Genomic DNA, 55744 nt, shown 5'->3' with positions numbered 1-55744 from the left:
CAGCGGTGAAATTCAGACCCCGACCCGGCGCTAGAATGGCTGGCGCGGCTTACTTGCCCAGCACGCGCGGTTGCGGCAATTCCGTGTGGCCAAAATCCATCATGGTCCAGCGCCCGCCCCAGCGCAGGCCCACCGATTCGGCCGTCACGCCATATAAACGGTAGCCGCGCATGGCCCAGGCATTTTTTTCAGAAATGATGAGCTTTCCTTCATGCATGAATGCGCAATCGGCCGCCAGGCCATACTGGTGATAGCTTTGAAACGCCCTCGCGTTCGTCACGTTCGGGCCGGCCGCCGCCAGTTGATCCTGGCGCGCGGGGCTGCGATAGCCTTCCAGCAAGACCATGTCATAGCCATGCACGTCTTTCATGATCTTGAACACCAGCAGCAAACGCTGCGCGAAATCGTGGTCGAGCAATTGCCAGTTGCGGCTGGCGCCGCCCAGCAGCGGACGCAGCTGCGTTACTTCCGCCGTGGAAAACAGCAGCGGCGGCAGAGTTGGCGGCGGCACCAGCTGCTCGCCTTTCAGCAAGTCGCTGACCTGGTCGTTGATGACGTGTTGCTGATCGGCATAGCCGCGCAGGGCAATACGGTCGCTGGACAGCCAGGCCAGCAGCGGCGGCACGATGACCAGCACGCTGCCGGCCAGACTCAACCAGCGATGCCGCCACAGCAGCTGCCAGGCGCGCGCCATGCCCGAGCCCGTGTGCCGTTGCACGCGCTGCCACTGCGCGCCGCTGCCGCCCTTCAAATGCTGCGCGCGCCGCTGCACGCGCCAGCCCAGGTTGACGAGCGTGTGCAGCACGATGGCGCGGCCGCCGGGAAACAGCAGCAGCCAGCAGGCAAAACAGGCCAACAGGAAATACATCAGGACCAGGGCGACGAACATGGGGCGCTCCGTGACGGGAATCGGCGGGACCGGGCAATCCATTGCTCGGCGGTATCGCTAGATCGTAGGCGTCCGCGGCCCGCATGAGCGCGGTTTACATCAAGGTCAGTCGAATTTGATCCACTGCGGAGGTGATATTTTGTCTTTACTGAAAACCGGGGATGGCCAGGCGCGCGGTCCCAACCTGCTGAGCAAAGCCGGCGCCGCTGGTGCGCGCATCGAAGGCAAGGGCATCCTGTCGCAGCTCGAACATGGCATCGCCGCGCCCGCATCCATGCCGGCCCTGCGCTGGCGCCCCGGCTGGCGGCACTGGGCCGCTGGCGCGCTGTGCCTGGCGGTGCTGGTCTCGGCCGTACTCGCCTACGATACGGAGGTTCAGCCCCTGCCCCGGCCCCGGCCGCCGGCACCCGCCATCGCCATGGCTGCGCCCGCAATGCCGGCGCCAACGGTGCTGCAACACCCGGCACAGGCGGCCACCATCGTCAATACGGCGGCACCGTCCTTGCCCGAGGTGGCAGCCGCGAGCGCGCCGCGCAAGGCGCCGCCGCCCGTGCGCCCGGCAAACGTGCGGCCACAGGGGACAAGGCCGGCTGCCGCACCCGGCGACAGCGACGTCACCCTGCTGACGGCGATGGTGGCCCATGCGCACCGGCAAGAAGGCACGACGACGCCCGTGCGCGACGTGGTGCTGCGCAGGCAGGAAGAAGAAACGGCAGAACTATTGCAACGCTGTCAGCAGCTGGGCCTGATCGAAGGCATGCTGTGCCGCTCGCGCATCTGCTCGGGCCGCTGGGACAGCGATCCCGCCTGCCATTGATGAGCATTGACGAACCTCAGGCGCGCTCGGACACTTCGATCAGGTTGCGGTCCGGGTCGCGCAGATAGACAGAGCGGATGGGCCAATTGGCGCCCGTGCGGGCCACCGGTCCTTCCTCGATGGCAATGCCCAGCGCCGCCAGGTGGGCGATGAACACGTCGAGCGGCACGGCGGCGATGAAGCACATATCCAGCGAGCCGGGCGTGGGCACGTCCGCCTTGGGCAGGAATTCCTTGCCGGCTTCATGCAGATTGATTTTTTGCGCACCAAACTTGAAGGCATGACGGCCGGCGCCAAACGTTTCCAGCTGCATGCCCAGCACGCGCGTATAGAAATCGATGCAGGCCGGCTTGTCGCGGGTGGTCAATACGAGGTGATCGAGGTGGTCTAGCATATATTTCTCGGGTGAGTGGCCGCGTCCATGCGGCCTTGCAAAAAGCCTTCCATCAGCGCCAGCAATGCCTGCGGCTGCTCCTGGTGCGGCGTATGGCCGCATTGCTCGACCATGGCGGGCACGGCGTTGAGCGCCTGCGCCACGATCGTGTCGACCTGGGCCGCGCTGCCGTACTGGTCCTCGCTTCCCTGCAGCACCAGCGCCGGGCATTCGACGGAGGGCAGCAGATACTCGATATTCCAGAACTGGAAGCCATAGCTGAGCCATGTATCCGACCAGGCCTTGAAGATGGTTTCCGTCTTGTCGCCATGGTATTTCGCCAGCGCGCGCAACTTGCCCGCGCCAAACGCCGCGTCCGCCACGCGGATGCCGTCAAGCGTGATATCCTCGACAAACACGTGCGCCGCTTCGGTGATGATGCCGCGCAAACGCGGCGGCTGCTGCGCCGCATAAATCAGGGCGATGCTGCCGCCGTCCGAGTGGCCGACGAGAAAATGATCCTGTCCCGGCAACAGTGCGGCCAGCACCTGCGGCAGCTCGCACAGCGCATAGTCGTGCAAGTAGTGGAGCTGGCGCCGCGCCGCCAGCGGCGACGACTGCCCATAGCCATGACGGTCATACAGCAAGCCGCGGCACCCTGTCGCCTGGCATAGCAGCGCGGGGAAATCTTTCCACATCGCACAGCAACCGAGTCCCTCGTGCAGGAATACCAGGCAGGGCTTGGCGGGGTCGCCTTCGATCAATTCGTAATAGATATCGGTTTCGGCACTCAGGTTCAGTATCGGCATGGGCTAGGCTCGCAACGGGTTCCGCATCGACAGGTCGGCTGGGCCTATTGTGCCATTGTCCTGCGCGGCATGCGTGGCGCCCCATAAAAATAGCCTGCGAGAAAAGATCCTGCCGCCTGCCTGCAAGGTGTTTGCGCCAGCACAAGCAAGCGCCGTTTTTCCGGTGGCGCCGCGCGCATTCGTCCCCTGTGTACGCCTAGAATGAATTACTCCAACAGCATGGAGCAGGCGGCTACCTTATCAGCCAGGACGTGACACTGGCCGTCACGGCAACAGATAGGGCGTCTTGCCGCACGACGACAGGCGCGGCGTCCAAACTATCGATCAGGAGTACATCATGGAAATGAAAGTAGAACATCGCACCGGCAGCAACCTGGCGCCGGAAACCACCGATCTGCCTCTGGAGCAGGACGGCCAAGCCGCGAAAGGCGCGGCCGCACAGGACCTGAACCTGAGCGCCGCCGCCTTCACCACCTACTACACGTGGACGGCCAATGGCGTGAATCCTTCGGTCAACTTCGCCAACGCCAACGTGAAAGCCAACTCGCGCGTGCTGCTCAACATCAGCGAGTATGCCGCGACGCCCCAGGACCGTTTCATCGGCGCCGCCCGCATGGCCGTGTACAACATCGCGCCCTATAACGGCGGCTTCCGTGCCTGGGTGGATATCTCGTGGGGCAGTCCGCTCAAGGTGCGTTTCGACGTGTTTGTCGATCCCTGATCCGGGAAACACCGCGCACGTCGCTGACGCACTGAAGCGATGACTGGCGTGAATGAGAAACCGTGCGCGCATGACAAAAGGGCCACGTGTTGCCACGTGGCCCTTTGCTGCTGCTTGTTCTGGCTCCCCGACCTGGACTCGAACCAGGGACCTGCGGATTAACAGTCCGTCGCTCTACCAACTGAGCTATCAGGGAAAGGAGGCCGAATTATATACGTCAAAATTTCTCGTGTCCAGTTGTTGCTGCATGGTTGCTGCATGGTTGCTGCATGGTTGCTGCATGGTTGCTGCATGGCCAGCAAAACAGGCCGCCAGCGGGCGAGCCTCGCAATGTGGCAGGGGCCGTCTGCGCGGCGCCACGCAAGATAGTAGAATAGCCAGGCCTTGCTGATATGCAAGGCGCATAACGGCATGCCGGCAGCGAGGCGTCAACCACGCCGCCGCGCGGACATGCGCTTGCAAGGTCACCTTGCCCCTGGCTTACTGCTCTCACCCGACATGACAGAATCAAGCGCAACCTTGGTGGACAAAGCCGGCAGCGGCGATAGCTCGGCGGAAATTGCCGAGCATATGGCGGCCGCCATCGTGGCGCGCCAATTGCCGCCTGGCACGCGGCTGCGCGAAGAGGCGCTGTGCCGGCTGTACGGCGTCAGCCGCACCAAGATCCGCGCCGCCCTGCTCATACTCTCGAAGGACAAACTCATACGCATGGTGCCCGACAAGGGCGCCTTCGTCAGCCAGCCAACCGAGGCAGAGGCGCGCGACATCTTTGCCGCGCGGCGCATCATCGAAGCGGCCCTGGCACGCGAATTCGTCGCGCGGGCCAAAGCTGCAGACTACAGGATGCTGGAGCGCCACCTGAAAGCGGAACGCCTGGCGCTGGCGCAAGCGACGCCGCTGCGCTCGCAACTGCTGGGCGACTTCCACGTCTTGCTGGCCGATATCGCCGGCAACGCCGTGCTGCGCGACATCGTGCGCGAACTGGTGGGCCGCAGCTCGCTCATCACCATGCTGTACCAGTCGGGCGACGCCGCCGCCTGCTCGTGCGACGAGCACGGGCGCTTTCTCGAGGCGGCGCGCAGCGGCGACGCGGATCTTGCCGCGCGCCTGATGGTCGAACATCTGTCGCATGTAGAAGCGGCCTTGCGCTTCGACGGCAGCGCCGGCGACGCCAAGAAAGACCTGGTGGCGGCGCTGCTGATGTAGGCGGCGCCTTCAAAAAAGGCCGCCCCTGCTGATGCACGGGCGGCCTTGTCGCATGCGGCGGCAAACGCGCTATTCGCCCACGCTACTCACCCAGGTAAATAAACTTGAACAGGAAGATGGCGGCGATGATGTAAGCCACCACGGATACCTGCTTGCCCTTGCCCGTCAACAGTTTCAAGACAGCATAGGTGATGAAGCCGAAGGCGACGCCGCTGGCCACGGAATAGGTAAACGGCATCATCAGGGCCGTGATGGCGGCGGGAATGCTTTCCGTACTGTCATCCCAGTCGATGAAGGTCAGTTCGCGCAGCATCAGGCAGGCCACGTACAGCAGCGCGGGCGCCGTCGCGTACGGCGGCACCGTGTGTGCCAGCGGGGCGAAGAACAGGCTGCCCAGGAACAGCAGCGCGACGGCCACAGCCGTCAAGCCCGTGCGGCCACCCGCTTGCACGCCGGCCGCGCTTTCCACGAAGGCCGTGGTGCTCGACGTGCCCAGGCAGGCGCCGGCGGCAATCGCCGTGCTGTCGGCCAGCAAGGCCTTGTTCATGCGCTCCATCTTGCCGTCTTTCAGCAAGCCGGCACGGTTGGCCACGCCCATCAGGGTGCCCGTCGCATCGAACAATTCCACCAGGAAAAATACCAGCACGACGTTGACGATGCCGATCGACAGCGCGCCCATGATGTCGAGCTTGAACAGGGTCGGCTCGATGGCGGGCGGCGCCGAGACGATGCCGTTGAACTGGTTGCCTCCAAAGAAGAAGCTGGCAATCGTGATAGTGAGAATGCCGATCAGGATGGCGCCCGGCACTTTCAGGCGATCCAGCGCGACGATGATGAAAAAGCCGAGAATGGCCAGGATGGGCGCCGCCTGGTGCAAGTCGCCCAGCGCGATGATGGTGGCGGGGTTCGATACCACGATACCGGCACTTTTCAGGGAAATAATGGCCAGGAACAGGCCGATACCGACCGTGATGGCCGTGCGCAGCGCGGGCGGAATGCTGTTGATGATCATCTCGCGCACCTTGAACAGGCTCACCAGGATGAACAGGCAGCCGGAAATGAAGACGGCGCCCAGCGCCACTTCCCAACTCATGCCCATGCCCTTGACCACCGTGTACGAAAAGTACGCATTCAAGCCCATCCCCGGCGCCAGCGCGATCGGGTAGTTCGCGTACAGGCCCATGATCAGGGTGCCGATGGCGGCCGCCAGGCAAGTGGCGACAAAAACGGAGTCTTTCGGCATGCCCGCGTCGCCAAGGATGGACGGGTTGACGAAGATGATGTAGGCCATCGTCAGGAACGTGGTCAGGCCGGCCAGCAGCTCCGTGCGCACATTGGTCCCGTTGTCCTTCAGTTTGAAATAGCGTTCCAGGAACTGCATGATTAACCCCTTGTATTGGTAAAACCGCGCGCCTGGTCTTGGCCAAGACGCATCTTTTTTTCTTGCAATAACCAGTTATTTGGTCGGTGCCCCGGCCGGCTTGAAGGCCCACCAGCGGCTGCCCGCGAAATTCCAGACCAGCCCGATGCCCGTCGCCAACACCTGCGCCAGCCAGTAATACCAGCCCAACTGGTGTACCAGCAGCCACATCAGGCCTGTATTGATGCACCAGCCGATGCCCAGCAAGGTGAAATATTTACTTGCCGCCTCGCCATGGCCCTTGTCGCTTTTAAACGTGAAAAAGTAATTGAGGAGGTAGTTGACGACGGAGCCGAGGATGTAGCCGATGCCGGACGCGGCGGCGGCGCTGATGCCGGCCCATTCCACGCCGCCCCACAGCACGCTGTATTGCACGGCCGTGCCGGAAGCGCCGACGGCGGCGAAACGTAAAAATTGGTGATGCAGGGAATGGGACATTGTCAATTTTAAAATAAGGCGAACACACTCGCCAGGATAGTGCCAGAATAAAAAATGGCTACGATTGCTCGTAACCATTTTTCAGCCTGCATTTTACTGCAAGTTGCGCCCAACGTTCATATTCGCCGCCGTTTCAGCGTTCATCCTCTGCGCTGACGGCGCCGGCGCAACCACACAAACAGCGCGATCAGTAGCAAGATGCCCACGATGCCGCCCGGCAGCATGAACGGCTGAGCACGTGCCAGCACGGGTTTCTCGCCGCCGCTGCGCGCCTGCGCCACATATGCGGGCGTGACAGACACATCCGGGTTGCCATACTGTTTCAGCACATAATTGGCAATCGAAGCGATCTGCTCGTCCGTCAAGGGTTGCACGTAGGAACGCTGGTCGAAACGGGGCATGAACGCTTCGTGCTCCTCCCCTTCGATCTTGCGCTCAACGCCAAACAGGATGGCCGACACCAGGTTGGCCGGCGTGCTGCCGCCCGTCGCCGTGTTGTTGAACAAGGCTGGATACGCCTGGCCCGTGCTGCCGGCGCCGCTGGCCGAATGGCAGCTGGCGCAATAGCCGGAAAACAGCACGGCACCGCTGTTCAGTGAATGATGCTCGGTGGAACTGGCCATGCCCCGCAGCAGCGGTTCTTCGCTGGCGGCGCTGCCATGGCTGAAGGCAGCCTTCGTCTGGCCCGGCGCGCGCACGGGCGGCACCGTACGCAGCCAGGCAACGACGGCGGCCACGTCATCGTCGCGCAGAAATTGCAGGCTGTTCTGGATGGCTTCGGCCATGCCGCCCGCCGCCTGCCCCTTGCCTTCCACGTGGCCCGTCTTCAGGTAAGCCGTGAGTTCCGCGTCCGTCCACGCGCCGATGCCGCTGACCTTGTCGGACGTGATGTTGGGCGCATGCCAGGAACCGAGCGACGCGCCCGCCAGGGTCTGGCTGCCGATTTCCGCCATCAGCGCGTTGCGCGGCGTGTGGCAGGCGCTGCAGTGCGCCAGGCCTTCGGCCAGGTAGGCGCCACGGTTGATCTGCGCGCTCTTCGTTGGATCAGGCACAAAGCGTTTATTGTCGAGGAACAAGGTATTCCAGCCCAGCATGGACAGGCGCACATTGAACGGGAACGGCAACGCTGTCTGGCGCGCCGGCGCATCGACGGGCTTGACGGCCTGCATGAAGTAGTAATACAGGTCGCCCACGTCCGCATCCGTCAGCTGCGCATAGCTGGTGTAGGGCATGGCTGGATACAGATGGCTGCCATCGGCGCGCACGCCTTCGCGCAGGGCGCGCGCAAAATCCACTTCGCTGTAGTGCCCGATGCCGCCTGTTTTCGATGGCGTGATGTTCGTCGCGTAGATCGTGCCCAGCGGCGAATCGATGGCGTAGCCGCCCGCATACGGCTTGCCGCCCGCAGCCGTATGACACGCCATGCAGTCGGCCGCGATGGCCAGGTAGCGGCCGCGTTCGAGGCGCGCATCGGGCTTGGCGGCCACGGGCGCGGCCGGGCGGTCCGGCGTCAGGGTGACGGGCGGAACAGGTGGCACAGCGTGCGCGGCCAGCGGCAAGCTAGCTGCCAAAACCAGGCTCAGGAATAAACGGCGTATCATGCTGCCTCCCTTGCCAGGGTGCGGGCGATGTCGTCTGCCGCGCGCAAACCGAGCGCGGCCATGCTGAGGGTGGTGTTGACCACGCTGGCTGACGGCATGGCGCCGCCACCCGGCAGCCACAAATTGGCATGGTCGTGGGCACGGCAATTGCCGTCGACCACGGAGTCAAGACGATTCGAACCCATGATGACGCCGCCCATGATGTGGTTATTCGCGTTCAGGCTGTCGGTGATATGGAATTCCACGGCGCCAAACAGCTTGCCAATGTGTTCCAGTTGCGCATGCGCGGCCTTCGCGCCATCGCGCACGTAATCGCCCACGTCGTAGTAAATGTCGGGACAGGCCAGGCCCAGCGGATCCTTGCGCGTCTTGCTCAAGGTCAAACGGTTGTGCGCCTCGGGCAGCGGTTCCAGGCTGATCGACAAGTCCACACCGAACGCGGCGCGGCGGCGGATCTCGTCGTCGAGATCCTTGCCTACCAGCCCCAGCTTCAACGACTGCTGGGTAGCAGGCCCCACCCGAGTGATATTGTTCAGAATCATCTTGTTGGCCGAATACTGCGCGCGGAAGGCGCCGTCGCGCGGTCCCACCAGGCAGCTGCTCTGCGCCGGGCCACGGCCCGTCCAGATCGGCTCATTGGCGAGGAAGGTACAGTGGAAACCCGAGTGGTCCATCATGTTGCGGCCCACCTGGTCCGAACTGTTGGCGATGCCGTTCGGATTGTTCTGGTTCGCCGCCAGCAACAACAGGCGCGGCGTCTCGATGCCGTTGCAGGCGATCACGAAAGCCTTGCCGGTCGCCATGTGCGACTGCTTCTTGGCGTCGTACCAGTGCACGGCGGTGACGCGGTTGTTCTGGTCCGTATCGATGCGGTAGACGACGGCCTCGGCCAGCACACTAGCGCCTTTCAGCTCGGCCCGCTCCACGTGGTGGATGCCGTTGTACATGGCGCCGATGGGGCAGATCGGCTGGCAATTGTTGTTGCCGCAGCAAGTCGGACGGCCCTGCCACGGGCGCGTCGAGCGGCCTTGCGGGATCGGCACGGAGCGGTAGCCGTGCGGGTTGACCACTTCGGCGAAACGCTTGTCGCCATAGCCCCAGGGCACCATGTCCATCGGATACGGCGCGCTGCGCTCGCTCGGCGATTGCAGCGCCGGATCGTTGGGGCCGGCGACGCCCATTTCCTGCTCGGCGCGGCAATAGTACGGTTCCAGCTCGTCATAGGAAATGGCCCAGTCGCGCCCTACCCCGTAATCGCTCTTCATGCGCATGTCGGATGGCAAGTGGCGCCAGCACGACGCGGCCCAGTGCCAGGTCGTGCCGCCCACCGTGCGCAGATAGCCTTGCTGGAAACTGCTGCCGTTGGGGCCGGATACTTCCACGTAGTTATTCTTCGGGAAATACAGGGGTGCGGGCGCGTTTTCCGCCTGCGGATACAGGCCCTGGAAGTCGGAGCCGGCGCGGTTTTCGAACGGCATGTTGCGCCAGTTTTCCACGGCCTGGCCGCGCTCGATGCGCAGGCCCGCTTCCAGCATGATCACGGAGTGACCCTGCGCGGCCAGCTGGTCGGCCATCATGGCGCCGACGACACCGGTGCCAACGATAACGACATCGGCGACGACGTCGCCATTACTCTTGAATTGGGGTGATTTCATTTTGCTTGCTTGCCTTTAGTTTCGGGAGTGCCCGTGGTAGCCGGAGCCGGTACAGGTTTTGGCGCCACGGGCGCGGAGACGCGCACGGCCGGCGGCGCCTTCAACCACCACAAGGGGCCGTAATTGCAATACGTGGGCACGACCTGGCCATCGGCCACCGTGCGGTACATCAAAGCCTCGGCGTAGGCGACGACGATGGATTTCGTGCCCTGCGCCGCGTTGCCGGCGACAGTGCCCGTGTACCAGGCGGCGACGATGGCCAGCGCCAGCTCGCGCAAGCCGGCATCCGCGGCGGTGGCGGCCGCCAGCAGGGCCTTGGCTTCCTGGCCCGTGACGAGCAGCGCGCCCAGTTGCGGCAAGCGCTCGGCGAAGCCGGGCATGTTGCTGCGCATGGCTTGTTCCATGCGCGCCGCCGTCGCGGTGGACAGGTCGCGGTGGCCCGTGATGGTTTGCGACAAGGTATAGAACAGCATGGTGGCGGGCACCACGCCCGTCGCGGGAACGCTGGCCGGCGCCTGCATGGCGGCGGACAGGGGATTGCTCCAGAAACCGGCCTGCGCCAGCAAGGCGGCCAGGCCGATCAGGGCCTGGCGGCGGCTGATACGGGGAAGGGATGAAGCGGATGTTGCAGATGGTTCAGTGCCTGGATGGTTCATGAGACTCCCGCAAGACTTGTTGTTTTATTGACTTCGATGATTGCGCCACATTGCATTTGCGCATAAATGGAACCGGTTCCATATTATCCTACAGAAGTAAATAGTCTGCCAATGTAGTACTACTACTGAGGCACTGGCTGGTGCAATGCCTGCAGGGATGCAGGCGTTTCGCGCAGGCAAAACGCCAGTCCCGGCTGGCCGCCCAGGCGGTAATGGAAGTCGAGCACGCTGCCACCAGGCAGACTTGGCTTGCCCGGCAAGGGCAGTGGAAGGTTCAGGCTGCACTCATGGTCGCCCAGAACGATGTCGCCATGCACGCGGATGCGCGTCAGCAAGCGCGGCGCCTGTTCCAGCACGTCGGGCAGGCGGATGCTGGCGGCCGGCAAACTGTCGCCCGACTCACCCTGCCAGGTGCGCAAGGCGTCCGCATCGAGCGCAAACACGCGGCCCCAGTCGGTGCACGGCTCGCCAGGGCTGCGTCGGTCCAGGCCCAGGTGCACCGTGACGGCCGCCGGCAACAGCGCCGCCGCAGGCGCTTGCGCGTGCAGATTGCGCAGGATGGCTACCTGCGGCTCCTTGCCCAACGCCGTATTCATGGTTTCGCTGACGATCACGTCCGGTGTGGCGCCGGCAGGAATACGATAGGCGGCCGCGTCGGCGCAAAGGTAGTCCGTCACATGGCCGTCCAGGCCCAGGGCTGCAATCAGCTCGCGCGCATACGCCAGCGTCTCCGCGTGCACGTCGAGGATGGCAAACTGCACCTGCGTCGCATCGAGCACGGCCATCACCGGCAAGGCCAGCAGGGCGAACGGGCCGCAACCCGCATACAGCACACGCACGGGCCGCCCGCCGCTCACGTCCAGGCGCTCGCGCACGGCCAGCGCCAGGCCCTGGATGAAGGCAGCGCTGCGGTAGGGCTCGCGCGCGCACAGTCCCGCCTGCACGGGCGAGATAGCCCAGCCGCTGGGAAGAAAACTCTCGCCATCGCGCAAGCCGTCCTGCCGGTCCATGGACAGGCGCGAATGGCGCTCGACGAGCTGGCGCAATTGCACCGTTTCGCCGACCAGGCTGGCCAGGGAACGCCGCGGATCGCACAGCGCGGCCGCGATGGCGGCCAGTTCCGCTCGTGCCGAAGTCACGCGCAACTCCACGCATCACTCCACGGATAAGGCAGGATAAAGACAGAATGCATGGCGGCTTCCTTGAAATGATTGCAAGTACGCGGAAAAATTGGCAGCATAGCAAATAAATACACGCCTGCGCATTTGGCGCCATCGCAACGACCTGCCGGAGCACCGATGCACAACTTGCCGCTTTCCGCCCCCTACCAGTTGCGCGTCCAGCGCGACGACGACGATGGCTTTGCCGCCGCGCTGTACAGCTCCACGCGCGACGACTTGCACCAGATGCCGGCCGAGCCCGCCGTCATCGAACAGCTGATCGCCATGCAGCGCCGCATGCAAAGCCACGGTTACCGACAGGCGTATCCGCACGCCGTGTACCTGGTGCTGCAGCACGGCACTATCCCCATCGGCCGCCTGGTTCTGGAGCGCCAGGATCAGGTGCTGCACCTGGTCGACATCGCCATCCTGCCCGCCGCGCAAGGCCAGGGCGCCGGCAGCGCCGTGCTGCGCGGCCTGCAGGCGCAAGCCAGTGCGGAGCAATTACACCTCCACCTAGCCGTCAACAAAAGCAACACCGCCGCGCGCGCGCTGTACCAGCGGCTGGGCTTTCGCCTGCGCGGGGAAAACGACGTCCAGGAGCAACTGGAATGGAGCGCCCCCTAGTGCCGGCGCAAAATACCCCCAGCACCTGGCTGCAACTGCCGCTGCGCTTCGACGTGGCGCGCATGCAAGGCGACAGCGACCAGTTCTCCACCAGCGAGTGGATCAGCCATTTCAACACGGGCGCCTATGAAAACGGCTGGAGCTGCGTGCCGCTGCGCTCGCCTGACGGAGCAGCCGGCGACATCATGCCCGTCGATGGCGCCGCCTACGCCGCCACGCCGCAGCTGGCGCGCTGTCCCGGCCTGCGCGAAGTGCTCGCCAGCTTCGCCTGCGATATCCGCGCCGCGCGCCTGATGGCCCTGGCGCCGGGCGCCGTCATCCGCGCGCACCGCGACGCCGGCACGTCGCTGGCCGATGGCTTGATCCGCATCCATATCCCCATCCACACTTCGCCACAGGTGTTGTTTACCATCGATGGCGAGAGCGTGCACTTCACGGCCGGCCACGCCTGGTACATGGACGCCAGCTGCCTGCACGCGGTGCACAACCAGGGCACGGCGCCGCGCATCCACCTCGTGCTCGACTGCGTCACCAATGCCTGGATCGAAGCGCTGTTCACCTCGGCCGGCTTCGTGCCGAAAGCGCCCCAAAAATATGGCGACCCCTGCATCAATGATGGCAATGTGCGGGCCGTCATCGCCCAGCTGCGACTGTCGCCCTCGCCTGCCAGCCTGGCCTTGGCAAGCCAACTGTCTGCCTTGGCAGACGGGGCCGCCCCGTGAGCGCCGCGCCGGGCCTTGCGCAGCAGGAACGTCTGCTGGCCAGGGGCGAGACGGTGACGTGGCACGAGGGCATGGATCTGCGCGGCTGGTATCCGCTGTACGTGGAGCGCGGCGAAACATTGGCGGACGCCACCATGTGCTGGCGCCACCTGGGAAAAACACCTTTCAACGACGCCTTTTTTGTCAACACCCTGGCGCGCCAGCCGCACGAGGAGCGCCGCGTCTGCCGCACGCCGCTGGCGGCGCTGGCCATGGTGGCCACGCTGGGCGATGGCCTGGCGCCCGACGCCTTCATCTTCCACGTCTCGCGCTGCGGCTCAACCCTGCTGAGCCAGTTGCTGGCATCCCTGCCGCAATGCATCGTCATGTCCGAGCCGCCCGTGATCGATTCGCTGCTGCGGCTGCATCACGATGGCATGGCGGGCAGCGACAGCATCGCCCTGCTGCGCCAGGCCATCCTGGCCCTGGGCCGGCGCCGCTCGGGCGACGAGACGCATTTCCTCATCAAGTTCGACTGCTGGCACATCCACAGCCTGGACTTGCTGCGGCAAGCGTTTCCCGGCACGCCCTGCCTGTTCGTCTACCGCGAACCGCTGGCCGTGCTGGCCTCGCACCAGCGCCAGCGCGGCCCGCAAATGGTGCCCGGCATGCTGCATCCGGCACAGCTGCCGCTGCCCGCGCACCTGCTGACGCCGGGCGATATCGATGGCTACACGGGCCTCGTGCTGGCCAGCCTGTTCGACGCGGCCCTGCCTCATGCTGCCGCAGGCCAGCTGCAGTTAATTAACTACAAGCAATTGCCAGACATCGTGTTCAGCGATTTGCTGGCCCGTTTCGGCATCACCTCCACGGCGGCGCAATTGCAAGCGATGCACGCGCAAGGCGGTGTGCATGCGAAGTACGGCACGGCTTACCACGGCGATCCGCCCGTGCCAGCAACAGACGGCCTGGCTGCCATCGCCGCGCAGTTACAGCCCGGCTATCTGGCGCTGGAAGCGTTGCGGCTGCCTGCAGGGCAAGGCCAATGATTTCTATGAAACCAACCTCTGACAACCTGAAACTGACCCTCACACCATGATAAAAAAAATGACATTGGCAGTATTCTTTACGGCCCTGCTTCCCTTCTACGCATGCCAGGCGCAAACCATGGCGGAAGCGAAACCCGTTTCCGCGGAAGTCACCACCACCCTGACACCTGACATTGGCGGGATAAAGCAGGTGCTGGAAATCAAGACGGACGACGCGAACAAGCCCGTGCTGCTGTTTTTGTCCGGCGGTCCGGGCAGCTCCATGATCAAGGGAGCGGATGCCTTTACGAATATCCTGAAAAGCAGATTCACGATTGTGCAATGGGACCAGCGGGACGCCGGAAAAACCTTGAAACTGAATCCTTCCCCCACGCAGCCATCCGTCAGGCAGATGGAGAACGACACGTATCAGGTCGTCCAATTTCTGCGCAAGGAATTCAGGCAGGACAAAATATACTTGCTGGGCAGCTCCTGGGGCAACGTCCTGGGCTTTGATATCGTCAAGCATCACCCGGAACTGCTGCATGCCTATTTCGCGTCGAATCCTGTCGTGAGCCAGCTGGAAAGCGAGAAAGAATTGCTGCAAGCCCTGAAAGCGCATTTCAAGGACAATGCCGTCGCCAGCCAGGAACTGAACAGTATCAGTTTCCCGTTTACTAGTGACGAAAGCATGTTTTACTTAAGGAAATGGCTTTTTTACAAGGATGGCAAGGCATTCGCGACGAGCGAGGGATTCAAGACGGGCTTTCTTCAATGGTCAAAAACCTGGTCGCCCGTCTGGAACGAGGTCATGAACATTGATCTGCCCAAGACCTTGAAGAGCGTTGACTGCCCCGTGTACTTCTTCGTCGGTAAAAACGACATCCAGACCTCGACCAGGATCACGCAAGCGTATTTCGACACCTTGAAGGCGCCAAGGAAGGGGCTGTTTTTCTTCGAACATTCCGGGCATCAGATACACCAGGATGAACCGGTGAAATTCCAAGAGGCCATCATCAAGACATTGGATACAGTTCAACCAAGCAAGTAAGAGCGTCTGAAACGCAAAAAGCCCAACCGTGAAGGCTGGGCTTTTCGATACTGCTGATGTTCTGGCTCCCCGACCTGGACTCGAACCAGGGACCTGCGGATTAACAGTCCGTCGCTCTACCAACTGAGCTATCAGGGAAAAGAGGCCGCATTCTATAGGGTAAATTTTACGGTGTCCAGATTTCCCCCAGAAAAATGTATATTTTCCCGGCGTCAGCCTGCCCGGCAGCGGTCAGCCGGGCTGCTCTTGCGGGTAGTAGTCAAATACCAGCACCCGGCCCAGCCATGGCTTGAGCTGCTCGACAAAGGCCAGGTGCGCCGCATGGGCCAGATACACGTCGCGCGCGCCGGCGTCGTCGAAGGTCAGGGTAAAGCAATCGGTAAAGCCATCATCGAGGCCTTCCGGGCTGACGTTCGGCCCCCATTCAAATTGCCGCACGCCGGGAATGCGGTGTTTCAGCTGGGAAAACTCATAGACGAGCTCGGCGTGCTTGGCAGACGTGATGCCATCAAGGAAGTCGCACAGGACGATGTGGCGCAAGGCGGAGGTACAAGTCATGGGAAGGTGCTCCTGAAGTGATGCCTTCAGGATAGCGCAAAACGCGATCACGCACCGGCCGGCCCTGCGGGCGGCGGCGGAAAACAAAAAAGGCCATGTTTTTCAACATGGCCTTCTGAATTCTGGCTCCCCGACCTGGACTCGAACCAGGGACCTGCGGATTAACAGTCCGTCGCTCTACCAACTGAGCTATCAGGGAAAAGAGGCCGTATTATATAGGCCAAACTTGGTGCTGTCCAGATTTCCATAGGGAAAATCTTACCCTGCCCCAAACTACGCGCCGGCGCCGCAAAAACAAAAAAGGCCACGTTTTTCAACGTGGCCTTTCGAATTCTGGCTCCCCGACCTGGACTCGAACCAGGGACCTGCGGATTAACAGTCCGTCGCTCTACCAACTGAGCTATCAGGGAAAAGAGGCAATATTATATGTCGCTTGTTCCATATTTGCAAGACTGATACTGCATCATCACAAACACGGCCATCGCCGACTTTCTACTACCATCAGCGCCGCACTTGCATGCAGCGCCGAAGAAGCAAGATATTAAAGCACTTTGGCGATCGCGTCAATGACGATGTCGATATTGCGCGAATTCAACGCTGCCACGCAGATACGACCCGTGTCCACGGCGTAGATCGACTGCTCGCGCAAGGACGCCACCTGCTCCTTGGTGAGACCCGAGTACGAGAACATGCCGATTTGCTGGCGCACGAATTCGAAATCGTGGGCTGGCGCCTTGGCTTTCAGTTTTTCCACGAAGGCATTGCGCATTTCGCGGATGCGCACGCGCATGCCCGCCAGTTCCTCTTCCCACAGCTGGCGCAGTTCCGGCGTGGCCAGGACGGTGGCGACCACCTTGCCGCCATGCGTAGGCGGGTTCGAGTAGTTGGTGCGCACGACACGTTTCAGCTGCGACAGCAGGCGTGCCGCCTCATCGGCGCTGGCGGCGACGACGCTCAGGGCGCCCACGCGCTCGCCGTACAGCGAGAACGATTTCGAGAACGAGTTCGATACCAGCAGCGGGCCGCCCGCGTCGGCGAAGCGGCGCACCACGGCGCCGTCTTCGGCGATGCCGTTGGCGAAGCCTTGATAGGCCATGTCCAGGAACGGCACCAGGCCGCGCGAGGTCACGACGCTGATGATCTGATCCCACTGGGCCACGCTCAGGTCGGCGCCGGTCGGGTTGTGGCAGCATGCGTGCAGCACGACGATGGAACCGGCTGGCATGGCGTTCAGGCTGGCCAGCATGCCGTCGAAGTTCACGCCATGGGTGGCGGCATCGTAGTACGCGTAGTTATTCACGACAAAACCGGCGTTTTCGAACAGCGCGCGGTGGTTTTCCCAGCTTGGGTCGCTGATGTAGACTTGCGCGCCCGGCGCGAAGCGCTGCAGGAAGTCGGCACCGATCTTCAGTGCGCCCGTGCCGCCGATGGCTTGCACGGTCACGGCGCGGCGCTCTTGAATTACGGCGCTGTCGGCGCCAAATACGAGTTCTTGCACGGCCTTGTCGTAGGCGGCGAGGCCTTCGATCGGCAGATAGGTGCGTGGCGCCGCCTGTTCGATCAGGATGGCTTCCGCCTTGCGTACGCAAGCTAACAGAGGCACTTTACCGTTGTCGTCATAATAGACGCCAACGCCCAGATTGATTTTGGCGGGATTCTGGTCCGCGTTAAATGCTTCGGTGATGCCCAGGATCGGGTCGCGTGGGGCCATCTCGATGGCGCTAAACAGACTGGCAGAAACAGTTGGGTTCGTCATGATAAGATTGGATTCGATTGGAAGCAGGTTCACAGCGGAGTTGTAGACAGCGCCCCAAAATACAACGCCAGGGCCGCCAGCAGAGCACTATTCTAACAAAGGTCTGATTCACATGCCCGAATTATCTACCGCCAGCGAGGCGGAAAGCGCAATTATCTCTTTCCCGGACTCCCCGTTCAAGCTGCACCAGCCCTTCCCTCCGGCCGGCGATCAGCCCACGGCGATCGACCAGTTATCCGAGGGGATCGCCGACGGACTGGCCTTCCAGACCCTGTTGGGCGTGACCGGTTCCGGCAAGACCTACACCATGGCCAACGTCATCGCACGCATGGGCCGGCCCGCCATCGTCTTCGCGCCGAACAAGACCCTGGCGGCGCAGCTGTACAGCGAGTTCCGCGACTTTTTCCCGCAAAACGCGGTCGAATACTTCGTCAGCTACTACGATTACTACCAGCCCGAAGCCTACGTGCCGCAGCGCGACCTGTTTATCGAAAAGGACTCGTCGATCAACGAGCATATCGAGCAGATGCGCCTGTCATGCACCAAGTCGCTGATGGAACGGCGCGACGTCATCATCGTCGCCACCGTCTCGGCCATCTACGGTATCGGCAATCCGAACGAATACCACCAGATGATCCTGACCTTGCGCGTCAAGGACAGGGTTGCCCAGCGCGACGTCATCGCGCGCCTGATCCAGATGCAGTACACGCGCAACGAAGTCGATTTCGGCCGCGGCACCTTCCGCGTGCGCGGCGATACCATCGACATTTTCCCCGCCGAGCATGCGGAGCTGGCCGTGCGCCTGGAAATGTTCGACGACGAGATCGAATCGATCCAGCTGTTCGACCCGCTGACGGGCAGAGTGCGTCAGAAAATCCCCCGCTTCACCGTGTACCCGGGCTCGCACTATGTGACGCCCCGCTCCACCGTGCTGCGCGCCGTGGAAACCATCAAGGACGAGCTGCGTGAACGCCTCGAATTCTTCCGCAAGGAGAATAAGCTGATCGAGGAGCAGCGGCTGGAACAGCGCACGCGCTTCGACCTGGAAATGATGGCGGAAATCGGTTTTACGAAGGGCATCGAGAACTACTCGCGCCATTTGAGCGGCGCGCTGCCGGGCGAACCGCCGCCGACCCTGGTCGATTACCTGCCGCCAGACGCATTGATGTTCCTCGACGAGTCGCACGTGCTGACGGGCCAGCTGAGCGCCATGTACAACGGCGACCGTTCGCGCAAGACGAACCTGGTCGACTATGGTTTCCGCCTGCCGTCGGCACTCGACAACCGGCCCTTGAAATTCGAGGAATTCGAACAGAAGATGCGCCAGACCGTGTTCGTCTCGGCCACGCCGGCCGAATACGAAAAGAGCCATTCCGACCAAGTGGTCGAGCAAGTCGTGCGCCCCACCGGCCTGGTCGACCCGCAGATCATCGTGCGCCCCGCCAGCAGCCAGGTGGACGACCTGATGTCGGAAATCGTCGAGCGCATCAAGAAGGACGAGCGCGTGCTGGTGACGACCTTGACCAAGCGCATGTCGGAGCAATTGACGGAATACCTGGGCGACCATGGCATCAAGGTGCGCTATCTGCACAGCGATATCGAAACGGTGGAACGCGTGGAAATCCTGCGCGACCTGCGCCTGGGCACCTTCGACGTACTGGTGGGGATCAACCTGCTGCGCGAGGGCCTGGACTTGCCGGAAGTGTCGCTGGTCGCCATCCTGGACGCGGACAAGGAAGGTTTCTTGCGTTCCGAGCGCAGCCTGATCCAGACCATCGGCCGCGCCGCGCGTAACCTGAACGGCACGGCGATCCTGTACGGCGACCGCATCACGGACTCCATGCGCCGCGCCATCGACGAGACGGAACGCCGCCGCAACAAGCAGATCGCCTTCAACACAGCCAACAACATCGTGCCGATCGGCGTGAAAAAATCGATCCGCGAAATGATCGATGGCGTCTACAGCCCGCAGGAAGCGCGCGAAACCCTGCAAGTGGCGCAGGAAGCGGCGAAGTTCGAAGCCATGAGCGAGAAACAGGTCAGCAAGGAAATCAAGCGCCTGGAAAAACTGATGGTCGACCACGCAAAGAACCTCGAGTTCGAAAAAGCGGCGCAGGTGCGCGACCAGCTGCACGTCCTCAAGCAGCAGCTGTTCGGCGCGCCCGGCACCGACAATGTGGCGTCGATACTGGGCAAATAGACGGCTATCCGTGCCTTGACCCGCCTACGGCTCCGGCAGCGAATAGTCGATGTCGTAGAAATGCTGGCCATCGACGATGCGGATGGCCAGCGTCCCGCTGATGCCTTTCAGCTGCCCCGTGCCGGAATGCGGCACGATCACGATGGACAGCGTCTGCTGGCCGTCGGCCATGGTGCCCGCATGCTGCGCCACGAAGGTGCCTTGCCGGCCCTGCAGCACGCCCGTGATGGCTTCCATGGCGACATAGCCTGCCGCGCCCCTGGTGTCGGTGACGGCGTTGAGCATCTCGCCCTTTGCCGTGGCGACCAGGTCGCCGGCATAGACTTTGTCGAGCAGCACCCTGCCCAAGGTCGTGCGCCCCGCGCGCTGCGGCGCCGCGGACGGCGTCATGGTGATACTGAAACTTCCCGTGGCGCGTACATGCATGCGATGATCCCCCTCTGCAGACGAGGCGGCGCCGGCTGGCGCCACCAATAGACAACATGCGGCCAGCACCAGGCCAGACAAGCTGTGTGATTTCATGACTCCCTTTCAATCGATGCGAGAGAGCCAGCTTAAAGCCACGCAGGAGACAAATATTGGATAAACCCGACAACCCGCGCAATGTGCTCGCCACACGCGGCCAGGCGCCGAAAGGCATCGTCGACCCGCAGGCAGCGGCGCGCCGCATACGGCTGGCGACCTATCCGCCGGCTGGCGCGCTGGCGCCGTTCGTCGACTACTTCTGGGTGGTCGAATGGGACAGGCGGGACTGCGCGCCGGAGACGCAGCGCGTGCTGCCCTACCCGAACGCCCACCTGGTGTTCGACCTTGGGCGCACGGCCATCCATGGCGTGGTGCGCGGCGCCTTCGACCGGCCATTGAGCGGAACGGGCAAGGTGCTGGGCGTGCGTTTTTCACCGGGCGGCCTGCGCCCGTTCATCAGCCAGCCCTTGTCGTCATTCACCGATACGACCATCGCCGCCGATGCCATGCTGGACATGCCTGCCGCGCAAGCCGAGGCGCTGGTGCTGCGGCAAGCCGACGATACGGCCATGGTGGCGCAGGCACAGGCACTGCTGCTGGCAAGGCTGCCGCAAGTCGACGCCGCCGCCCTGCTGGCAGCCAGGCTGACGGCCGCGGCGGCGGCCCACAACGGCCCGGCAAGCGTGGCGCAGCTGTGCGAAAAAATGGGCATCGGAGAACGCCGGCTGCAGCGCCTGTTCGCCAACTACGTGGGCGTGCCGCCGAAGTGGGTGATCCAGCGCTATCGCCTGCAGGAAGCGATCTGGCGCCTGGCGCAGCCCGATGCGCCCGACCTGGCCAGCCTGGCGCAGGAACTGGGCTTTTTTGACCAGGCCCATTTCAGCCGCAGTTTTGTGGACCTGGTGGGCAGCACGCCGCTCGACTATCGCCGCTCGCAGCTGGAGACAGTCACCTAGCCGGCCGCTTTCATGTCGTCGACATACGCACGGATGATGGCGGCGAAATCTGCATCGGCCGTCAAACCCAGCGCTTCGGCCCGTGCCGTATCCCAGGCGCCGGGCCAGCTCCTGACGATGCGCTCGACGGCGGGATCGGGTGCATAGCTGATGCGGGCCGCCACTTCGCTGCCGGCCACGGCTTCGAGTGCGGCGATCATTTCGCCCACGCTCACGCTCAAGCCCGGCAAGTTCACTGTGCGGCTGGCGCCAAACGCCTCGCCCGCCAATTCATGGCCGGCGATCAGCGAGGCGATGGCGCCGCGCGGCGACAGCAGCCACAGACGCAGGTCGGTGGACACGGGGCAGACGGCGGCCTCGCCATTCAAGGGTTCGCGGATGATGCCACTGGCGAACGATGACGCCGCCTTGTTCGGTTTGCCGGGACGCACGCTGATGGTGGGCAAGCGCAGCACGCGGCCATCGACAAAGCCGCGGCGGCTGTAATCGTTGAGCAACAGTTCGCCGATGGCTTTTTGCGCGCCGTACGACGACTGCGGGTTCAACGCCGTCGTATCCTGCACCACGTCCGGCAGCTGGCCGCCATACACGGCCACGGAGCTGGTAAACACCACTTTCGGCTTGTGCCCCAGTTCGCGGCAGATATCGAGCAGCAGCCGCGACGCGTCCAGGTTGATGCGCATGCCCAGCTCGAAATCGGCTTCCGCCTGGCCGCTGACGATGGCGGCCAGGTGGAAGATCGAGCTTGTGCGCGCATCGATGGTGGCGCGCATCAGGGCACCGTCGGCGATGTCGCCCGTGACCACTTTTACGCGCGCATCGTTGAAGTCATGCGCAGCCACCACGTCGACCAATACCAGCTCGCTGATCGTTTGCAACTGGCCCTGGCTGTCCGTCAGCTGGCCTTGCGCCAGCAACTGGCGCGCCAGGCGCTGCCCGAGGAAACCGGCGCCGCCGGTAATGAGTACTTTCATGTTCATGCTCCTTGTTTGTTGTTGTATGCGGCGAGCCAGCCTAGGCCATCTTCTGTGCGCCCGCGCGGACGGTATTCGCAGCCGATCCAGCCGTCGTAACCCAGTTCATCGAGCAGGCTGAATAAATACGGGTAATTGACTTCGCCATCGTCCGGCTCATTGCGCGCCGGGACGCTGGCGATCTGCACGTGGCCGATGCCGTCGAAGTTGTTCCTGAACGTCATGGCGATATCGCCCTCGACGATCTGCGTGTGATAAAAATCCATCTGCACCTTGACGTTGGGCTGGCCCGATTCCAGGCGTAGCGCATGGCCCTGCGCCTGCGTGACGAGGAAGTAGCCAGGCATGTCGCGCCCGTTGATCGGTTCGATCAAGAGTTCGATGCCATGCTGGCCCACGGCCTGGGCCGCGTACCGCAGGTTCGTCAGGTACGTGGCACGGTGCAGCGCCAGGTCGGCGCCCTCCGGCACCAGCCCCGCCATCATGTGCACGCGCGGGGTGCCCAGGGCCAGCGCATACTCGATGGCGCGCGCCACGCCAGCGCGGAATTCTTCCTCGCGGCCCGGCAGCGAAGCGATGCCCCGCTCGCCCGCCGCCCAGTCGCCCGGCGGGAGGTTGAACAGCACATTTATCAAACCATGCTCGCGCAGCCAGCCGGCCACTTCCTGCGGCGCGTGGTCATACGGGAAAAGGAATTCGACGCCTTTAAAACCCGCTTGCGCGGCGGCGGCAAAGCGCTGCGGGAACGGCACTTCGTTGAACATCATGGTCAGATTGGCGGCAAAGCGGGGCATGCGTATCTCCTGGATTTTTTATATGTCGAGTTTGAATGTGTGTTTCAGGTCGGCGATCTGCGCCGCGTCGAGCGGGCGCGTGGGCACGTCGCGCAGCAGCAGGAACAGCTTGGCCGTCTCTTCCAGTTCCTCGGCCGCATACACGGCCGCTTCCAGATTCGAGCCCGAGACGACGGGGCCGTGATTGGCCAGCAGCACGGCCGAATGCTTGCGTGCCATGGCACCGATGGCGCCAGCCAGCGCCGGGTCGCCCGGACGGTGATACGGCACCAGCGGCAGGCGCCCCACCTTCATCACAAAGTAGGGCGTGAGCGGCGGGATGCAGTCGTCATGGTTCAAGCCGCACATGCACGACACGGCCGCCGAATGCGTCGAGTGCAGATGCACGATGGCGCCGGCGCCGCCCCGCTCCGCGTACATGGCGCGGTGCAGGAACGCCTCTTTCGACGGCGGTGCGCCGCTGATCAAGTTGCCGTCCCAATCGAGCTTGGACAATTGCGCGGGATCGAGCCGTCCCAGGCTGGCGTTCGTCGGCGTCAGCAGCCAGCCGTCATCCAGGCGCACGCTCAGGTTGCCGCTGCTGCCCGCCGTCAAGCCACGCTCGTATAGCGACTTGCCGAAGTCGACGATCTGCTCGCGCTGGCGCGATTCGCTGCTGCTCATGCCAGCACCTGCCACGCTTTGCTGAAGAAATCGACCGTGCCGAAATTGCCGGACTTGAGCGCCAGCGCCAGCGGCGCCGCGCCATCGTCACCCAATGCAGGCAAGGCTTGCGTCCACGGCACGCCAGGGTCGATCTCGGGGCCGATGCGCAAACCCGCCACACCCAGCGCTTTCACCACCGCACCCGAGGTTTCGCCGCCGGCGACGATCAGTTGGCCCACGCCGAGGCGCACCAGGCCTTGCGCGATGGCGGCCAGGGTTTCCTCGACGAGCGCGCCGGCCCGCTCCACGCCCAGCTGCGCCTGCACGGCGCGCACGGCGTCCGGCGTGGCCGTGGCATAGATCAACACCGGGCCTTGCGCCAGGTGCGCGTCGGCCCAGGCCAGGGCTTGCTCCACGACGACGTCAACCACCTCGCCGCCCGCGGCCAGCTGCAATGGGTCGACGTGGAACGATGGCGCCAGTTCACGCAGGTGCGCCACCTGCTGCTGCGTGGCCACGGAGCAGCTGCCCGAGATCACGGCACGCAGGCCTGTCGGCGGCGGCAGGCGCCCCGCCTGGCCGGCGGGCGATGGCGCCAATTGCCCCCGCTGGCGGAAATTCTGTGGCAATCCCAGCGCGATGCCGGAGCCGCCCGTGATCAGTTTCAAGTCCGCGCAGGCGGCGCCGATGGCTTCCAGGTCGCGGTTCGAGACGGCATCGACGACGGCGAAATGGCAGCCCTGGCCGCGCAAGTCCGTGAAGCGCTGGGCGATGGCTGCGGCGCCCTTCTCCACCACGGAGAAATCGGCCAGACCTACCTTGGCTTGCACCTGCTGCTGCAGCACGCGCACCAGGTTCGAATCCGTCATCGGCGTCAAGGGATGGTCGCGCATGCCAGATTCGGCCAGCGGCACGTCGCCGACAAACAGGATGCCCTTGTAGATGGTGCGGCCGTTGGCGGGGAATGCCGGGCAGGCAATGGTGAAATCCGTGTCCAGCGCCCGCATCAGCGCCTCGGCTACGGGGCCGATATTGCCGCGCGGCGTGGAGTCGAAGGTGGAGCAGTACTTGAAGTAGAACTGTTTGCATCCGGCCTGCTGCAGCCAGCGCAAGGCCGCCAGCGACTCGGCCACCGCGTCTTGCGGCGCAGTCGTGCGCGACTTCAGCGCGATGACGACGGCGTCGACATCGGCTGGCGGCGGACCTTGCGGCACGCCGATCAGCTGCACCGTGCGCATGCCGGCCTTGACCAGCATGCCGGCCAGGTCGGTGCCACCCGTGAAATCGTCGGCGATACATCCCAGTAGTACGGTCATGATTGTTCCTTTTTATTCAGTTACGCTTTCGCCGGCAGATCGATCCCCGGGAAAGTCTTGATGACGGCCGAGTCGTCCTCGCCGCCAAAGCCTGCTGCCGACGCCTGCATGAACATCTGGTGCGCCGTGGCCGACAGCGGCAACGGGAACACGCTTTTTTTCGCGTAATCGAGCACGATGCCCAAATCCTTGACGAAGATATTCACGGCCGACAGCGGCGCGTAATCGCCTTTCAAAATATGCGGCACCCGGTTCTGGAACATCCAGGAACTGCCGGCGCTGTTCGAAATGACTTCGTACAGGGCGTCCGGGTCGCAGCCGGCACGCAGGCCCAAGGCCATCGCTTCGGCCGCGGCGGCGATGTGCACCCCGGCCAGCAACTGGTTGATCATCTTGACTTTCGAGCCCTGCCCCGGCTGTTCGCCCAGGCGGTACAACTTTGCGCAGATGGCGTCAAAGATGCCGGCGCAGGCATCGAACGCCTCGGGCGCGCCGGCCGCCATGACGGACATTTCGCCGGCCGCCGCCTTGGCCGCGCCGCCGGAAATAGGCGCATCGATGAAGCGCAGCCCCATGCCCGCCAGGCGCGCGCCGAGGGCCTCGGCAAACTCCGGCGCCACGGTGGCGCAGGCGATCACCACGCTGCCCGCCGCCAGGGCGCTGGCCGCACCGTGTTCGCCAAACAGCACGGACTCCGTCTGCTGCGCGTTGACAACGACGATCAGCACGGCCTGCACCTGCGCCGCCAGCGCGGCGGGCGACTGCGCCGCACGGGCGCCCTTGTCTGCCAGCACTTGCACGGTTTCGGGCCGCACGTCGCAGGCATGCACCTCAAAACCGGCGCGCAGCAAGGATTGCGCGATGCCCATGCCCATGGCGCCCAGGCCGATCACACCTACTTTTTTGATTGCTACGTTCATCTGCTACTCCAGTTTTATTTGTTCACCAGCTTGGCCGGCACGCGCATGATGATGACCGCGCCGATCACGAGGATGGCCGCCAGGAGGTAGATGGCGATGTCGGTCGACTGTGTCAGGTCCTTGATCGAGCCGATCATGTATGGCGCCGCGAAACCGGCCAGGTTGCCCACCGAATTGATGGCGGCGATGCCGGCGGCGGCCGAGACGCCACCGAGGAAGGCCGTCGGCAGGCTCCAGAACATGGGCGAGGCGGCCAGGATGCCGCCGGCGGCGATCGTCAGGAAGAAGATGGCCCAGCCCGTGTTATGGGCGCCGGCCAGCGCGCTGCAGACGATGGCGGCCGCGCCGATCACCAGCGGAATGGCCATATGCCAGCGGCGTTCGCGGTATTTGTCCGAGCTGCGGCCCAGCAAAATCATCGTGGCCACGGCAAACGAATAGGGAATCGCGGTAAACAAACCGATATTGAGCACGCCCGTCACGCCAGCCGCCTTGATCAGGCTGGGCAGCCAGAACGTCAGCGAATACTGGCCCATCACGCAGCAGAAATAAATCAGGGCCATGACCCAGATGCGCGGATCGGCGAACATGGCGCGGATCGACGGGTGCGACACCTTGCCCTTCGCTTCCGTGGCGATGCGCTGCTCGAGGATCACTTTTTCGTATTCCGTCAGCCACTTGGCGGCGCGGATGCTGTTATCGAGATACAGCAGCACGGCCACGCCCATGATCACGGCGGGGATGGCTTCGAGCACGAACATCCACTGCCAGCCCGCATAGCCATGCACGCCGGCGAAGGTTTCCATGATCCAGCCCGACAGCGGGCCGCCGATCAGGCCCGCCACGGGAATGGCCGCCATGAAGGTGCAGACCATGCGTGCGCGGCGCTCGGACGGATACCAGTAGGTCAGGTACAGGATGATGCCGGGGAAGAAGCCCGCTTCGGCCACGCCGAGCAGGAAGCGCATGATGTAGAACATGGTCGGCGTGGTGACGAACATGAAGGCGCCCGAGATGATGGCCCAGGTGATCATGATGCGGGCGATCCACACGCGCGCGCCGATTTTATGCAGCATCACATTGCTGGGTACTTCGAACAGGAAGTAGCCGAGGAAGAACACGCCGGCGCCCAGGCCATACACGGTTTCGGAAAACCGCAGGTCGGCCAGCATCTGCAGCTTGGCGAAGCCCACGTTCACACGGTCGAGGTAAGCGACGATGTAGCACAGCATGAGGAAGGGGATGATGCGCCAGGTCACCTTGCGGTAGACGGCGTCATCGATGATTTTCTGGCTGGCGGCGGCGCCTACCGGCTGGCCCGGCATTGTTTGTGACACTTCCATGCTTGTCTCCTGATCACGAAGGGATCGACCGTGCCGGGTTTTTATGGTCCACCGGAGGTGGCTGGCAACTTGTCTAAAATTTGTATGGATGTATATTATGTGTGTGTTTTATGTGTGTCAAGCTGTATATTCCATATAATGGCAAGCAGGCAATCCCATTTGAAAACCGTTAGCGCAAGGATGCACCCGATGGACCGCACGTTCAGCTTCACCCTCCCCGCGCCGGAGCCCGCCGCGGGCAGCTTCACCACCGGCACCCTGGGTGCGCGCGTGGCGGCCCGCTTGCGCCAGCAGCTCCAGCACGATGGCCTGGCCGCCGGCACGCGTTTGCCGTCGGAGCAGGCGATGGCCGAGCATTTCGGCGTGAGCCGCACGGTGCTGCGTGAAGCCATAGCCTTGCTGCAGGCCGAAGGCATCCTCGTCACGCGCAAGGGCAGCGGCACCTTCGTGTGCGCGCAGGATGGCGCGAAGAGCGGCGAACGGGGCGACGCGCTGACGGAGCAATCGGTGCAATCGCTGCTGAACCTGATCGAAGTGCGCCAGGGCCTGGAAGCGGAAATCGCCGCGCTGGCGGCCGTGCGGCGCACGCCGGGCCAGCTGGCCGACATCGAACACGCGCTGCGGCGCATCGAGGAAGCGGTGGCGGCCGGCGTCGATGGCGTGGAAGAAGACGTGCGCCTGCACTTGTCCATCGCCGAGGCGACGGGCAATCCCTATTGGCCAAAATTCGTCGCCATGTTCGCCGACCCGATCCGCTCGGCCGTCAAGGTGACGCGCGCGAATGAAGCGCGGCGCACGGACTTTTCCATCGAAGTGCGGCGCGAACATGAAAAGATCGTGCAGGCGATTGCTGACGGCGACCCGCAACGGGCGCGCCAGGCGGCCATGGAACACATGCAGCATGCGGCCGAACGCGTGCGCCTGGCCGACCGCGAATTCTGGCGCGGCGACGGCGGCGCGCTGGCGCGCACCCTGGGACGCGACCCCATCATGCAGAAATAAATCCTGGCTCAGGGATAGCTGGGCCGGCGCATGTGGAACAAGCTGTCCGGTCCGATCTCGAAATAATCGGCCGGGCCGCCGCCGCGCAAGATCGGCGCCGCGGCGGCCGTGTCGTACACGCCATCGGTCAACAGGTGGTGCGCGATGTGCACGCCCACCACTTCCCCCAGCACCAGCCAGCTGCCGACACCGTCGCCATTGACGCCTTGCAGCTCGATGATCTGCGTGCGCCGGCATTCGAAGGAGACGGGGCTTTCCTCCACGCGCGGCACGTTGACGATGCGCGAGGCGGCCGGCGTCAGGCCGGCCAGCGCGAATTCATCGACTTCGGGCGGCGCCGGCGCGCAGCTGATATTCATCGCCCCGGCCAGCGGACGCGTCGCCAGGTTCCACACGAATTCACCCGTCTGTTCGATATTGCGCAAGGTATCCTTGCGGCCGATGCTGGAAAAACCGATCAGCGGCGGATGGTAATTAAAGGCGTTGAAAAAGCTGTACGGCGCCAGATTGAGCACGCCCTCGCTGCTCTGCGAAGCGATCCAGCCGATGGGCCGCGGCCCCACGATGGCGTTGAACGGATCATGCGGCAGGCCATGGCCCTGTGCCGGTTCATAAAAGTGAATATTGTCGGCCACGCGCGTTCCTGAAGTCGAAGTCTTAGGCGCCCGGGATGGAACGCCTGGAGCAACAGCTTACTGGAATTGCCGCCACCGCGTTGTCAGCCCGCCGGTGCCGGGTGCGCTCGCGCACGCATCACGACAATTCTATGGCGCGCCGCACCATGCCTCGCTTATGATGGGACAACTCAACCCTTATCTTTCCGCTACCGCCCATGCATACCCTCACGCTGCACCAGAAAGTGTTCTTGCTCCTCCTGAGCATCGTCACCATCGGCTTCGGCTGGATACTGGCGCCGTATGCGGGCGCCATCTTCTGGGGCGTCATCCTGGCGATCCTGTTCGCCCCCGTGTACCGCTGGCTGCTGAGGAAAACCAAGGGCCGCGCCGGCCTGGCGTCGCTGCTGACCTTGCTGCTCATCATCGTCATCGTGATCCTGCCGCTGTCGCTCATTTCCGTGTCGCTCGTAAACCAGGCGGCCAGCGTCGTGGAAATGGTGCGCTCGGGTGAAATCACGGTCGCCATGTTCTTCAATAAGATCATGGCGGTGCTGCCGCAATGGCTGATCAATTTGCTCGACCGCTTCAACCTGACCAGCCTGGCCAGCCTGCAGGACAAGCTGGCCGAGGGCGCCACGCAAGTGAGCCAGGTGGTGGCCGTGAAAGCCATCAATGTGGGCCTGTACACCTTCGAATTTCTCACCAGCCTGTGCATCATGCTGTACCTGCTGTTTTTCCTCATGCGCGACGGCTCCGCCCTGTCGGCCCGCATCAAGGGTGCTGTGCCGCTGAGCCGCAAGTACAAGCAACGCCTGTTCACCAATTTCACCACGGTGATCCGCGCCACGGTGAAGGGCAATATACTCGTGGCGATCGCCCAGGGCGCCCTCGGCGGGCTGGCGTTCTGGTTCCTCGACGTGCCCGCGCCCCTGCTGTGGGCCGTGCTGATGGCCTTCCTGTCGCTGCTGCCGGCCGTCGGCGCCGCCCTCGTCTGGGCGCCCGTGGCCGCCTACTTCCTGGCCACGGGCGCCATCTGGCAAGGCGCAGGCCTGGCCGCCTTCGGCGTCTTCGTCATCGGCCTGGTCGACAACGTGCTGCGCCCCATCCTGGTCGGCAAGGACACCAAGATGCCCGACTACGTGGTGCTGCTGTCGACCGTGGGCGGCATGGCCCTGTTTGGCCTGAACGGCTTCGTCATCGGCCCCGTGGTGGCGGCCCTGTTCATCGCCTCGTGGGATCTGTTCGTCTCGGCCAGCGAATTCCAGGCCGAGGATTGAGGCGTGGCGGCCTGGGCAGGCGGGAAACAAATGCGCATCGACCTTGCAGGACAAGCGCATGATTTTTCTCTCGGCCAGCGTTCCCATGGCCGCTACATCGCCGCGATTATCGTGCTGCACCTGGCGCTGTTCTGGGTAGCCACGCGGCCCGCACACATGAGAATCGAGCACGATGACCGGATCTGGCTGCAGCTGATGCCGCCACAGCGCCCAATGCAACGCTTCATTCCACCCGCCAAGCCCGATCCGGCGCCGGCACGCGCGCCAGCCCATCCATCGAGCGCGGCAAGCGTGTCGCCGCCAAAGGAGGCGACGGCATCGCTGCAGGAGCAGCCGCAAGACGATGCCCTGCCGGCAGAACCGGCACCGGCCGCCCCGAAGACCGGCACCCTGACCCTGGCGCAACAGGCGCTGCTGGCAGCCGGCGCCATCGACCGCCAGCTGCGCGCCGAGCATCCGCAGGAGTTCGTGGCGCCGCCCGAGACGCCGCAGACGCGCCTGGCAAAGGGATTTGCGCAAGCGCATGCGGCGGTCAAGCCGAAGTGGTTCGAAGCGGCCCGCATTGAGCTGTTCAGCGCGCCAAACGACCCGAAACGCATCTACCGCGTCACCACGGCGACCGGTGAATACTGCATCTATTTACCCGACAAAGGCAGCATGTCGCTGAACCTCAGCGCGCGGTCCGGCTACGCCGGTTTCGGCGAAGGGACGGCGGCGCCTTGTCCCATCCGGTTTTAACAGCGGGCGATGCAGCGCGCCTCCAATAAAACCTGCGGAACCCGGCGCTGCCGACGGCGCCACTTGCGCTTCCTGAAACAGGCGGGAACAGCCTGGCGGCAGAGTGTCCGCCGGCGCCGGCCAGCCTCGGCAACTATCCACATGAGACCACATTTCGCATATTTATCATGTTGCAATAGTATACATTTAACAACAGACGCGAAAATATAGTTTTTGACGCACCGGGCGCCGCGGCGTAGTGTCGGTCCTCCCGACAACCACGTAATGAGGAGCCTCCCATGGCAAATCCACTGTGCTTAATGATGCCGGTACTTCCCGGCACCAATCCGACCGCCATCGCCGCAACATTGGTGGAGTACCAGGCGAAGATCAATGCCGCCCTCACCGATATCGGTACCGTGCACTTTGCCCGTTTCACCCTGCTTGACCGCTCCCAGGCCAATCTGCTGCCCAACCTTCAATCGGTGGGCCCTTCCGATACCCTGATCATCGGCGTAATCACCGAGTATGACGGCAGCTTCAACGACTACATCGAAGATTTCGTGGACCAACTGGGCGAGGTATTCGACGCACTGCTGCAGTTTGTCGTGGGTGGCAAGGCGTTGATGCCCGTTGCGAAGCACGTGACCGCATTTGAAGCCTTCATCACGGCCAACGACGCCGCGCAGCACGTGCCCAATAATGGCCTGTATAGCGCTTATCCGCAGACCGTTCAGAAAATCCTCGCCTCGGTCTGAACCGAACACCACGCCGGGGCTGCGCAAGCGGCCCCACCACCCTGCCAGCCACCACCCCAGCCCCCGGAGACAGCATGGCCGATCCCACCATCGATTACGACGACGTGCAAGGCACGATCCTGCGCGGCTACCGCGTCAACCTGGCGCGCCATTTCATCTTCAGCATCACGGATGCGGCGCAGGCACGGCGCACCATCGCGGCCCTGCTCGACGGCAGCGACGGCTTGCCGTCCATTACCACCGCGCGCCATATCCGCCCCAAGCCGCCCTGCTTCCTGAACCTCAGCTTTACCGCTCCCGGCCTGTCGGCGCTGGGCGTTGCCGCGACCGACCTGACCACCTTTGACCAGGCATTTCAACGGGGCGCAGCCGACCCGGCCAGCGTCAAGGCCGTGGGCGACGTGGGCGACAGCGCCCCCGAACACTGGCTCGGCAACCTGGGGCCGGCCACCAAAGCGGGCCAGGTGCATGCGATACTGAGCCTGTGGGTCAGCGAATCGACGGAAGTGCTGGAGGCAAGCTCGGCCAGACTCCGCCGCGCCTTTGCCGCCGGCTGGCGTGAACTGTATGCACACGACGGCGTGGCCCTGCCAGACAACCGCGTGCATTTCGGCTACCGCGACAGCATCGCCCAGCCGGACGTCGATGGCGCACCGCAGCGCAAGCACGAGCACGACCCTGACCCGCTCAACAGCGTCATGACGGGGGAATTCCTGCTCGGCTATCAGAATGAGAACGGCGGCACCTACGAGGTGCAGCCGCCGCAACTGTCCACCAATGGCAGCTACGCCGCCTTCCGCATCCTGGAGCAGGACGTGCCCCTGTTTGATAGCATCCTGAGCCAGGGCGCGGCCAGTTCCGGGCTCAGCACCGAAATGGTGGCCGCCAAGATGTGCGGGCGCTGGCGCAATGGCAATCCGCTCGTGCTCAGGCCGGACGAGGCAGGGCCCGTGCTGCCGGACGCCAACCTGAACCGCTTTCACTATGTCGATGAACAGCCGGAACTGGACGACACGCTGGGTCTGAAATGCCCGATCGGTTCGCATATCCGGCGCAACAATCCGCGCGACGAAGCCGTCGTGGGCGCCTCCGCCCGCCACCACCGCATCGTGCGGCGCGCCATGCCCTACGGTAGCGAATATGATCCGGCCGCCCCCATCGCAGAACAGCGCGGCCTGGTCGGCTATTTCATCAATGCCAGCCTGCGCAATCAGTTTGAATTCCTGATGAAGCAATGGAACAATGAGGATATTTTCGTCAAATCGGCCGTCGGCCCGGCCGGTCCCGAGGCGGGCAATGCCACGCTCAACATCAGCGGCCAGGACCTGTTTCTGGGTGTCAACGACCCGGCCGTCAGTTCCTTCACCTTGCCCGGCGTGGGCCCCAAGGGCAGCGGCAATACCACACTGCAGCATTTCTCGCGCAGCGTCATCACGCGTGGCGGCGTGTATTGCTTCTTCCCCAGCATCACGGGCTTGCGCTACCTGGCGAACCTCGGCTAGGCGGACGGGCCACGGAGGCCAGCGGGAACAGCCCGGACCGCTTGCATTGATCCTGTCATTGCACTATCGTTGCTGCACGCGCGTGTTGCCAACCCTTCGCAATGACAGGAGATCCCATCGTGTCGCTGATCCTCTACGGCCATCCCTTTTCCTCGTACACGCAAAAGGTGCTCATCGCCCTGTACGAGAATGCCATACCGTTCGCCTTCCGCTGCCTGGCGCCGGACGAGCCCCTGCACCTTCAGGAATGGCTGGAGCGCTGGCCGCTGCGCAAGTTTCCCCTGCTGGTGGACGGCGAGCGCAATGTCGCCGAGACCAGCATCATCATCGAATACCTGCAACTGGCCCATCCGGGTCCGCTGCGCCTGCTGCCGGACGACCCGATGCAGGCGCTGGACGTGCGTTTTCTCGACCGCTATTTCGACCTGCATGTGATGACGCCCGTGCAGCATGCCGTTGGCGCCGCCCTGAGCGGCGACCCGGTGAAGACGCGCGAAGGCCGCGCATTTGCCGGCGACAAGCTGGACCTCGCCTATACCTGGCTGGAAGCCCGCCTGGCCGGCAGGTCCTGGGCCGCTGGCGACCACTTCACCTTGGCCGACTGCGCCGCCGCTCCTTCACTGTTCTATGCGGACTGGACGCAGCCGATTCCCGCCACACTACCCCTGCTGCGCGCCTACCGCGCGCGCCTGCTGGCCCGCCCATCGTTCGCCCGCACGATGGAAGAAGCGCGCCCGTACCGCCACCTCTTCCCGCTGGGTGCACCGCAGCGCGACTGACCCTGTTCAGGCAAACACGGGGCGGAAAAAACTGCGCTCGTAGCTGACGATGCAGCGCGTCTCTTCGGCGTAGCGGAAGGCGGCCTGGCACTCGGCGTCCTGCATCGAGTCGCTGCGGTACTGCTCGTACAAGGCCAGGCTGGGGAACGAAAACATGGCCAGCGCCACGTTGCTGGCGCCTTCGGATGGTAAAAAGTAACCGTGGTGCTGGCCGCCGAAGCGTTCGACCAGCGGTATCCACAGCTTGCCGTAGGCTTCGAATTCCCGCAATTTATACGGATCGATGATGTAACGCAAATAACAGGTGATCATGCGGTTTCCTTGTGAAGGTTCAGATCCATCAGCATGCCGGACTCCCAGGAGCCGATGGCGGCCAATGGCGAGCCAGGCAAAAAGTCCAGCGCGCAGGGATAGATAAAATCTTCCTGCGCCAGGACGCCGAGCCCGGGCCAGCCGTAAAACAGCAGCTTGCCCTTGCCGATGCGTCCCAGCGCGCTGCCGTCGGGCAGCCAGCGCAAGCCGTTACCCGTGCCGCCACCCGCCTCCACGGGCACCTTGGCCTGCCAGCGGCCGTCGGCCAGCGCATACATGGACAGATACTCCTCGCCACCGGCATGGTGCAGCACGGCCAGATACTTTCCATCCGGCGATGGCGCGCAGGACTTCAAGCCTGGCAGCGACAGCACCTTGCGCCCGCCGCCGTCTTGCAAGGGCCAGTCCCATACACTGCAGTAATCAGGCGGCTGCACCTGCCCTTCGTCCACCGATTTGACGCCATGATGGACCAGCAAACGCCGCCCACCATCGATGGCGCAGACACCCCGCAGCATCTCGCCCGGATGCAGCTGCGTGAAAAGCACCTCGCCCGTTTGCGCGTCGCGCACCCGCAGACGGCCATCCCAGCCGCCGTCGGCCAGATACCGGCCGCATGGCGACCACACGGGACCGCAGCCTTCGCCATCCTTTTTGTTCTGGAAGTTCAGCAGCAACTGACCTGCGTGGGCATCCACCACGGCCATCTGCCCCGTCGTGCTCTTGATGGCCAGCCGGCCGCCATCGGGAGAAAAGGCCATGCCCGACATGTGCGCGATGAATTTGCCGCGCCACAGCTTGGTCCGCGCCGCCACGTTCCACAGAACCAGGTCGCGGCCAAGCACGGCCAGGCGCGTGCCATCCGGTGAAAAGCGCACGCCGTAGCTGCAGCCCAGCTTCAGGGGCTTCTGCGCTGCCGTCATGGGCGCGCCAGGCGGTAGACGACGCTATCGAGGTCGTAATGGCGCTCCATGCCCACGTATTGCATGCCCAGGCGCGTCATGACCTTGATCGAGGCGGCATTGTCCGGGTGCGCCACGGCCACCACTTCGGGCGCGCCGACGACGTCGAACGCATGCGCGACGATGGCGGCCGCCGCTTCGCTGGCATAGCCCTGACCCCAGCTGGTGCGCGCAAGGCGCCAGCCAATTTCCAAGGGATTGGCCTTGACGCCGGAGAGGTGCTGCAGGCACGCCATGCCCACCAGCTCACCATCGTCGAGGCGTATCATCGCCCACCACGAATAGCCCCACTCGGCCCAGCGGCCCATGGTGCGCGTGATGGCCGCGCGCGTGTCCTCTTCCGTCTCGGGCTGGCCCGCGTTCAGATACGTCATCACCTCGGGATCGGTGTTGAGCGTGCGCATGCGCTCGTAATGGCTCTCGTTGATCGGTTCCAGGCGCAGGCGCGCCGTCGTCAGTATGGTCATCGCATTTCCTTGGACGAAAAAAAAGACGATACACGATCGTCTTTTTTTTGCAAGCGCGCACGCAATTACTTGCCTGCTTCGCCCTTCTTGATCCACGCCGCCAACTGGTGCGGACGCAGGCCGTCGTAGTCTTCGAACGGCTGGTGGATCCACGGATTGTGCGGCAGTTCGTCGAGGAAGTAGTCGGGACGCACGACGGAGCAGCCCTTCAGCCAGATCACGGCCGATTTGACTTCGGTCACGTCAGGGAAGTTTTCCTTCAGGTGACGCGTGACCTTGTCCAGGGTGACGCCCGAATCGGCCAGGTCGTCGACCAGCAGGATGCGGCCAGCCAGCGGGCCCTTGGTCATGGTCATGTACTTGGCGATATCGAGGTCGCCGCGCACCGTGCCCGCGTCTTCGCGGTAGGAGCTGGTCGACAGGATGGCCAGCGGCAAATCAAAAATACGCGAAAACACGTCGCCAGGACGCACGCCGCCGCGCGCCAGGCACAATACCTGGTCGAATTTCCAGCCCGATTCGTAGACCTTGAGCGCCAGGCGCTCGATCAGGCGGTGGTATTCTTCCCAGTTGACCCAGAGATGTTGATCGTTCGATTGTGGGGTAGTCATGATAGTGGAATCTTATTATTAGCGTGATTAAAAAAATCCGCCTTGCGGCGGATTGTGTCCAGCAGCTTACTCGAATGGGTGGCGCAGCACGATCGTTTCTTCACGATCCGGACCTGTCGAAACCATGTCCACCGGTACGCCGACCAGTTCTTCGATGCGCTTGATGTAAGCGCGGGCTGTTGCTGGCAGGGCTGCCAGCGATTTCGCGCCGACCGTGCTTTCCGTCCAGCCTGGCATCTCTTCGTACACCGGCACGCAACGGGCGGCTTCTTCAGCGCCCGATGGGAAGATGTCCGTGGCGACGCCGTCGATGGTGTAGCCGGTGCACAGTTTCAGCGTTTCGATACCGTCCAGTACATCCAGCTTGGTCAGGCACATGCCCGTCACGCCGTTGATTTGCACGGAGCGGCGCAGCAAGGCGGCGTCGAACCAGCCGCAGCGACGGGCACGGCCCGTCACGGTGCCGAATTCATGGCCGACTTGCGCCAGGTGGTGGCCGACGCCCGCATCCGTTGGCAGTTCCGAAGGGAACGGGCCGGAACCGACGCGCGTCGTGTAAGCCTTGGTGATGCCCATGATGTAGTGCAGCATGCCTGGGCCCACGCCCGAACCGGCGGCGGCATTGCCGGCCACGCAGTTCGACGAGGTGACGAACGGATACGTACCGTGGTCGACGTCGAGCAGGGAACCCTGCGCGCCTTCAAACAGCAGGTTGGCGCCAGCCTTGTGCGCCTTGTACAGCGCGCTCGACACGTCGGTGACCATCGGACGCAGACGCGGCACATAGGCCAGCGCGTCGTCGAGGGTCTTCTGATAGTCGACTTTCGGTGCTTTCAGGTAGTTTTCCAGCACGAAGTTGTGGTAATCGAGGTTTTCGGCCAGCTTTTCGGCAAAGCGCTTCTCGTTCAGCAGGTCGGCGATACGGATCGCGCGGCGCGCTACTTTGTCTTCGTAGGCCGGGCCGATGCCCTTGCCGGTGGTGCCGATCTTCGCATCGCCACGCTTGGCTTCACGCGCCAGGTCGATCGCGGTGTGGTAAGGCAGGATCACGGGCGCCGCGTCCGACACTTTCAGGCGCGAGGCGACTTCGACGCCGACCGCTTCCAGCTTGTCGATTTCGCGCAGCACGTCCGGCACGGAAACGACCACGCCGTTACCGATGTAGCAGGCGACGCCCGGACGCATGATGCCCGACGGGATCAGCTGCAGCGCGGTTTTCACGCCACCGATGACCAGCGTGTGGCCTGCATTGTGGCCGCCCTGGAAACGCACCACACCCTGGGCGTGATCGGTCAACCAATCGACGATCTTGCCTTTACCTTCATCGCCCCATTGGGTGCCGATGACAACAACGTTCTTTGCCATAATTTTCTTTGACATCACTCAACCTAAGTTTTTAAGAATCCAGCTACTACCATTATCGGCAAGTACCAGCACGCGATCGCACTCGAACTCGTCTTGTTCATTACTGTGACCCGGCATACTCTGGATCACGACCTCGCCCGCCTTGCGCAACTCGGCGATTTTTTCCTTCAATTCTGGCGCGCTGCCCCACGGCGCGCGGATCGAATGCTTCCGTTCCGCGGTCGGCAACAGGCGCGCCAGTTCGCGCAAATCGAGCGAGAAGCCGGTCGCGGGACGTGCCCGGCCGAACGCTTCGCCGACGTGGTCATAACGGCCGCCGCGCGCAACCGCGTTCGGCAAGCCAGGTACATACAGCGCAAACATCGCGCCACTTTCATATTGGTAGCCGCGCAGGTCGGCCAGGTCGATCGCCACTTCGGCGCGGCCCAGGGCAGATCCTGCCAGCGCGGCCAGTTCGGCCAGCGCCTTGAGCACGCCCGGCAGCGGCGGCAGCACTTCGCGCGCACGCGCCAGCACATCGATGTCGCCGTACAGGTTCGGCAAGGCCAGCAGCGCATCGCGCGTCACGGCATCGTAGGATGCGGTCAGGGCGCGCAGGCCCGGCGCATCTTTCGCGCGCAGCAAGGTGTACAGCGCAGCTTCGTCGCGCACGGCGGCGGCGTCTTGCGCAATGATAGCGCGCAACAGGCCAACGTGCGACAAATCCAGGCGGACAGAGTCGAAACCAGCCAGTGCCAGCGAAGCGAGCGCCAGTTCCTGGATCTCGGCATCCGCTTCCAGGCCGGCGTGGCCATAGATTTCGGCGCCGATCTGCAGCGGTTCGCGGGTGGCGTGCAGGCCCGACGGACGGGTATGCAGCACGCTGCCGGCGTAGCACAGGCGGGTGACGGTGGCACGGTTGAGCAGGTGCGCGTCGATGCGCGCTACTTGCGTCGTCATGTCGGCACGCAGGCCGAGCATGCGGCCCGACAGCTGGTCGACCAGTTTGAACGTGCGCAGGTCGGTATCCTTGCCAGCGCCAGTCATCAGCGATTCCAGATACTCGAGCAGCGGCGGCATCACCAGTTCATATCCGTACAGACGGAAATTATCCAGCATGAGGCGGCGCAGCTCTTCGATCTTGCGCGCTTCCGACGGCAAAACATCGGCAATATTTTCGGGCAAAAGCCAATTCGGCATGAGGGAGCGAGATACGGAAGAAAGTTGAAAAATGCATCATGCGAGGCAGCGGCGGGCGCGCCAGGCAAGAGGCCGAACCTGATATTTTACGCGAAAACACGGGCCTTTAGGGATAAGTTCTCCGAAACGCTGCCGCACAGCCCTAAAAACACCGCATTTTACGCCTTCCCGCAACAGCATGACGGGCACAAAAAAACGGGGCCGGCATTCACGCCGGCCCCGCTGTTGCCGCCCCCCGTCCTTGCGGCCGGGGGCAGTGTCGATGCTGCCTTACTTCTTGGACGGAGCGGCCGTGCCGTTACCCTTGAAGTACTTGAAGAATTCCGAACTCGGATCGACCACCATCACGTCGCCCTTGTCCTTGAACGTGGCGCGGTAGGCTTCCAGGCTACGGTAGAACTTGTAGAACTCCGGATTCTTGCCAAACGCTTCCGCATAGACCTGCGATGCCTTGGCATCGCCCTCGCCGCGGATCTTCTCGGCTTCGCGATACGCTTCGGCCAGGATCACCGTGCGCTGCTTGTCGGCGTCGGCGCGGATTTTCTCGGAGTCGGCCGAACCGGTCGAACGCAGCTCATTGGCCACGCGCACGCGCTCGGACTTCATGCGCTCGTACACGGAGTTGTTGATCTGCTCGACGTAGTCGACACGCTTCAGGCGCACGTCGACGATTTCCACGCCGATGGCCTTGGCTTCCGCCGAGACCTTGGCCAGGATCGCTTCCATCACCTTGCCGCGCTGGCCCGAGATCACTTCGCGCACGGTGCGCTTGGTGATTTCATCGTTCAGCGCCGCCTTGACGATTTGCGACATGCGGTTGCGGGCCGGCTTTTCATCGCCGCCAAAGCTGCGGAAATACAGGCGTGGATCGGCGATGCGCCATTTCACATAGGCGTCGACGAGGATGTTCTTCTTCTCGGCCGTGATGAAGCGTTCCGGTTCCGGCGTATCCAGGGTCAGGATGCGCTTGTCCAGATACAGCACGTTCTGGAACGGCGGCGGCAGCTTGAAATACAGGCCTGGCGTGCTGATGACTTCCTTGACTTCACCGAGGGCGAAGACGACCGCATACTTACGCTGGTCGACCACGAACACGGTCGAGGACAAGAGCATGATCGCGATAAAGCCCGCGATCAGGGCGGCTACGATACGGTTCATTAGCGGCTCTCCCGTTCACGCGAAGAGCGGCTGTCGCGGCGCGTATTGACTTCTACTGTCGGCATGGCTTCCTGTGGCAAAACGGTGTTGGCTGCGGGTGTCGCGGCAGCACGGGCGGCAGCAGCGGCAGCATCGGTGGCAGCCGTCTGGGCGATCAGCTTGTCGAGCGGCAGGTACAGCAGATTGCTGCCCGTCTTCGCGTCGACCATGACCTTGCTGGCACTGCTGAACACCTGCTGCATCGTTTCCAGATACATGCGGTCGCGCGTGACGACCGGCGCCTTCTGGTACTCGACCAGCACCTGCTTGAAGCGCGAAGCATTACCGGCAGCGTTCTCGGTCACCATCGCACTGTAGGCTTGCGCCTCTTCCATCAGGCGGAAAGCGGCACCGCGGGCTTTCGGAATGACGTCATTGGCGTAAGCCTGGCCTTCATTCTTCTGACGTTCGCGGTCCTGGCCTGCCTTGACGGCATCGTCGAAGGCGGCTTGCACCTGCTCCGGCGGCTGCACGGCCTGCATCGTCACGTTGGTGATGGCGGCACCGACCTTGTAGCGGTCGAGGATCTGCTGCATCAGCTGCTGCGTATCGTACGCGACCTTTTCACGACCTTCGTACAGCACGAAGTCCATCTTGCTGCGGCCGACCACTTCGCGGATCGCCGTTTCGGCGACCTGGCGCAGGGTGTCTTCCTGGTCGCGCGTGTTGAACAGCCACGCCACGGGGTCTTTCAGCGTGTATTGCACCGCGAACTGGATGTCGATGATGTTTTCATCATCCGTCAGCATCAGCGATTCGCTGGCCTGCTTGTTGCGCAGCGACTGGCGGTAACCCACTTCCACCGTGCGCACCTGCGACACGTTGACCGTTTCGTCGGTCTGGAACGGATACGGCCAGCGCCAGTTGAAACCAGCCGGCGTGGTGTGGCTGTACTTGCCGAACGTGAGCACGACGCCGCTCTGGCCCTCTTGCACGATGAACGCGCCGCTGGCAAGCCAGATGAAGACGGCGATCACGCCGACCACGCCGGCGGTGATGCCGGCGCCCTTCATGTCGGGACGCGGACCACCGCCACCGCCGTTGTTATTGCCGCCGTTGTCGGGACGGTTCTTCTGTCCGAAAAAGGCGTTCAGGCGCTGATTGAAATCGCGCCACAACTGATCGAGGTCCGGCGGACCTTCGCCGGGCTTTTTGCCTTCTTGGGCTTTCTTGCCGTCGTCCTTGCGATTGCCCCAGCGGGGGTCGTTCAGGGACAACTTCAAGCCTGTTTTTTTGAGTAGGGAGACAAGCATAACTATCGTGTTCCGACTTGGGAGTGGGTGGAAATCCTATCGTCCTCGCCAGGCTCTTCGTCCTGGTCCGGGGCGGCGCCATCGTGCTGGTCGTACTGACCGTCAAACTGATCTTCCTGCAGTGATTCGTCATTCTGGTACAGGTGGGCCGAACCGGGCGCCTTCCTGGCCATCTCGACGATCGCATCGCGCAGCAGGTCGAGCCCGCTGCCCTTCTGCGCACTGACGAATACGCGACTGATCGTAGCATATTCATCGCGCTCCACCGAAGGCTCCAGCCCGGCCGCATCGATCTTGTTCCACACGAGGATTTGCGGAATATGATCGGCGCCGATCTCTTTCAAGACCAGGTTGACCTGCTCGATCTGCTCCATGCGCACCGGCGACGCGGCGTCGACGACGTGCAGCAGCAAATCGGCATGGATGGTTTCTTCGAGCGTGGCGCGGAAGGCCGCCACCAGCTGGTGCGGCAATTCGCGCACGAAGCCGACCGTGTCGGAGATCACCACATTGCCCACTTCCTGGCCCAGGTAAACCCGGCGCGAGGTGGTGTCGAGGGTGGCGAACAACTGGTCGGCGACATACACGCCGGCCTTGGTCACGGCATTGAACAGGGTCGACTTGCCGGCATTGGTATAGCCGACCAGGGACACGGAAAATGTGTGATTGCGGCCGCGCGCGCGGCGCTGCGTTTCGCGCTGCTTGTGCAGCTTTTCCAGGCGGGCGCGCAAGGCCTTGACGCGGTCGCCGATCAGCCGGCGGTCGGTCTCGAGCTGCGTCTCGCCGGGACCGCGCAAGCCGATACCGCCCTTTTGCCGCTCAAGGTGGGTCCAGCCGCGGATCAGGCGCGTGGCCAGATGCTGCAGCTGGGCCAGCTCGACTTGCAGCTTGCCCTCGTGGCTCTTGGCGCGCTGCGCGAAGATGTCGAGGATCAGGCTGGTACGGTCGAGCACGCGCACATTCAGGCGCTTTTCCAGATTGCGCTGCTGAGCCGGCGAAAGGGCATGGTTGAAGATGACGATTTCCAGGCCATCGTTGACGACGACGTCGCCAATTTCATCGGCCTTGCCGCTGCCGACGAAATACGCGGAATCGGGACTGGAACGCTTGGCCGTGATGGTGGAAATCGGGTCGGCGCCAGCCGAACGCGACAACAGCATGAGTTCCTCCATGCTGGCGGCAAAGTCGCTGTGACCGAAGTCAACCCCGACTAGTGCCGCGCGCATGATGGCAACTGATGAGTTGTGGCGGACGCCGACGCCGATGCAAACGCATCAGCGCCGCTGGCGCGGACGGGGGCGATGGAGGGTGAAAGGCGCTGGGCCGTCAAGCTCAACGCTTTACTCCGCTTCAGATTCAATATTGAGATTGACGGCACGGGCCGGCACCACTGTCGAGATGGCATGCTTGTACACCATCTGTGTCACCGTATTGCGCAGCAATACGACATATTGATCGAACGATTCGATATGGCCCTGCAATTTAATGCCATTGACCAGGTAGATCGAGACAGGAACATGCTCTTTGCGTAATGCATTGAGGAATGGGTCTTGTAACAGTTGCCCTTTGTTGCTCATAACAGCTCCGTTGTTTATGTTGTTGTGTAAGAATTGGAGGCGACTCGCTTGATTTCAAGTGCTCTCACACCTTTCAAAGAAAGAAAGATGCGTCATAGCTACTGTAACCTGTTTTCGCGATCGCTGTCGCGCATGGCGCATTAACACTTTATTATTTCCGTGCAAAAGCCATTAATTGGCTGTAGGCGCCGCATTATCTCTGCGGCGCCTTAATATGCACTTAATTCAGCAGTTAAATCATTACTTGCTTGGCGTGCGTGCAAACGGGTTTTTACCCGTGCGCAGTTCGATGCGCAGCGGCGTGCCGACCAGCGCAAACGTATCGCGGAAATGTTTTTCCAGATAGCGTTTGTATGGATCGCCAACGGCGTCGAGCGCATTGCCGTGAATAACGATCACAGGCGGGTTCATGCCGCCCTGGTGGGCGTAACGCAGCTTCGGACGGATCGAACCCTTGCGGCGCGGCTCCTGCTTCTCCACGGCCTCGATCAGGGCGCGCGTCAGCTTCGGCGTCGACAGGTCGCACATGGCGGCCGCATACGCGGCGTTGAGCGACTTCATCAGCGGACCGATGTTGGTGCCCTTCAGCGCTGAAATGAAATGCATCTGCGCGAACGACAGGAAGTCGAGCTTGCGGTCGATATCGATCTTGATTTCATCGCGCTCGTGCGATTGCAAGCCATCCCATTTATTCACGGCCACGACCAGCGCGCGACCCGATTCCAGGATAAAGCCGGCGATATGCGCGTCCTGTTCCGAGATATCCTGCTGCGCGTCGAGCATCAGCACGACCACGTTGGCTTCGGAAATCGACTGCAGCGTTTTCACCACCGAGAATTTCTCGATCGCTTCAAACACCTTGCCGCGGCGGCGGATACCTGCCGTGTCGATCAAGGTGTATTGCTGTCCATCGCGCTCGAACGGGATCTCGATCGAATCGCGCGTCGTGCCCGGCATGTCGAAGGCGATCACGCGCTCTTCGCCCAGCAGGGTGTTGATCAAGGTCGACTTGCCCACGTTCGGACGGCCGACGAGGGCGATCTTGATGCCGCGGTCGGTCTTTTCCAGCTCTTCAGGCTCATCCGGACGCTGCGCGAACGCCAGGTCCAGCATCACTTCGACGAGGTCGTTGACGCCGTCGCCGTGCGCCGACGAGATCGCATACGGATCACCCATGCCCAATTCATAGAATTCGGACACGACGGCCGTATAGCGCATGCCTTCGCTTTTGTTGACCACCAGCAAGACCGGGCGACCGCTCTTGCGCAGGAAGTCGACGATGGTCTTGTCATGCGGGGTCAGGCCTTGACGGCCGTCCACGATGAACACCACCACGTCGGCCTCGGCCACGGCCTGCTTGGTCTGCAGTGCCATCTGGTGCATGATGCCTTCCTTGGCGACGGGTTCGAAACCACCCGTATCGATGACCAGGAAGGGACGTTCGCCGACACGGCCTTCGCCATAGTGACGATCGCGCGTCAACCCAGGCAAATCCGCCACCAGCGCATCGCGCGAGCGGGTCAGACGATTGAATAAAGTCGATTTCCCAACATTGGGTCGACCTACTAGTGCAATTACCGGCTTCATTGTATTACTCGACCGCGAGAGCGGTCACTGTCCCTGATTGGGTTTGAAAAATCAAATTCGAACCGGCAACAACGGGAGCCGAAACAATCGGGCTACCGTCGGTGCTGACACGACCTATTAATGCGCCATCTTCCCGTGACAGGAAGTGGATATAACCTTGATAGTCGCCGACGGCGACGCTGCGGCCGTAGGAGGCCGGCGTCGACAGGCGGCGGCGCGCCAGCGCCTCATTCTTCCAGGCGCTCTGGCCGCCTTCGCGGCTGAACGCCACCACGCCGCCCTGGTCATCGGCAACAAACACGAAACGCTGGTCGACGGCCACGCCCACATCGGACGAGATCGGCTTGGTCCAGCGCGGCACGCCCGTGGCGGCGTCGAAGCAGCCCGCCTTGCCCTGGTACGTGACGACGCACACTTCGCCTTCGAACGCCACCGGCGTGCCGGCGATGTCGGAGACGCGCTCCAGTTCGGTAGCGCCGCGCGGTTCGCTGACGACGATCTCCCAGCGTACCACACCGGTGGCGGCCGTCAGTGCCAGCAGCTTGCCGCCCGGCTGGGCCACGTAGATATTCGCGCCGCCCAGTACCATGCCCGGCGCATTGCGCAAGGTCAAGGCTGGCGTGGCGCGCTGCACCGTCCACTTGCGCTCACCCGTCTTGGCGTCGAAGCCGACGATGCGGTTGTCCACGCTGCGCACCACCACCACGCCCTGGCCCACGACAGGCGCCGTCAACACTTCGCTGGACGCCTGCGCCTTCCACAGCTGCTTGCCATCGGCGTCGAACGCCAGCACGACGCCCTTGGCGGCACCCACGGCCACCAGCGTGCCATCGCTGCCGGCGCTCGACGTGATGTCGCTGCCGGCCTTGATGCGCCACGTTTCACGGCCGCTGGCCGCATCCAGACGCGCCAGCGCGCCATCGGCATTGACCACGTACAGGCTGTTGCCAGCCAGCGCAGGCGTAAACGCGTACACGCCGGCCTTGCCGATCGAATACTTCCAGGCGTCGCGCACGGCGATGCTCGATTTTAACTCGACCAGCTTGGCCGGTTCGACTTTCGGATCTTTCGAGGCGAACGGGTTCCACGACGAGCAACCGGCCATCAGGGCCAACAGACTTGCAGCTACCAGCTTTTCAGTGACACGCATAAGTGTTATCCAACCTTTTTCTTGTACTTGTAAGGGCAAGGCAGGCGGCGCAGAACGCCGCGCGGCCACGCCATCAGTGTTCCTGTCAGGCGGCAGCCTTGTCAGCCTTGGCCTTGTCTTCCGGTACCGTACCGCCGATCGCTTCCAGTTTGACCTGGATCAATTGACGGCCTGGATTGTTCTTGTCCGTCGCGGCTATCGCGGCCAGGTAAGCCGTGCGCGCATCGGCCAGCTTGTTTTGCGCCACCAGGATGTCGCCCTTGCGGTCGGCCACGGCGCCGGCAAATTGCGCCACGGAAGCCGTCGCCAGCACTTTCAGCGCTTCATCGTAGGCTTTTTCGTCCAGCAGGACGCCAGCCAGGCGCAGCTTGGCGATGGACTTGTACTCTTCCGTGCCATGCTCGGCCACCCATTGCAACTGGGTCTTGGCCGTTTTCAGGTCATTCGCGTCGAACGCCACCTTGGCAGCGGACAGGGCGCTCATCTGCGCATATGCCGTGCCACCGAAGCGCGACTGCATGTCGCCGGCCGCGCGCATCACCTTGGCCGTGTCCTTGGCGGCGATGGCGTTTTGCAGTTCGTCGTACAGCTGGCCCGCTTGCGCGGCCTGCGTGCGCTGGTAGTACTGCCAGCCAGCCCAGCCGCTGTAGCCTGCCAGCGCCACGATCAGGACCCAGGAGGTCAGATTGCCATTGCGCTGCCACCAGGCCTTGAGGGTTGCCAGTTGTTCTTGTTCTTCGTGATCGTATGCCATGGGTCGTCAGTTTTAATGAGTAGTTGATCGAGGGTAGAACGGTCTTGCTGCAAATCAGTGGTGGTGATGCACGTGGCCGCCAGGACCGTGGTCATGGCCGCAATCGTGGTCGCCGATGATCTGGTCCACCACGTAATCGACGACATCGTCGAACGGCACCGTGTTCTGCTGCGCGCCGGCATCGGCTTCGCGCATGGCTTTCACCGTCGCGACGTTATTGGCGATTTCATCATCGCCCATGATCACGGCAAACGCCGCGCCGCTGGCGTCGGCCTTTTTCATTTGTGTCTTGAAGCTGCCACCACCGTTGCTCGCTGCGCAATGTAGCACAACGTCCAGGCCCGCATCGCGAATCCGCTCGGCCAGCACGAAGGCTTGCAAGCCTGCCTGCTCGCCCTGGTGCACCAGGTAGACGTCGCACTGGGCCGGTTGTTCCGGCTCGGCCGCGTCCTTCATCAGCAGCACCAGGCGTTCGACGCCCATGCCGAAACCGACGGCGGGCGTCGATTTGCCGCCAAACATTTCCACCATGCCGTCATAGCGGCCACCGGCGCAGACCGTGCCTTGCGCGCCCAGCTTGTCGCTGACCCACTCGAACACCGTGCGGTTGTAGTAATCGAGGCCGCGCACCAGACGTGGATTGATGGTGAACGGGATATTGTTGTGGTTCAGAATCTTCTGCACGCCGTGGAAGTGGGCCAGCGATTCCTCGCCCAGGTAGTCCAGCAGCTTCGGCGCGCCATTGACCAGGTCCTGCATGGCAGGGTTCTTGGTGTCGAGGATGCGCAGCGGATTGCTGTGCAGGCGGCGCTTGGCTTCTTCGTCGAGCAGTTCGCTGTGACCTTCCAGGTAGGCGATCAGGTCGGCGCGGTGGCGCAGGCGCTCGGCCGCGTCGCCGATCGAGTTCAGTTCCAGGCGAATGCCTTCCAGGCCCAGGTCATCCCACAGGCGGCGCGACAGCATGATGATTTCGGCGTCGATATCCGGCCCCGTAAAACCGATGGCTTCCACGCCGAACTGGTGGAACTGGCGATAGCGGCCCTTTTGCGGGCGCTCATGGCGGAACATCTGGCCCTTGTACCACAGGCGTTTCGGACCTTCGTAGACGAGGTTGTGCTCGACCACGGCGCGCACCACGCCGGCCGTGCCTTCAGGACGCAGGGTCAGGTTGTCGCCGTTCATCGAATCGGTGAACGAATACATTTCCTTTTCCACGATATCGGTCACGGCGCCGATGGCGCGCGCGAACAATTTCGTTTCTTCCACGATCGGCGTGCGGATCTGCTGGAAGCCATAGCTTTGCAGCACGGATTGCGCCGTATTTTCAAACAATTCCCACAGCGGAGCGTCGGCCGGCAGGATATCGTTCATGCCTTTGACGGCAGTGATCTTGTCGAGCTTTTTATTTTCGGACATAGTGTTCTTCTTTACTTTTTTATCGGATCAGGCTCAGACGGCAACCGTGTTTCCATAGTGACTCTGTACATACTTCAAGACGATGTCCTGGAATTCCTCGACGATGCGTTCGCCACGCAGGGTGACGACTTTTTCGCCGTCGACAAACACGGGCGCGGCAGGCGACTCGCCCGTGCCGGGCAGGCTGATGCCGATGTTCGCATGCTTCGATTCGCCGGGACCGTTGACGATGCAGCCCATGACGGCCACGTTCATCGCTTCCACGCCCGGATACGATTTCTTCCATTCCGGCATCTGCTCGCGCAGATACGTCTGGATATTGTCGGCCAGCTCCTGGAAGGTGGTCGACGTCGTGCGCCCGCAGCCCGGGCAGGCGATGACCATGGGCGCGAACTTGCGCAAGCCCATGGTTTGCAGGATTTCCTGGCCGACAATCACTTCGCGCGTGCGGTCGCCGCCCGGTTCTGGCGTGAGCGAAATGCGGATGGTGTCGCCGATGCCCTCTTGCAGCAGCACGGCCAAGGCCGCCGTCGAGGCGACGATGCCCTTGCTGCCCATGCCCGCTTCCGTCAGGCCCAGATGCAGCGGATAGTCGCAGCGCTGCGCCAGTTCGCGGTACACGGCGATCAAATCTTGCACGCCAGAAACTTTACACGACAGGATGATCTTGTCGCGCGCCAGGCCCAGCTCTTCGGCGCGCACGGCGTTTTCAATCGCCGACGTCACCAGCGCTTCATACATGACGGCTTGCGCCGGCCACGGTTCGGCGCGGCCCGCGTTTTCATCCATGATGCGCGCCAGCAAGGCCTGGTCCAGGCTGCCCCAGTTCACGCCGATGCGCACCGGCTTGTCGTAGCGGCAAGCCGCCTCGATCATTTGCGCAAATTGCGTGTCGCGCTTGGCGCCCTTGCCCACGTTGCCGGGATTGATGCGGTACTTCGACAGCGCGCGCGCGCAATCGGGGTAATCGTTGAGCAGGGTATGGCCGTTATAGTGAAAATCGCCCACCAGCGGCACGTCGATATCCATCTTGTCGAGCTGCTCGCGGATGTAGGGCACTGCCGCGGCCGCTTCCGGACGGTCCACCGTCAGGCGCACCAGTTCCGAACCGGCACGCGCCAGTTCCTTGATCTGGATCGCCGTGCCGATGGCGTCGGCCGTATCCGTGTTCGTCATCGACTGCACCACCACGGGGGCGTCGCCGCCCACCCAGATCTGGCGCTGGCCGTGCGCGATCAGCACCTTGCGGCTGTCGCGCCGGCCGGATGGACCGGAGCCGATCGCTGTTTTCGAGGTAGCCATAATATTATCTTCTGAGTTTGCTTGAACGATTACTGCAATTATTTGATGCTGACGCGCGAAATCGTGCCGCCGGCAACGGTCGGCAGATCCAGCTTGGCGCCACGCAAAGTTGCCTGCACAACACCAGGCTTGCCCACCACCAAGGTGGCCGGACCCGTGATATCAAACGTTTCCGTGCTGCCCGCCTTCACCATGCGCGAAATCAGCGGCGTGCTGCCAGGACGGCGGATTTCCACCCAGGAATCCTGCTCGACCTTCAGCACCAGCGCATTCGCGCCCACGGCAGCTGCAGTGGTAGCCGCCGCGGGCGGCGTGACGGCGGCCGTCGTGGCCGCAGGCGTCGTTGCCGGCGCAGCTGCTGGCGGCACGGCGGCGGCCGGCACCGAAGCGACGCCAGAGGCCGGTGCACCAGTCTGCGTATCGTTGCCTGGCGGCGGTGGCACGGAGATCAGCGGCACGGATGGCGACTGCACCGGCGTCAAATCCTGGCCCGGCTTGATCAGGGTCGTTTCCACGGGCCCCACTTCCGCATGCGCCGTTTCTTTCTCCGTGTGCGAGGACAGCAGGCTGGCCGGCACATAACCGAGTTTATAGGCGCCAAAGGCGGCCGCCACGACGACGGCCACGGCGCCGGCGATCCAGAGGGGAGTCTGGTTCGACGAGCGTTGCGTCATCGACGGGAAGCGCGACTCGGAAAACGTGGCGGAAATTTCACGCCGCACGGGCGCGGCCGGGTCTTGCGCCGGCGCCGGATGGACTTCGATCATGGCCACCAGCGGCGCCGCGTCGAGACGCACCACCTTGGCGTAGGCGCGCACGAAACCGCGCACCACGGCCACGTTCGGCAAGGCCGCCATGTCGCCCTCTTCCAGCGCGATCACCTGGCGTGGCGCCAGCTTGAGCTGGTCGGCCACCTGTTCCACCGGCCAGCCCAGCGCTTCGCGCTGCGCCTTCAACTGTGCGCCCGCCAACGCAAGATTGCCCTGGGGCTGCTGCTGAGGCGTTTCTGCCCACTCTGAATTCATTGGTATCCCTGTCTCACTCATCAAACGCCCCATTTTGATAAGCAGCATATTCGGGGGAGCCGGAATGGTGGCGGCGCAAATGCGCCCCCAGGCCAGCTTCCGCACCCGCATCCCCGAGCTTATGCTGCACCTTGATCCCGAGCCACAGCACATCGGCCGTCTGGCTCTCCATTGTCGCTGCTTTACCGAGCCGCTCAAGGTATTGAGCCGCTTGCCGGTAGTCTTGCTGTTCGTAATACACGCGCACCAGGCCGGCATACGTGATTGCCGCGCCAGGTGCGATGCGCTCCGCCTTGAGCCAGTAGCTGGCGGCGCGCGGGTAATCTTTCATGAGCAGGCTGCACGCGGCCGCATTATGCAGCGCAAGTTCAGGCGTGCCATAGGCGGTATCTTGCAATGCGGCATCAAAATACGCCAGCGACTGCGCCGCGCGCCCGGTCTGGCACAGAAACAGGCCATAATTATTGCTCAACTCGGGATTGTGGGGCGCAAGGCGCAATGCGTAAAGAAAATCTTTTTCAGCAGCAGCAGGTTGGCGCAGGGCAGCAAAAATCAGGGCGCGCATGCCGCGCACCTGGGCATTGCCCGGCAGCAGCTGCACCGCCTGATCCGCTTCTGTCAACGCCACCGCAAACTGGTCTTGCATATAATAGGCGCTGGCCAGCTGCAAGCGCAAGGCGGCGCGCTGCTCGACCGATGCGGCTTGCTCCTTGTCCGCGGTGGAAGCACAGCCGGCCAGCAGCACGCCCAGGCTGACAACAGCCGCGGCAAGTACGCCAGGATAAGCCATGCTTCCCCGCATCAGGAGCGGATCTCCACGATCTTGCCGAAATTGGCGCCAAATTTCTGTTGATACTCAGTCATTTTTTCCATGCGCTCCTGCACCCGGGTGCGGTCCTTGACTTCGCCGGCCAGCTGGCCGCAGGCCGCATCGATATCGTCGCCGCGCGTCTTGCGCACGGTGGTGATGATGCCGCCATCCATGAGGACTTGGGCAAAGGCCTTGATGCGCGGGTTTTTCGAGCGGAACAGGCCCGACTCGGGAAACGGGTTGAACGGAATCAGGTTGAACTTGCAGTTCACGCCGAACTCGCGGTCTTGCACCAGCGCAAGCAGTTCGCGCGCATGCTCGTCGCTGTCGTTGACACCGTCGAGCATGCAGTATTCAAACGTGATGAAATCGCGCGGGGCGAATTCCAGGTAGCGCTTGCAGGCCGCCATCAATTCCTTCAGCGGGTATTTCTTGTTCAGTGGAATCAAACCATCGCGCAAGGCATCGTTCGAGGCGTGCAGCGAGACGGCCAGGGCCACCGGCACTTCCTGCGAAAGCTTGTCCATCATCGGCACCACGCCCGAGGTCGACAGGGTCACGCGGCGGCGCGACAGGCCGTAGGCGTTGTCGTCGAGCATCAATTTCAGGGCTGTGACGGTCGGCTCAAAGTTCAGCAGGGGTTCGCCCATGCCCATCATCACCACGTTGGTGATCTGGCGCTCGCCTTTCGGGCCCGGCTCGATGCCCTTGGTGCGGCGCAATTCGAATTCCGCCATCCACAGCTGGCCAATGATTTCGCCCACGGACAGGTTGCGGTTGAAGCCTTGCTTGCCCGTCGAGCAGAAACGGCAGTTCACGGCGCAGCCGGCCTGGGTCGAGATGCACAGGGTGCCGCGGTTTTCTTCCGGAATGAACACGGTTTCCACGGCATTGCCATTGCCGACGTCGACCAGCCACTTGCGCGTGCCATCCGTCGACGTGTGGTCGCTGATGATGGCCGGGGCGCGCACTTCGGCGCGCGTGGCCAGCTTGTCGCGCAGCGACTTGGCCAGATCCGTCATGGCGTCGAAGTCGGAGGCGCCGAACTGGTGTATCCAGCGTTGCAATTGTTTCGCACGAAACGGTTTCTCTCCCAACTCGGCGCAGTAGGCGATGAGTTGCGCGGGATCGAGGTCCAGCAAGTTGGTGAGGGTCGTCGTATTCATGATCTTGTCTATTCTAAAAATCCGTCCCCGCGCGCATCCGGAGAGAAAACTCCACAGCGCAGCGGGAACAGGGGGTGATAAGTTATTTCACAGATAACGCCAGGAAATAACGTTATCTAAGGCAATTAAGCCTTCAGTTCTGGGAAGAAGTAAGCGATTTCCACTTTAGCAGCTTCGACAGCGTCGGAACCGTGTACGGCGTTAGCGTCGATCGAATCGGCGAAATCGGCGCGGATCGTGCCTTTTTCTGCTTTCTTCGGATCGGTCGCGCCCATCAGGTCACGGTGGGCCAGAACGGCGTTTTCGCCTTCCAGGGCTTGGATCATGACTGGACCGGAAACCATGAAGTCGACCAGATCCTTGAAGAAGCCGCGTTCTTTGTGCGCTGCGTAGAAGCCTTCAGCTTGTTCGCGCGACAGTTGGGTCATGCGTGCAGCAACGATTTTCAGGCCAGCGTTTTCAAAACGGGAGTAGATTTGACCGATTACGTTTTTTGCAACTGCGTCTGGTTTGATGATCGACAGGGTGCGTTCGATTGCCATGTGTGAAAACTCCAATAAAAAGTAAGGTTTAAAACGGTAAATTGATAACTCAATCAACCTTTGATTTTACCATACTCCACCCCATATCACCCAGACAGGCAGGGGGCATCCTTCCCTGCCGCTTGAGTTTAATGAAATCTTAAGCTGCTTTTTTGGCAAATTCCGGCCCTCATGCTATCCTTGGGTAAAGCAGTAATTTGAATTGACAACACGGAGGCACTATGAATCAGAACATGCAACGCACCTTTGACCTTTCGGGGGGCATGCAGCAAGTCCGCCATCAGGTCTTGCGCAACACTTACTGGCTGCTGGCGCTGTCCATGATCCCGACCGTGCTGGGCGCCTTCATCGGCGTGCAAATGCATTTGCCGATGCTGACCGGCGGCATGGGTTTCATCATCTTCATGGCCGTCGCCTTCGGCTTCATGTACGCGATTGAAAAAACCAAGAACTCGGGTCTCGGCGTGGCCGTCCTGCTGGGCTTTACCTTCTTCATGGGCCTGATGCTCACGCCTATCCTGACGCGCACGCTCGGCTACTCGAACGGCGGCATGCTGATCATGACGGCGTTCGGCGGCACGGCCACCATCCTGGCCGTGATGGCAACGATCGCCACGGTCTCGAAGCGCGACTTCTCGGCCATGGGCAAATGGCTGTTCGCCGGCGTGATCGTGCTGATCCTCGCATCGGTGGCGAATATTTTCCTGGGCCTGTCGGCACTGTCGATCGTGATCTCCATGGTCGCCATCGCCATCTTCTCGGCCTACATCCTGTATGACGTGCAGCAAATCATCAACGGCGGCGAGACCAACTACATCTCGGCCACCCTGCGCATCTACCTGGACGTGTACAACATCTTCACCAGCCTGTTGTCACTGCTCGGTTTCGCCGGCGGCAGCCGCGACTAAGCGCTGCGCTTATGCACCAGGGCATGAAAATAAAAGCCGACCCTCGGGTCGGCTTTTTTACGTCTGTCGAATCTACTTGATTCTCTCCGCCACTTCCAGCAGACAAGCGCGGGCGCGGTCCAGGGTCGGGTTGTCGCGCTGCGCCGCGTAGACGGCGTAGGCGGAATGCGAGAATTCGGGCGCGTCGCGCACGCGGTACAAGAGGCCCGCATCGAGATAGGGCTGCGCGCTGCCGATACGGAAATAACTGGCGCCGCCCACCTCCAGCAGGTAGACGAGGGCCAGCGGCCCCAGGGAAATGGCGATGGGCGGGCTGCTCAGCTCCGGGTAGGCCGCCTGGTGATTGGCCGCGAAGCTGGGCCCCCAGTCCACGTACACATACGTATCGGCATGCATTTGGCCGTCATCGCGCGTGGTCACCATCACCAGCTTTTCCTCGGCCAGCAATTCGCTGGCCAGGCCCGGGCGCTGCGGCGGGTTGTACAGTACGGCCAGGTCCAGCGAGCCGTCGTGCACGGCGTCGAGCAGGCGCGCGGGGCTGTCGACTTCCGCGCGCAAGGCGATCTCGGGGCAGTCGCGGCTCATGCGTATCAGCCAGTCGCCGAGCAGCGGTTGCCACAGGCTCAGCTCGCAACCGATGCTGACGGCGTCATCGCGCCCCGGCGGCAGGGCCACCTGGTGGCGCGCCCTTTCCCACACCTGCACCATGGTGGCCGCATGGCGCATGAAGCGCTCGCCGGCCGACGTCAGGCGCGCCCCCGCCTTGTTGCGCACAAAGAGCTGGCGCCCCAGTTGCTGCTCCAGCGTACGGATGCGGGCGCTGACGGCCGTCTGCGTCACGTGCATGCGCTCGGCGGCCATGATGAAGCTGCCGCAGGACGCCACTTCGAGAAAGGTACGGGCTTGATTGATATCCATCAATTCATCATATCAGTTGCCGCACATCTCAACTAATGCGCGCATAGCCACCCAATACGCCCTGCTTCGACAAGACCCATTGCCACAGCTGCAAGTCGCGTGCGCGGAAGGCGCCGGCACACGACAGCAGATAGTACGACCACATGCGGTGGAAGCGCTCACCCAGCTGGCCAGCAAAACGCGGCCACGCCTGCTCAAAATTCGCATGCCAGGCCATCAGGGTCTTGTCGTAGTCGGCGCCGAAGTTGTGCAAGTCCTCGGCCACAAACAGATCGTCCATGGCGTCGCCGATCTGGCCGATCGACGGCAAATCGCCATTCGGGAAGATGTATTTGTCGATCCACGGGTCGCACGTGGAATGGCGCTTGTTTTTGCCGATCGTGTGCAGCAGGAACAGGCCGTCATCTTCCAGGCAGCGGTGCGCCACTTCCATGAAAGTGCGGTGATTTTTATGCCCCACATGCTCGAACATGCCGATGCTGACGATGCGGTCAAATTTTTCATCGGTGTCGCGGTAGTCCTGCAGGCGGAAGTCCAGCTGCTCGCCGCCCGGCATGCCGCGCGCATACGCTGCCTGCTCTTGCGATATCGTCACGCCCACGCACTGCACCCGGTATTTTTCCGCCGCATAGCGCATGAAACTACCCCAGCCACAGCCGATGTCGAGCACGCGCATGCCAGGTTCCAGCCTGAGCTTGCGGCAGATCAGATCGAGCTTGGCTTCCTGTGCCTCGGCCAGGTTGCTGGCATCCTTCCAGTAGCCGCACGTGTACGTCATGCGCGGATCGAGCATGGCCGCATAGAAGGCGTTGCCCAGGTCGTAGTGCTCCTTGCCCACCATCCAGGCGCGGCGCTCCGTCTGCAAGTTGAACAGACGCGCGTACAGGGCGTGGAAGGCCAGGCGCATGGGACGCACGTCGTCGGCCACCCGGGCGCGCAGCAGATGGCAAAAGAATTCATCGAGCCGCTTCGCATCCCAGTCGCCGTCCATGTACGCTTCACCAAGGCCCAGGTTGCCGCTGGCGAAGGCCCGTTCAGGCACGCCCGGTTTGCGCAACTGCATGTCCCAGGCGGCGCGGCCATTCAGATGGATGTCGGCCCTGGCCAGCAATTCGGCCGCTTCGCGGGTCAGCCGCGTGTCGAGCTGGAGTTCAGTACTACCTGCTGGTGCTTGCTGTAACTGTGTCATTTGCTGCGTGTTCATGCCCTGCCGCCTCCAGATGGTTGTCGGTGTTGGCACGCGCCGGCAATGCACTCAGGTGCCCGGCGACGCACCAGTCATAAAATTATCCGCCTGCCATGCCCATCTGGATAATGAAACATCATGGTCATTCATATCAAAATAATTGCTGCAAAATGATTTGAATCAATTTTTTTATGGAAATATTTTTCGTACGAAACGCTCCGCAGCATGAAAAAATCTATGGTCACCCTCCTTTTTGCAAGCTGATTTTGTATGATGTGAGTAGGCTTGCTTAAATCTATCCGGCGTCTGGTTGGAGATGGATCTC

At 62.8% G+C, this 55744-nt stretch carries 56 protein-coding genes and 4 tRNA genes; 16 read left to right on the top strand and 44 right to left on the bottom strand.

What is annotated here, in order from left to right:
- Window positions 1–49: 49 nt before the first annotated feature.
- Window positions 50–889, bottom strand: coding sequence for a M15 family metallopeptidase (locus tag CSQ93_RS11910; protein WP_099378242.1), 840 nt, complete (start codon window positions 887–889; stop codon window positions 50–52).
- Window positions 890–1028: 139 nt separating this feature from the next.
- Between CSQ93_RS11910 and CSQ93_RS11905 the strand changes: the two genes are divergently transcribed.
- Window positions 1029–1706, top strand: coding sequence for a hypothetical protein (locus CSQ93_RS11905; protein WP_158301207.1), 678 nt, complete (start codon window positions 1029–1031; stop codon window positions 1704–1706).
- A gap of 16 nt (window positions 1707–1722) precedes the next feature.
- Here the strand turns inward: CSQ93_RS11905 and CSQ93_RS11900 are convergent, their stop codons facing one another.
- Together CSQ93_RS11900 and CSQ93_RS11895 are read right to left on the bottom strand one after the other, a co-directional pair.
- A complete protein-coding gene (locus tag CSQ93_RS11900; RefSeq protein WP_099378240.1) occupies window positions 1723–2100 on the bottom strand; it encodes a VOC family protein in 378 nt (125 codons plus the stop codon).
- Window positions 2094–2888, bottom strand: a complete 795-nt coding sequence (locus CSQ93_RS11895; RefSeq protein WP_099378239.1) for an alpha/beta fold hydrolase — start codon at window positions 2886–2888, stop codon at window positions 2094–2096. The genes CSQ93_RS11900 and CSQ93_RS11895 overlap by 7 nt, the downstream gene beginning before the upstream one ends.
- Before the next feature lie 337 nt (window positions 2889–3225).
- Here CSQ93_RS11895 and CSQ93_RS11890 point away from each other — a divergent pair, with 337 nt between their 5' ends.
- Window positions 3226–3609: a hypothetical protein gene (locus CSQ93_RS11890; protein ID WP_233516153.1), complete on the top strand. Its 384-nt coding sequence runs from the start codon at window positions 3226–3228 to the stop codon at window positions 3607–3609.
- Window positions 3610–3729: 120 nt separating this feature from the next.
- Here the strand turns inward: CSQ93_RS11890 and CSQ93_RS11885 are convergent.
- Window positions 3730–3805 (bottom strand) — tRNA-Asn (locus CSQ93_RS11885).
- A gap of 302 nt (window positions 3806–4107) precedes the next feature.
- On the opposite strand from CSQ93_RS11885, the gene CSQ93_RS11880 reads away from it, so the two are divergent.
- Complete coding sequence (locus CSQ93_RS11880) at window positions 4108–4815, top strand: GntR family transcriptional regulator (protein ID WP_099378238.1); 708 nt, start codon at window positions 4108–4110, stop codon at window positions 4813–4815.
- Between the two features lie 82 nt (window positions 4816–4897).
- On the opposite strand, the gene CSQ93_RS11875 is transcribed toward CSQ93_RS11880, so the two are convergent.
- From CSQ93_RS11875 to CSQ93_RS11850, 6 genes are all read right to left on the bottom strand, one after another.
- The gene (locus CSQ93_RS11875) at window positions 4898–6196 is read right to left on the bottom strand and encodes an NCS2 family permease (protein WP_035820652.1); all 1299 of its coding nucleotides are present in this window, start codon (window positions 6194–6196) and stop codon (window positions 4898–4900) included.
- Window positions 6197–6271: 75 nt separating this feature from the next.
- A complete protein-coding gene (locus tag CSQ93_RS11870) occupies window positions 6272–6673 on the bottom strand; it encodes a GtrA family protein (protein ID WP_035820654.1) in 402 nt (133 codons plus the stop codon).
- A 140-nt stretch (window positions 6674–6813) separates the two neighbouring features.
- Complete coding sequence (locus CSQ93_RS11865; protein WP_099378237.1) at window positions 6814–8274, bottom strand: c-type cytochrome; 1461 nt, start codon at window positions 8272–8274, stop codon at window positions 6814–6816.
- Complete coding sequence (locus tag CSQ93_RS11860) at window positions 8271–9929, bottom strand: GMC family oxidoreductase (RefSeq protein ID WP_099378236.1); 1659 nt, start codon at window positions 9927–9929, stop codon at window positions 8271–8273. The genes CSQ93_RS11865 and CSQ93_RS11860 overlap by 4 nt, the downstream gene beginning before the upstream one ends.
- On the bottom strand, window positions 9926–10585 hold the full coding sequence (locus CSQ93_RS11855; protein ID WP_099378235.1) for a sugar dehydrogenase complex small subunit: 660 nt from the start codon (window positions 10583–10585) through the stop codon (window positions 9926–9928). Before CSQ93_RS11855 ends, CSQ93_RS11860 begins: the two co-directional genes overlap by 4 nt.
- 122 nt (window positions 10586–10707) lie before the next feature.
- Window positions 10708–11724 carry a hypothetical protein gene (locus CSQ93_RS11850; RefSeq protein ID WP_158301206.1) on the bottom strand — a complete coding sequence of 339 codons (1017 nt, stop codon included), beginning with the start codon at window positions 11722–11724 and terminating at the stop codon, window positions 10708–10710.
- 159 nt (window positions 11725–11883) lie between these two features.
- Here CSQ93_RS11850 and CSQ93_RS11845 point away from each other — a divergent pair, with 159 nt between their 5' ends.
- From CSQ93_RS11845 to CSQ93_RS11830, 4 genes are read left to right on the top strand one after another with little or no spacing between them, the layout of a single operon-like run.
- On the top strand, window positions 11884–12372 hold the full coding sequence (locus CSQ93_RS11845; protein WP_099378233.1) for a GNAT family N-acetyltransferase: 489 nt from the start codon (window positions 11884–11886) through the stop codon (window positions 12370–12372).
- The gene (locus CSQ93_RS11840) at window positions 12357–13094 is read left to right on the top strand and encodes an aspartyl/asparaginyl beta-hydroxylase domain-containing protein (protein ID WP_099378232.1); all 738 of its coding nucleotides are present in this window, start codon (window positions 12357–12359) and stop codon (window positions 13092–13094) included. Before CSQ93_RS11845 ends, CSQ93_RS11840 begins: the two co-directional genes overlap by 16 nt.
- The gene (locus tag CSQ93_RS11835) at window positions 13091–14122 is read left to right on the top strand and encodes a sulfotransferase family protein (protein ID WP_099378231.1); all 1032 of its coding nucleotides are present in this window, start codon (window positions 13091–13093) and stop codon (window positions 14120–14122) included. Before CSQ93_RS11840 ends, CSQ93_RS11835 begins: the two co-directional genes overlap by 4 nt.
- Window positions 14123–14180: 58 nt before the next feature.
- Window positions 14181–15152 carry an alpha/beta fold hydrolase gene (locus CSQ93_RS11830; RefSeq protein ID WP_233516152.1) on the top strand — a complete coding sequence of 324 codons (972 nt, stop codon included), beginning with the start codon at window positions 14181–14183 and terminating at the stop codon, window positions 15150–15152.
- Window positions 15153–15214: 62 nt separating this feature from the next.
- Here CSQ93_RS11830 and CSQ93_RS11825 read toward each other — a convergent pair.
- The 5 genes from CSQ93_RS11825 to CSQ93_RS11805 form a co-directional block, all read right to left on the bottom strand.
- A tRNA-Asn gene (locus CSQ93_RS11825) sits at window positions 15215–15290 on the bottom strand.
- A 93-nt stretch (window positions 15291–15383) separates the two neighbouring features.
- Window positions 15384–15710 carry a Dabb family protein gene (locus tag CSQ93_RS11820; protein ID WP_099378230.1) on the bottom strand — a complete coding sequence of 109 codons (327 nt, stop codon included), beginning with the start codon at window positions 15708–15710 and terminating at the stop codon, window positions 15384–15386.
- 123 nt (window positions 15711–15833) lie between these two features.
- Window positions 15834–15909, bottom strand: a tRNA-Asn gene (locus CSQ93_RS11815).
- A gap of 135 nt (window positions 15910–16044) precedes the next feature.
- Window positions 16045–16120: transfer RNA gene (locus tag CSQ93_RS11810), tRNA-Asn, on the bottom strand.
- 131 nt (window positions 16121–16251) lie between these two features.
- Entirely contained in the window at window positions 16252–17466 is a 1215-nt protein-coding gene (locus tag CSQ93_RS11805) for an amino acid aminotransferase (protein WP_199534377.1), read from the bottom strand.
- 112 nt (window positions 17467–17578) lie between these two features.
- Between CSQ93_RS11805 and uvrB the strand changes: the two genes are divergently transcribed.
- On the top strand, window positions 17579–19666 hold the full coding sequence (gene uvrB, locus CSQ93_RS11800) for an excinuclease ABC subunit UvrB (protein ID WP_099378229.1): 2088 nt from the start codon (window positions 17579–17581) through the stop codon (window positions 19664–19666).
- A gap of 24 nt (window positions 19667–19690) precedes the next feature.
- Here uvrB and CSQ93_RS11795 read toward each other — a convergent pair whose 3' ends face one another.
- A complete protein-coding gene (locus CSQ93_RS11795; RefSeq protein ID WP_233516151.1) occupies window positions 19691–20188 on the bottom strand; it encodes a DUF3224 domain-containing protein in 498 nt (165 codons plus the stop codon).
- 56 nt (window positions 20189–20244) lie between these two features.
- Here CSQ93_RS11795 and CSQ93_RS11790 point away from each other — a divergent pair, with 56 nt between their 5' ends.
- Complete coding sequence (locus CSQ93_RS11790; RefSeq protein ID WP_099378227.1) at window positions 20245–21087, top strand: helix-turn-helix domain-containing protein; 843 nt, start codon at window positions 20245–20247, stop codon at window positions 21085–21087.
- On the opposite strand, the gene denD is transcribed toward CSQ93_RS11790, so the two are convergent.
- The 6 genes from denD to CSQ93_RS11760 are packed head-to-tail and all read right to left on the bottom strand — an operon-like array spanning window position 21084 to window position 27079.
- Entirely contained in the window at window positions 21084–22061 is a 978-nt protein-coding gene (gene denD, locus CSQ93_RS11785) for a D-erythronate dehydrogenase (RefSeq protein ID WP_099378226.1), read from the bottom strand. The genes CSQ93_RS11790 and denD overlap by 4 nt on opposite strands.
- A gap of 2 nt (window positions 22062–22063) precedes the next feature.
- Window positions 22064–22855, bottom strand: coding sequence for a 2-oxo-tetronate isomerase (otnI, locus tag CSQ93_RS11780; protein ID WP_099378225.1), 792 nt, complete (start codon window positions 22853–22855; stop codon window positions 22064–22066).
- Window positions 22856–22873: 18 nt separating this feature from the next.
- Complete coding sequence (gene otnC / locus CSQ93_RS11775) at window positions 22874–23518, bottom strand: 3-oxo-tetronate 4-phosphate decarboxylase (RefSeq protein ID WP_099378224.1); 645 nt, start codon at window positions 23516–23518, stop codon at window positions 22874–22876.
- On the bottom strand, window positions 23515–24816 hold the full coding sequence (otnK, locus tag CSQ93_RS11770; RefSeq protein ID WP_099378223.1) for a 3-oxo-tetronate kinase: 1302 nt from the start codon (window positions 24814–24816) through the stop codon (window positions 23515–23517). The genes otnC and otnK overlap by 4 nt, the downstream gene beginning before the upstream one ends.
- A 20-nt stretch (window positions 24817–24836) precedes the next feature.
- Window positions 24837–25736 (bottom strand): L-threonate dehydrogenase, encoded by a 900-nt coding sequence (gene ltnD, locus CSQ93_RS11765; protein WP_099378222.1) that lies wholly within the window; start codon window positions 25734–25736, stop codon window positions 24837–24839.
- 14 nt (window positions 25737–25750) lie between these two features.
- Window positions 25751–27079, bottom strand: a complete 1329-nt coding sequence (locus tag CSQ93_RS11760; protein WP_099378221.1) for an MFS transporter — start codon at window positions 27077–27079, stop codon at window positions 25751–25753.
- Window positions 27080–27268: 189 nt separating this feature from the next.
- On the opposite strand from CSQ93_RS11760, the gene CSQ93_RS11755 reads away from it, so the two are divergent.
- Complete coding sequence (locus tag CSQ93_RS11755) at window positions 27269–28081, top strand: FadR/GntR family transcriptional regulator (protein WP_099378220.1); 813 nt, start codon at window positions 27269–27271, stop codon at window positions 28079–28081.
- A gap of 8 nt (window positions 28082–28089) precedes the next feature.
- Here CSQ93_RS11755 and CSQ93_RS11750 read toward each other — a convergent pair whose 3' ends face one another.
- Window positions 28090–28716 (bottom strand): flavin reductase family protein, encoded by a 627-nt coding sequence (locus tag CSQ93_RS11750; protein WP_099378219.1) that lies wholly within the window; start codon window positions 28714–28716, stop codon window positions 28090–28092.
- Window positions 28717–28913: 197 nt separating this feature from the next.
- Between CSQ93_RS11750 and CSQ93_RS11745 the strand changes: the two genes are divergently transcribed.
- The 5 genes from CSQ93_RS11745 (at window position 28914) to CSQ93_RS11725 (ending at window position 33731) form a co-directional block, all read left to right on the top strand.
- Window positions 28914–29975: an AI-2E family transporter gene (locus CSQ93_RS11745; RefSeq protein ID WP_099378218.1), complete on the top strand. Its 1062-nt coding sequence runs from the start codon at window positions 28914–28916 to the stop codon at window positions 29973–29975.
- A gap of 30 nt (window positions 29976–30005) precedes the next feature.
- Window positions 30006–30713: a hypothetical protein gene (locus CSQ93_RS11740; protein WP_099378217.1), complete on the top strand. Its 708-nt coding sequence runs from the start codon at window positions 30006–30008 to the stop codon at window positions 30711–30713.
- 278 nt (window positions 30714–30991) lie between these two features.
- A complete protein-coding gene (locus CSQ93_RS11735; RefSeq protein ID WP_158301205.1) occupies window positions 30992–31450 on the top strand; it encodes a hypothetical protein in 459 nt (152 codons plus the stop codon).
- A gap of 74 nt (window positions 31451–31524) precedes the next feature.
- Window positions 31525–32952 (top strand): Dyp-type peroxidase, encoded by a 1428-nt coding sequence (locus CSQ93_RS11730; RefSeq protein ID WP_099378215.1) that lies wholly within the window; start codon window positions 31525–31527, stop codon window positions 32950–32952.
- 119 nt (window positions 32953–33071) lie between these two features.
- The gene (locus tag CSQ93_RS11725) at window positions 33072–33731 is read left to right on the top strand and encodes a glutathione S-transferase family protein (RefSeq protein ID WP_099378214.1); all 660 of its coding nucleotides are present in this window, start codon (window positions 33072–33074) and stop codon (window positions 33729–33731) included.
- Between the two features lie 6 nt (window positions 33732–33737).
- Here CSQ93_RS11725 and CSQ93_RS11720 read toward each other — a convergent pair whose 3' ends face one another.
- From CSQ93_RS11720 to ndk, 19 genes are all read right to left on the bottom strand, one after another.
- The gene (locus CSQ93_RS11720; RefSeq protein WP_034752016.1) at window positions 33738–34043 is read right to left on the bottom strand and encodes an NIPSNAP family protein; all 306 of its coding nucleotides are present in this window, start codon (window positions 34041–34043) and stop codon (window positions 33738–33740) included.
- On the bottom strand, window positions 34040–34966 hold the full coding sequence (locus tag CSQ93_RS11715; RefSeq protein ID WP_099378213.1) for a WD40 repeat domain-containing protein: 927 nt from the start codon (window positions 34964–34966) through the stop codon (window positions 34040–34042). The genes CSQ93_RS11720 and CSQ93_RS11715 overlap by 4 nt, the downstream gene beginning before the upstream one ends.
- On the bottom strand, window positions 34963–35472 hold the full coding sequence (locus CSQ93_RS11710; protein ID WP_099378212.1) for a GNAT family N-acetyltransferase: 510 nt from the start codon (window positions 35470–35472) through the stop codon (window positions 34963–34965). The genes CSQ93_RS11715 and CSQ93_RS11710 overlap by 4 nt, the downstream gene beginning before the upstream one ends.
- Window positions 35473–35537: 65 nt before the next feature.
- The gene (locus CSQ93_RS11705) at window positions 35538–36083 is read right to left on the bottom strand and encodes a phosphoribosyltransferase (protein ID WP_034752020.1); all 546 of its coding nucleotides are present in this window, start codon (window positions 36081–36083) and stop codon (window positions 35538–35540) included.
- Between the two features lie 66 nt (window positions 36084–36149).
- Window positions 36150–37463 carry an adenylosuccinate synthase gene (locus CSQ93_RS11700; protein ID WP_034752021.1) on the bottom strand — a complete coding sequence of 438 codons (1314 nt, stop codon included), beginning with the start codon at window positions 37461–37463 and terminating at the stop codon, window positions 36150–36152.
- A gap of 3 nt (window positions 37464–37466) precedes the next feature.
- The gene (locus CSQ93_RS11695; RefSeq protein WP_035820702.1) at window positions 37467–38627 is read right to left on the bottom strand and encodes an ATP phosphoribosyltransferase regulatory subunit; all 1161 of its coding nucleotides are present in this window, start codon (window positions 38625–38627) and stop codon (window positions 37467–37469) included.
- 270 nt (window positions 38628–38897) lie between these two features.
- Window positions 38898–39785 (bottom strand): protease modulator HflC, encoded by an 888-nt coding sequence (hflC, locus tag CSQ93_RS11690; protein ID WP_099378211.1) that lies wholly within the window; start codon window positions 39783–39785, stop codon window positions 38898–38900.
- A complete protein-coding gene (hflK, locus tag CSQ93_RS11685) occupies window positions 39785–41077 on the bottom strand; it encodes an FtsH protease activity modulator HflK (protein WP_099378210.1) in 1293 nt (430 codons plus the stop codon). Before hflK ends, hflC begins: the two co-directional genes overlap by 1 nt.
- Window positions 41078–41079: 2 nt before the next feature.
- Window positions 41080–42303, bottom strand: coding sequence for a GTPase HflX (hflX, locus tag CSQ93_RS11680; RefSeq protein WP_099378209.1), 1224 nt, complete (start codon window positions 42301–42303; stop codon window positions 41080–41082).
- Window positions 42304–42417: 114 nt separating this feature from the next.
- Entirely contained in the window at window positions 42418–42654 is a 237-nt protein-coding gene (hfq, locus tag CSQ93_RS11675) for an RNA chaperone Hfq (protein WP_008450615.1), read from the bottom strand.
- A 240-nt stretch (window positions 42655–42894) separates the two neighbouring features.
- Window positions 42895–44241: a ribosome biogenesis GTPase Der gene (gene der / locus CSQ93_RS11670; protein ID WP_034752028.1), complete on the bottom strand. Its 1347-nt coding sequence runs from the start codon at window positions 44239–44241 to the stop codon at window positions 42895–42897.
- Between the two features lie 4 nt (window positions 44242–44245).
- Window positions 44246–45391, bottom strand: coding sequence for an outer membrane protein assembly factor BamB (bamB, locus tag CSQ93_RS11665; protein ID WP_099378208.1), 1146 nt, complete (start codon window positions 45389–45391; stop codon window positions 44246–44248).
- An 85-nt stretch (window positions 45392–45476) separates the two neighbouring features.
- Window positions 45477–46145, bottom strand: a complete 669-nt coding sequence (locus CSQ93_RS11660; RefSeq protein WP_099378207.1) for a YfgM family protein — start codon at window positions 46143–46145, stop codon at window positions 45477–45479.
- 54 nt (window positions 46146–46199) lie between these two features.
- Window positions 46200–47561, bottom strand: a complete 1362-nt coding sequence (gene hisS, locus CSQ93_RS11655; protein ID WP_099378206.1) for a histidine--tRNA ligase — start codon at window positions 47559–47561, stop codon at window positions 46200–46202.
- A 33-nt stretch (window positions 47562–47594) separates the two neighbouring features.
- Window positions 47595–48863 (bottom strand): flavodoxin-dependent (E)-4-hydroxy-3-methylbut-2-enyl-diphosphate synthase, encoded by a 1269-nt coding sequence (gene ispG, locus CSQ93_RS11650; protein ID WP_099378205.1) that lies wholly within the window; start codon window positions 48861–48863, stop codon window positions 47595–47597.
- Window positions 48864–48901: 38 nt separating this feature from the next.
- A complete protein-coding gene (locus CSQ93_RS11645) occupies window positions 48902–49888 on the bottom strand; it encodes a helix-turn-helix domain-containing protein (RefSeq protein WP_099378204.1) in 987 nt (328 codons plus the stop codon).
- A 13-nt stretch (window positions 49889–49901) separates the two neighbouring features.
- On the bottom strand, window positions 49902–50633 hold the full coding sequence (pilW, locus tag CSQ93_RS11640) for a type IV pilus biogenesis/stability protein PilW (protein WP_233516150.1): 732 nt from the start codon (window positions 50631–50633) through the stop codon (window positions 49902–49904).
- Between the two features lie 56 nt (window positions 50634–50689).
- Window positions 50690–51865, bottom strand: coding sequence for a 23S rRNA (adenine(2503)-C(2))-methyltransferase RlmN (gene rlmN, locus CSQ93_RS11635; RefSeq protein WP_034752035.1), 1176 nt, complete (start codon window positions 51863–51865; stop codon window positions 50690–50692).
- A gap of 125 nt (window positions 51866–51990) precedes the next feature.
- A complete protein-coding gene (gene ndk / locus CSQ93_RS11630) occupies window positions 51991–52407 on the bottom strand; it encodes a nucleoside-diphosphate kinase (RefSeq protein WP_034752036.1) in 417 nt (138 codons plus the stop codon).
- Window positions 52408–52628: 221 nt separating this feature from the next.
- Here ndk and CSQ93_RS11625 point away from each other — a divergent pair, with 221 nt between their 5' ends.
- Window positions 52629–53315, top strand: a complete 687-nt coding sequence (locus CSQ93_RS11625) for a Bax inhibitor-1/YccA family protein (protein WP_034752039.1) — start codon at window positions 52629–52631, stop codon at window positions 53313–53315.
- 72 nt (window positions 53316–53387) lie between these two features.
- On the opposite strand, the gene CSQ93_RS11620 is transcribed toward CSQ93_RS11625, so the two are convergent.
- Complete coding sequence (locus CSQ93_RS11620) at window positions 53388–54233, bottom strand: LysR family transcriptional regulator (protein WP_099378202.1); 846 nt, start codon at window positions 54231–54233, stop codon at window positions 53388–53390.
- Window positions 54234–54261: 28 nt separating this feature from the next.
- Window positions 54262–55422, bottom strand: coding sequence for a cyclopropane fatty acyl phospholipid synthase (gene cfa, locus CSQ93_RS11615; RefSeq protein ID WP_099378414.1), 1161 nt, complete (start codon window positions 55420–55422; stop codon window positions 54262–54264).
- Window positions 55423–55744: the final 322 nt, after the last annotated feature.

Origin of the sequence: Janthinobacterium sp. BJB426 (genome assembly GCF_002735705.1) — a bacterium.
In the GTDB taxonomy this organism is placed as follows: Bacteria; Pseudomonadota; Gammaproteobacteria; order Burkholderiales; family Burkholderiaceae_D; genus Janthinobacterium.
This window is presented reverse-complemented; position numbering and strand designations above follow the sequence as displayed.

Bases quoted from the DNA above. Each gene is read 5' to 3' on its own strand.
- bamB (WP_099378208.1), bottom strand. From the start codon at position 45,391: ATGCGTGTCACTGAAAAGCTGGTAGCTGCAAGTCTGTTGGCCCTGATG.
- CSQ93_RS11625 (WP_034752039.1), top strand. From the start codon at position 52,629: ATGAATCAGAACATGCAACGCACCTTTGACCTTTCGGGGGGCATGCAG.
- hfq (WP_008450615.1), bottom strand. From the start codon at position 42,654: ATGAGCAACAAAGGGCAACTGTTACAAGACCCATTCCTCAATGCATTA.
- ndk (WP_034752036.1), bottom strand. From the start codon at position 52,407: ATGGCAATCGAACGCACCCTGTCGATCATCAAACCAGACGCAGTTGCA.
- CSQ93_RS11760 (WP_099378221.1), bottom strand. From the start codon at position 27,079: ATGGAAGTGTCACAAACAATGCCGGGCCAGCCGGTAGGCGCCGCCGCC.
- CSQ93_RS11860 (WP_099378236.1), bottom strand. From the start codon at position 9,929: ATGAAATCACCCCAATTCAAGAGTAATGGCGACGTCGTCGCCGATGTC.
- hflX (WP_099378209.1), bottom strand. From the start codon at position 42,303: ATGCGCGCGGCACTAGTCGGGGTTGACTTCGGTCACAGCGACTTTGCC.
- CSQ93_RS11645 (WP_099378204.1), bottom strand. From the start codon at position 49,888: ATGAATTCAGAGTGGGCAGAAACGCCTCAGCAGCAGCCCCAGGGCAAT.
- CSQ93_RS11710 (WP_099378212.1), bottom strand. From the start codon at position 35,472: ATGACCATACTGACGACGGCGCGCCTGCGCCTGGAACCGATCAACGAG.
- ispG (WP_099378205.1), bottom strand. From the start codon at position 48,863: ATGGCTACCTCGAAAACAGCGATCGGCTCCGGTCCATCCGGCCGGCGC.
- CSQ93_RS11880 (WP_099378238.1), top strand. From the start codon at position 4,108: ATGACAGAATCAAGCGCAACCTTGGTGGACAAAGCCGGCAGCGGCGAT.
- uvrB (WP_099378229.1), top strand. From the start codon at position 17,579: ATGCCCGAATTATCTACCGCCAGCGAGGCGGAAAGCGCAATTATCTCT.
- CSQ93_RS11900 (WP_099378240.1), bottom strand. From the start codon at position 2,100: ATGCTAGACCACCTCGATCACCTCGTATTGACCACCCGCGACAAGCCG.
- hflK (WP_099378210.1), bottom strand. From the start codon at position 41,077: ATGCTTGTCTCCCTACTCAAAAAAACAGGCTTGAAGTTGTCCCTGAAC.
- CSQ93_RS11755 (WP_099378220.1), top strand. From the start codon at position 27,269: ATGGACCGCACGTTCAGCTTCACCCTCCCCGCGCCGGAGCCCGCCGCG.
- denD (WP_099378226.1), bottom strand. From the start codon at position 22,061: ATGAAAGTACTCATTACCGGCGGCGCCGGTTTCCTCGGGCAGCGCCTG.
- ltnD (WP_099378222.1), bottom strand. From the start codon at position 25,736: ATGAACGTAGCAATCAAAAAAGTAGGTGTGATCGGCCTGGGCGCCATG.
- hflC (WP_099378211.1), bottom strand. From the start codon at position 39,785: ATGAACCGTATCGTAGCCGCCCTGATCGCGGGCTTTATCGCGATCATG.
- CSQ93_RS11845 (WP_099378233.1), top strand. From the start codon at position 11,884: ATGCACAACTTGCCGCTTTCCGCCCCCTACCAGTTGCGCGTCCAGCGC.
- CSQ93_RS11660 (WP_099378207.1), bottom strand. From the start codon at position 46,145: ATGGCATACGATCACGAAGAACAAGAACAACTGGCAACCCTCAAGGCC.
- CSQ93_RS11865 (WP_099378237.1), bottom strand. From the start codon at position 8,274: ATGATACGCCGTTTATTCCTGAGCCTGGTTTTGGCAGCTAGCTTGCCG.
- CSQ93_RS11895 (WP_099378239.1), bottom strand. From the start codon at position 2,888: ATGCCGATACTGAACCTGAGTGCCGAAACCGATATCTATTACGAATTG.
- CSQ93_RS11745 (WP_099378218.1), top strand. From the start codon at position 28,914: ATGCATACCCTCACGCTGCACCAGAAAGTGTTCTTGCTCCTCCTGAGC.
- CSQ93_RS11840 (WP_099378232.1), top strand. From the start codon at position 12,357: ATGGAGCGCCCCCTAGTGCCGGCGCAAAATACCCCCAGCACCTGGCTG.
- cfa (WP_099378414.1), bottom strand. From the start codon at position 55,422: ATGACACAGTTACAGCAAGCACCAGCAGGTAGTACTGAACTCCAGCTC.
- CSQ93_RS11795 (WP_233516151.1), bottom strand. From the start codon at position 20,188: ATGAAATCACACAGCTTGTCTGGCCTGGTGCTGGCCGCATGTTGTCTA.
- CSQ93_RS11715 (WP_099378213.1), bottom strand. From the start codon at position 34,966: ATGACGGCAGCGCAGAAGCCCCTGAAGCTGGGCTGCAGCTACGGCGTG.
- CSQ93_RS11700 (WP_034752021.1), bottom strand. From the start codon at position 37,463: ATGTCAAAGAAAATTATGGCAAAGAACGTTGTTGTCATCGGCACCCAA.
- CSQ93_RS11730 (WP_099378215.1), top strand. From the start codon at position 31,525: ATGGCCGATCCCACCATCGATTACGACGACGTGCAAGGCACGATCCTG.
- CSQ93_RS11890 (WP_233516153.1), top strand. From the start codon at position 3,226: ATGGAAATGAAAGTAGAACATCGCACCGGCAGCAACCTGGCGCCGGAA.
- CSQ93_RS11620 (WP_099378202.1), bottom strand. From the start codon at position 54,233: ATGGATATCAATCAAGCCCGTACCTTTCTCGAAGTGGCGTCCTGCGGC.
- otnK (WP_099378223.1), bottom strand. From the start codon at position 24,816: ATGACCGTACTACTGGGATGTATCGCCGACGATTTCACGGGTGGCACC.
- CSQ93_RS11805 (WP_199534377.1), bottom strand. From the start codon at position 17,466: ATGACGAACCCAACTGTTTCTGCCAGTCTGTTTAGCGCCATCGAGATG.
- CSQ93_RS11735 (WP_158301205.1), top strand. From the start codon at position 30,992: ATGGCAAATCCACTGTGCTTAATGATGCCGGTACTTCCCGGCACCAAT.
- rlmN (WP_034752035.1), bottom strand. From the start codon at position 51,865: ATGAATACGACGACCCTCACCAACTTGCTGGACCTCGATCCCGCGCAA.
- CSQ93_RS11820 (WP_099378230.1), bottom strand. From the start codon at position 15,710: ATGACTTGTACCTCCGCCTTGCGCCACATCGTCCTGTGCGACTTCCTT.
- CSQ93_RS11740 (WP_099378217.1), top strand. From the start codon at position 30,006: ATGCGCATCGACCTTGCAGGACAAGCGCATGATTTTTCTCTCGGCCAG.
- hisS (WP_099378206.1), bottom strand. From the start codon at position 47,561: ATGTCCGAAAATAAAAAGCTCGACAAGATCACTGCCGTCAAAGGCATG.
- CSQ93_RS11875 (WP_035820652.1), bottom strand. From the start codon at position 6,196: ATGCAGTTCCTGGAACGCTATTTCAAACTGAAGGACAACGGGACCAAT.
- CSQ93_RS11705 (WP_034752020.1), bottom strand. From the start codon at position 36,083: ATGACTACCCCACAATCGAACGATCAACATCTCTGGGTCAACTGGGAA.
- CSQ93_RS11695 (WP_035820702.1), bottom strand. From the start codon at position 38,627: ATGCCGAATTGGCTTTTGCCCGAAAATATTGCCGATGTTTTGCCGTCG.
- CSQ93_RS11720 (WP_034752016.1), bottom strand. From the start codon at position 34,043: ATGATCACCTGTTATTTGCGTTACATCATCGATCCGTATAAATTGCGG.
- CSQ93_RS11910 (WP_099378242.1), bottom strand. From the start codon at position 889: ATGTTCGTCGCCCTGGTCCTGATGTATTTCCTGTTGGCCTGTTTTGCC.
- CSQ93_RS11855 (WP_099378235.1), bottom strand. From the start codon at position 10,585: ATGAACCATCCAGGCACTGAACCATCTGCAACATCCGCTTCATCCCTT.
- CSQ93_RS11870 (WP_035820654.1), bottom strand. From the start codon at position 6,673: ATGTCCCATTCCCTGCATCACCAATTTTTACGTTTCGCCGCCGTCGGC.
- otnC (WP_099378224.1), bottom strand. From the start codon at position 23,518: ATGAGCAGCAGCGAATCGCGCCAGCGCGAGCAGATCGTCGACTTCGGC.
- CSQ93_RS11830 (WP_233516152.1), top strand. From the start codon at position 14,181: ATGACATTGGCAGTATTCTTTACGGCCCTGCTTCCCTTCTACGCATGC.
- otnI (WP_099378225.1), bottom strand. From the start codon at position 22,855: ATGCCCCGCTTTGCCGCCAATCTGACCATGATGTTCAACGAAGTGCCG.
- der (WP_034752028.1), bottom strand. From the start codon at position 44,241: ATGAAGCCGGTAATTGCACTAGTAGGTCGACCCAATGTTGGGAAATCG.